Source organism: Thalassospira profundimaris (assembly GCF_003326755.1).
In the GTDB taxonomy this organism is placed as follows: Bacteria; Pseudomonadota; Alphaproteobacteria; order Rhodospirillales; family Thalassospiraceae; genus Thalassospira; species Thalassospira profundimaris_B.
The window spans coordinates 1-57671 of the sequence record NZ_JPWH01000026.1; the positions used below are offsets into that span (position 1 = coordinate 1).

Consider the following 57671-nt stretch of genomic DNA (forward strand, 5'->3'; position numbering starts at 1 on the left):
CGGCGAAGCCGCGCGCAGATTGCGGGCCTTTCCTTATCTACAACACGAAGAAGCATATATATTATTGTAGCTGATTATAGGTCGTGTCATTGAAGGTTGAGACATACGATGCCCAATGCCCTTGTGCCTGAATTTGCCGTATCTGACTGGCGAAAATCCAGGGCGTTTTACTGCGATATTCTGGGGTTCACATGCCTTTATGAGCGCCCGGAAGAAGGGTTTTGTTACCTTGCGCTTGGCAAGGCCGAGATCATGATTGATCAGATCGGGGAAGGGCGGACCTTTGATGATGGGCACCTGCCACAGTCCTATCCGTTCGGTCGGGGGCTTAATGTGCAAATCCGTGTGGAAACCATTTCGGAGATGGTTGCAGCGCTGCGAGAGCAGGAGATCGCGCTTTACCTTGAACCAGAGGAAAAATGGTATCGGATTGGAGATATGGAATCCGGTAATCGCCAGTTTGTGGTCGCTGATCCTGATGGTTATCTGTTGCGGTTCTTTGAGGAACTGGGGGAGCGATCTTGCCAGGGGTGAGGCTGGCATAGGCCGTATCAGTCATAAGCCCCATTTGTTTTACGGCCTTGCTGATGCAGATTAAGGCGCGACATGACGGGCGTGCTTTTAATTCAGATGGCCGGATAGCCTGAACTATCCGGCCATTTTTATTTTAGAGTCCTACCTATTTAGGTTGAATCACAAATTCCTTAATTTTGCTTCAATCTAAATGGGTAGGATTCTAATGTCTGGTAGGTGGGGCCGTATGGCTTGAGCTGACTGTTCAAGACAAGTAAAGCATCGCTTTGCGCAGGCTCAGCAAGGGCAAAGCCCGCAGCAAAATCTGGCCCCCCGCAATCAACAAAAAGCCCCTCATAGGCGCACTCTTGTTAAGATGACACGCAGTAAAAATGGGACGTTCCGTTCAGTGATAGCTGTTGCAACGGCAAGGACCGGGCGTGTATTGAGGATAGGTAAAGGGAGGTTCGTTTCCCGGTTGCGTTCTGTCAGGGGCGACGGTTGGACGGTTTGTGGCAGATTTGCTGCGCACATATGATTGTCGATCGGGGCTTTCGATATGGATCGAGAGAGACGGGAAGGAACTGCGGACCGTTTTTAAGCAGCCGTTTTCGGCTGGCGTTAGGAAGATGTGAGGGTATTTTGGCAAAAGAAAGCAAAACGAACGGCGCGGCAACCAAAACTGCAGCAGGTGCTGCAACTGCGGCAGCACCTGCTGCCGGTGCATTGCCGCTGTTTTACAGCAAGCCGCGTGCGGTGCTGGCGGAACGGCATGGCAATATGTCGTTAACCCCGACCTCGGATTTTTCATTTGCTGCCAACACCAATTCTGTGCCCATTGTGGCAACCGAACTGCCGATGGTGTGCAAGAATTATCCCATCCTGTTCACCGACGGGGCACAGACCCAGATGGTTGCGCTGCTGGGCCTGCGCGCATCTGAAAATGTGATGGTCGATGACAAGGGCAACTGGGCCCCGGGCACCTATGTTCCGGCCTATATCCGCCGCTATCCCTTCATCTTCTTTGAAAATGAAGACAAAAGCCAATATACCCTTTGCGTCGATGAAGATGCCAAAACCGTTGTCGAAGGTACGGAAAACCCATTCTTTGTTGATGGGGAACCGTCCAAAATGACGCAGGGTGCGCTTGATTTCTGCCGTGATTACCAGGCGCATTATGCTGCGACGGCAGAGTTCCTCAAGGCCATCAGCGAAGCGGGCCTTCTGGTAGAAAATCGTGCCGATGCAACGCTGGCCGATGGCCGCAAGCTTAGCCTGTCGGGTTTCAAGGTGATCGATGAAACCAAATTCAATGAATTGGACGATGAAACCTTCCTGGCGTGGCGCAAACGCGGCTGGCTGCATCTGGTGTATTGCCATTTCATTTCCAATGGCAACTGGAATGCGCTGATCGAACGCACCGCAATGAAGACCGCAAATTAAGCGGGTCGTAACCGGCCATAAGGCAGAAAACAGATAAAACAAAACCCCGGTGCTTTTCAAAGGGTGCCGGGGTTTTGTGCATTTAAAGCGGGTTTGTTCGCCGCGAGGGTTATTTCAGCAGGCCGCGCCGGGCGAGATTCGACATCAGGGCGGTGATGCCAAAAGTCCAGGGGCTGATTTTATCAGAACGGTCCACCCGGTTAATCAGCGCGCCCAGTTGCGGCGTCGAGATTTTGACACTATCGCCAATTTCATGGGTAAAGCCTGCCCCTTTGGCCCCGCGATCCTGAACCGGAGCAAACATGGTGCCCAAAAACAGCATGAAACCATCGGGATATTGATGATGCTTGCCAATCGCCTGCCCGACCAGGCTTTCGGGCGAGCGGCTGATTTTGCTCATGGAACTGACCCCTTCAAGATGGAAGCCATCTTCGCCATCAATGGTCAGCGCAATATCGGCCGATTTCACATTTTCAAGGGTGAAGTTGCCATCAAACAGGCGAATGAACGGGCCGACCGAACAAGACCCGTTATTGTCCTTGGCCTTGCCCAGCAAAAGGGCGGAGCGCCCCTCGACATCGCGGAGATTGACGTCATTACCCAGTGTGGCGCCAACAATGCGACCGGTTGATGTAATCGCCAGGACCAGTTCCGGTTCCGGGTTGTTCCAGTGCGAAATCGGGTGCAGGCCGACATTGGCTCCGGGTCCGACGGATGACATGGGCGGGGCCTTGGTGAAAATTTCCGCATCCGGGCCAATGCCGACTTCCAGATATTGCGACCAGGCCCCTTTTTCCAGCAGCACCTTTTTAATATCGGCTGCTTTGTCGGAGCCCGGCTGAATTTGTGAGAGGTCTTCGCCAATAATTTCGGTAATTTCACGGCGGATCTGATCGGCCTTGGAGGAATCGCCCCGTGCCTGTTCCTCGATCACGCGTTCAAGCAGGCTGGAAACAAAGGTCACACCGCTGGCCTTGACCGCCTGAACATCGTTGGGGGCCAGCAGGTGCATTTTGCCAGGGTCGCTATCGGGTATGCTGTTGGCAAGAACGTCATCAAGCGTGCCCAGAACGGGGAAATCAGCCGCATTGGCAAGTTTTGCCACCAGATCGTCACGCTCCAGAAGCTGGCTGGTGGTGGGGGCAAGTGCGCTGATGTCGTGGAGCGATCCATTTGCCAGCAAAACCGGCGTTGGGCCGCTGGCGCGCGGGTCCCAGACCCGGCCAATCAGAAGGGCGGCGGTGCTATCTTTTGGCAGAATATCCTGGGCGGTCATTGAGTGTTCAAGCATTAAACGGGCCTGTTATTTTTCATGGGGTCCGAAGAGGGGCACGGCACGAAAGATTTGGTGCCGATGCAACCCTGCAAATATCTTTGCCGACTACATCATGGAAAATGTGTTTTATCAATAAAATACCGAATCCTTTTTCAAAAGGGCACAAGAGGCAGGCAAAAGCCCACCCTGTGCCCCGTTGAACCTCTTTGTTTTCCGTTCCTAATATTCGCGGCCCGGACGAGCCCGATAAACCGGGAAACTGAGCCGGAATTTAAGGGCGGCTGCCCGCAGGGCAAAGGCGCACAAAAATGCCACCAGGGCGACGGGCTGCTTGGGCAGTTCAAGCATTGCTGTGCCGACGGTATAGATCAGGGCCCCCAGCAGGGCCGAGGTAATGTAAATTTCCGGCCGCAGAATAAGCGGCAATTCATTACAGACCACATCGCGCACCATGCCGCCAAAGGTGGCGCTGATCATGCCCAGAATGATGGCAACCAGTGGCGAAAGATTAAGGTTAAGGCCAATCGCCGCCCCGGTCACGCCAAACATCGCCAGGCCCAGCGCATCGAGCCAGAGCAGCGCGATATAACGGCGTTCAAGCAGATGGGCGGTAAAATAAACGACAACGGCGCTGACAATGCAGGTGATGATCCAGGCGGGATCGCGGATCCAGAAAACCGGGGTTTCGCCGGTAATCACATCGCGCACGGTGCCGCCACCAATGCCGGTAAAGGTGGCAATCAGGACAAAGCCGACAATATCCATTTGCCGGCGCGAGGCTTCAAGCGCACCGGTTACGGCAAAAACCGCAACGCCGGTCAGCTCCAGCCAGTAGGTCATGTCGGTCATGGTCATGATTTTATCCGTTGCCATGTTTTCAGGGACGTTTCACCCTCTAGCATAGTGGTCACACAGCGATCTGCCAGTGTGATTTTTGCAAGGGATGGCCCCGTTTACAGCGGGCTGTCTTCTTGACTTTCCCGGACCAACATCGCATAGCCTTTTTATGACGATCAAAAACGAAAAAGACCTTGTCGCCATGCGCCGGATCGGGCGTTTGTGCGGCGACATTCGCGATGCCATGTGTGCCGCCGCCGAACCGGGCATGACCACAGCCGAGCTGGATGATATCGGCCGGGCGATGCTGGACCGTGCCGGGGCGATTTCCGCGCCGGAAGGGGAATATAATTTTCCCGGTGCCACCTGCATCAGTGTCAATGAAGTGGTGGCGCATGGCATTCCCGGTCCGCGCGTGTTGCAGCGCGGGGATTTGGTGAATGTTGATGTGTCGGCATCGCTGGATGGCTATTTTGCCGATACCGGGGCCAGTTTTGTGCTGGGCGGGTTTGAAGCCAGCCGACCGGAAATTGAAAAACTATGTCATGATGGCAAAAAGGTCATGCTGCGGGCGGTCAAAACCGTGCGTCATGGCACGCCCTTGCGTGAAATTGGCCTGACGGTGGAAAATTTCGCCCGCAAAAATGGCTATACCCTGATCCGTAATCTGGCGAGCCACGGGGTGGGGCGGTCGCTGCATGAAGAGCCCAAAACCATCGCCACCTGGGATGAACCGCGTGAGCGCCGGACCCTGAAAAAGGGCCAGGTCATTACCATCGAGCCGTTTTTGTCCTTGGGATCGGAATGGGCGACCGAAGACAAGAATGATGGCTGGACGCTTTATGCCGATACCGGTGCGCCCACGGTGCAATATGAGCATACCGTGGTTGTCACGCCAAAGGGGTACGAGATTCTGACCTGATGTGAGCGCGTTTGTCTGATAAACAACAATGCCCCGCAATTGATACTGCGGGGCATTGTTGGGGGATTCACGTGGTTTTACGCCCCGTATTTTGCCTTGGCCTCGCGGCGGCGGGCATGAAGCACGGGTTCGGTATAGCCATTGGGCTGTTCGCGCCCCTTGAAGATCAGATCGCAGGCGGCCTGAAAGGCAACGCTATCGTCAAAATTGGGTGCCATGTTGCGATAATCCGGGTCGCCGGCATTTTGTTCGTCAACCACAGCGGCCATGCGTTTTAAGGTTTCCATCACCTGTTCTTCGTCGCACAGGCCATGATGCAGCCAGTTGGCAATATGCTGGCTGGAAATACGCAATGTGGCGCGGTCTTCCATCAGGCCGACATTATTGATGTCGGGCACCTTGGAACAGCCAATACCGGCATCGATCCAGCGCACGACATAGCCCAGAATCCCCTGGGCATTATTGTCCAGTTCGGCCTGGATTTCACTGCGCATCGGATGCTGGTCGCCCAGACGCGGAATGGCGAGGATGTCATCGAGGCTCGCACGTTCGCGTTTGCCGACTTCATCCTGAACCGCACGGACATCAACCTTGTGATAGTGCATGGCATGCAGGGTGGCTGCCGTGGGCGAGGGCACCCAGGCGCAATTGGCCCCCGCCTTCGGATGGCCGATTTTGGCTTCCATCATTTCGGCCATGCGGTCCGGTTTGGCCCACATGCCCTTGCCGATCTGGGCAATGCCCTTCATGCCGCATTCAAGGCCGACATCGACATTCCAGTTCTCATAGGCATGGATCCAGTACTGATCCTTCATGGCTTCCTTGCGCACCATCGGCCCGGCTTCCATGCTGGTATGGATTTCATCGCCGGTGCGATCAAGGAAGCCGGTATTGATAAAGACTACCCGGTCCTGTGCCGCCCGAATACATTCCTTGAGATTGATGGTCGTGCGGCGTTCCTCGTCCATGATGCCGACCTTCAGGGTATGGGCAGGCAAGCCAGCGGCTTCCTCGGCAAAGGCAAACAGGTCGCTGGTCAACTGAACCTCTTCCGGGCCGTGCATTTTCGGTTTGACGATGTAAATGCTGCCCATGCGGGAATTGGTGACACTGCTGTTGCCCTCAAGGTCATGTTTGGCAATAACGGCGGTCATCATGGCATCCAGGAAGCCTTCGGGCACTTCGTTGCCATCGGCATCCAGCACGGCATCGGTCGTCATCAGATGGCCGACATTGCGCACCAGCATCAGGCTGCGGCCTGGCAGGGTAACTTCCTGGCCATCAAAGCCCTGATAGGTGCGGTCCGCATTCAGGCGGCGGGTCAGGGTTTTACCGCCCTTTTCAAAGCTTTCCTCAAGGGTGCCTTTCATCAGGCCCAAAAGGTTGCGGTAGACCAGGGTTTTGTCCTCGGCATCGACGGCGGCAATCGAATCCTCGCAATCCTGAATGGTGGTCAGGGCGGATTCCATTAGCACATCGGCGACATGGGCCGGGTGGTCCTTGCCGATGAAATGCGTGGGGTCAATCGAAATTTCGATATGCAGGCCATGATTGCGCAGCAGGATGGCGCTGATGGCATCATCCTTTTCATTAAAGCCAATAAACTGAGACGGCAAGGCCAGGGCGGTTTCGGTGCCGTCCTTCAAGGTTGCCTGCAGCGCCCACCAGCCCGCACCATTGTCGCGGACTTCGTATTTGACAACATCCTCGTGCAGGCCATTGGCCAGCGGTGCGGCATGATCGAGGAAATTGGCGGCATAGGCAATAACGGCAGCCCCGCGTTTGGGGTTAAAGGACGTGCCTTTTTCCTTGCCATCGGCCTCGTCAATCACATCGGTGCCATAAAGCGCATCATACAGGCTGCCCCAGCGGGCATTGGCCGCATTAAGCGCATAGCGTGCATTCATCACCGGTACCACCAGTTGTGGCCCGGCAACACGGGCAATTTCCGGGTCGACATTGGTGGTGGTAATATAAAAATCTTCGCCTTCGGGCAGAAGATAGCCGATTTCCATCAGGAAATCCTTGTAGGCGGCGGGGTCGCGGGCCTGATCACGGCGTGAGAGGTGCCAGTCATCAATTTTGGCCTGCAATTCGTCGCGCCTGGCCAGCAGGGCGCGGTTGCGCGGGCCCAGTTCTGTCACCAGCTTTTCAAAGGATGCCCAGAACGCGTCCGCGTCCACACCGGTACCCGGCAGAACTTCGTTTGCCACCAGATCGTGCAACACCGTTGCAATCTGAAGGCCACCTTTGCTGATTCTTTGGGTCATGTTTCCTCTCGCCAGTGATCATGATGCACCAGGCCCGTTTCTGCCTGATTGTTCGGCCCATAGCATAGGTGTCCCCCCTGGCAGGGTCCACCACAGCTTTCAAATTTATGGGATGTTTTCCGTATTGTGGAAAACGTTTGAACCGGCGAAATGATCCATGCGGCGACGGACATTTTTTGTCACCCGGCAGAAACCCGGAAAACTCCGGGAAACGTGCTTTTTCGCTACCAGGTCGTGCTTCAGTCGCGGGGCTTTGGTATATCCGCATCGGATATGGCGTCGTCGGTGTGGTCTGTTGGGCGGGCGTCGTCCATGTCGTCTGGTGCTGTTTCGTCTTCGGTGCCGGTGTCGTCGGTTTCTTCAGCCAGCGGGGCAAATTCCGTCACCATAGGTGTGGTACGGGGCACGGCAACGAATGTCCCCTGTTCTTCGAGGCTGATACGACGGCCAAAACCGGCACGATAAGTGGCAAAAACAGCCATGCCGAACGCCACGATGGAAAACAGGAGTGGCAGGCCCCAGGGGCCAAAATAATCGAGGAACATGGAACCGACAATCGGACCGGAAGCCGCCGATCCGCCATAAACAATCAAAAGCGCGCCACTGGCCGGGACAAAATCATCCGGGGTTAGATAGTCATTCACATAAGCCACCGAGATGGCATAGACCGGCATGGTGAAAACACCCAGCACCGCTCCCCAGATCGACAGATGGTCGCGAATGGTATCAGGCATCGCATAGGGCACCAGCCCGGTAAAAATCAGGCCGACCAGCATGGCAATCAGCACATATTGGCGCGGAACCATGTCAGAGGCACGGCCAATTGGCCATTGCAGCAACATCCCGCCCAAAATGACAAAGAACATGAAGGTGGCGATGTCCGCCGTCGGCAGGCCAAGGTCGGCGGCAAAAACCGGGCCAACACCATAAATGGCACCGGAAAACACACCACTGCCTGCCGCGCCGACAAAACCCAGCGGCGAAATTTTGAACAGGCGGCGCAGTTTCATGCGATCGCCACTGACAGCGGAGGGGGGCGGCTGCCGGGTCAGGGCAATGGGCACCAGCGACAGCGAGAGCAACACCGAGGCCAGGGTAAACAGCTCAAACCCGGAAATGGGCGAGAGGTTGAGCATGAGCTGCCCCAGCGCCAGCCCGCCCAGCGAGACGGTCATATAAGAGGCCATCATCGCGCCGCGCGATGTGTTGTCGACCTGTTCGTTCAGCCAGCTTTCCACCACCAGATACAGGCCCGACAGGCACAGGCCCGTCATGGCGCGAAACAGCGACCATGTGATGGGATCAACAAAAACGGCGTGCAGCAACGTAATGGCAGACCCGGTAGAGGCCAGGGCGGCAAAGGTGCGAATATGCCCCACCCGGTTCACCAGTGACGCCCCCCAGATGATGCCGCCGACAAAACCGGAATAATAGGACGCCATAATGATACCGGTATAGATCGGGGCGAAGCCCTCGGATGATGCGCGCAGTGCCAGCAACGACGATTGCAGCGAAGACCCTGAATTCAGGGTGAAGGCTGCAAAAAGTGTTGCCGATAGGGCAATAATCATCGCGATGGGTGAACGCGGCATGGGCCAACCTCTGGGGCGTTGTGATACGCGGACAAATACCCTGCCGGATCGACAGGCGGCCTGTCAATCTGACCAGGTAAACATAAAATCTTTTCAGAAACGTATCTTGTGACGGGGTGTTCCGACCATTCTCTCATAATGGTTGGCGTTCCTGTATTATGTTTGCCGCACATAGGGCATTTTTTCGTTAAATACCAGCCTTCAATTTGCAACCGTGACACGACAGGGCAGGATACCCGACAGGGGCGATATAGAGGCGGGTTACAATGCCGGGCTTTGGCAGGGCGCAAATGAAAATAAATACTGTGCCAGAATAAATAAATTCCCGGTTTTGCCGGCCTGCAAAACGGGGCGACAAGAGACTTGACCTTTGCAGGACAGATGCTTTCTATGGGCTTAATCGGGTTGAGTTTTGCGCAATCGGCCTGTTTTTGGGGCGGAATTTTGCGCAGCAGATTATTTGACGAGATGCAAACGGCCAGAATGAAAGTTTACAGGGCTGGCTGAAAAACGGGAGGATACCCTTGAAAATATTGCGCACAATTGGCCTTCTTGCTGCGGGGATGGGCCTGCTGGGCGGGTTAAGCACCGCCGCACAGGCTGAAACGCGGGTAACGCTTAAATCGGCAAAATCGGCATCATCCTATTACCAGATGGCCGCCCAGCTTGCCGAGGCCACCAAAACCGGCACCGATGGCGAGATTATTGTCACGGTCGAGGAAAGCCAGGGGTCGGTACAGAATGTGATGGAAGCCTCGGTCCGTCCGGGCAATTACATGTTCACATCACCACCCGCTTTGGTTGAAGCCGCCCGCGACGGCAAGGGGGCCTTCAAAGGTCGCCCGACCGAAAAGTTTGCTGAAATTCGCGCCCTGTTTCCCATTCCCTCGCTGACCATGCACTTTGTCGCCCGGGCTGATCGTGGCATCAACAGCCTGGATGATCTGGCGGGCAAAACCGTGCTTTTGGGCAAGGGCTCCTTCGGGGCAAAGGAAGGCGAAAAATACCTGGAACTGTTTGGCCTGAAAGACAAAGTGAACCTTGCCAGTGCCGAGCTTTCCAACGCCGTTGCAGCACTTAAAAACGGCCAGATCGATGCCTTTGTGACAGCCGGTTCGTGGCCTGCCCCCAATGTGATCGAGGCGGCGGCAGGCATGGATGTGAATGTTCTGTCGCTGACGGACGAACAGATTGCCAAAACCGGCCGTGATCTGGCGGTGATTCCTGCCGGAACCTATAACGGCCAGAGCAAAGACATTCATACATCCTCGCTTTCGGTGGTGGCCTATGCCACCACGGCAATGGATGATGACACCGCCTATACGCTGACCAAAACCTTTTGGGATCAAAAAACCAAAATGGGCCAGGATGCGAAATGGTGGAAAGGGGTAACACCGCAGATGCTTGCCAATATCAAGGGCAAGATCCATCCCGGTGCGCTGCGCTATTACGCCGAAGCCGGTTTTCCGGTACGCGACGATCAAAAATAAGCGTTTTTAAACTTTAACTGCCCTTGTGGCCCGGTATGTCGGTTGCTGTCATGCCGGGCCTTCTGTTTCAGGAATATCATGCAATCTGCTGTCAAACCCGGTTTGGGCCGATGGGTCTGGATCTCTCTTGGGGCCTTATCCATTGTCTTTCATCTGTGGCTGATTTTTTCGGGTCTGGTGCCCAATCTGGTCAGCCGCCCGCTGCATATGGCGCTGGCCTTGCCCTGGGCGCTGATTTTTGTCGCCAAAACGCCCGTGCAAAAAGTGACGGGTGCGCTGTTTACGGCAGTCGGGCTGTTTGGCTGTCTCTGGATTGCCTTGCATCATAGCGAGCTTTCCGATCAATACGGCTTTTTGACCGATAATTTCCAGGTCATCCTGTCGCTGGCATTGCTGGTAACGGTGTTGGAAATGGCGCGCCGGGCCATTGGCTGGCCCCTGCCGCTGGTGGCAAGCCTGGCGCTGATTTACGGGTTTTGGGGGCAGTATATTCCTGGCGAATTTGGTCATGGCGGTTTGCCGGTGGAAAGCATGCTGGGTACGCTCACCATTGCCGAAGGCGGCCTGTGGGGGAGTTTGACCGGTGTTTCGGTAAGCATCGTTGCCATTTTTGTTATTTTTGGTGCGGTTTTGAATGCCGGTGAAGCAGGCCAGGGTTTTATGAATGTCGCCGGCGCGGCGGCCGGGCGGTTGCGCGGCGGGGCAGCCAAGGTATCGGTTATTTCATCGGCTTTGTTTGGCTCCATTTCCGGGTCGGCATCTGCCAATGTGGCCTCGACGGGGGCGATTACTCTGCCTGCCATGACCAAACTGGGTTATCCCAAACGCCTTGCTGCCGCGGTTGAGGCGGTGGCATCATCGGGCGGGCAGATCATGCCGCCCCTGATGGGCGCGGGGGCCTTTGTGATGGTCGAACTGACCGGCCATCCCTATGCCGAAATCATGGTGGCGGCACTGCCACCGGCGATTTTGTATTTTCTGGCCGTCTGGATTGGCATTAACGCCTATGCGGGGCGGTATGACCTGCCCGGCCTGCCGGAGGAGGATCAGCCAAGCCTGCGCGCCGTTGTCATTACATCGGCCTTTTTTCTGGTGCCGTTTGTTATTTTGCTGTGGGGCATGTTTGGCGGGGGCTATACCCCGCAATATGCGGCCTGCATTGCGCTTTTGGCCGGGGCGGTGTTGCTGTTTTTTGATGCCCGGCTGACCTTTGATGTGCGGCGCAGTCGCGACCGTTTTATCGATGTCTGCCTGAATGCCGGGCGTCAGGTTTCCATGATTGCCGCGATTATTTTGTGTGCCTCCATCGTCATTGGCGTGCTGGGCTTAACCGGGCTTGGTGTTAAAATTACTTCGCTGTTGCTGTCAGGTTCTGGCGGCATGTTGTGGCCCGCCCTGTTGTTAACCGCCATTGCCTGCCTGGTGTTGGGCATGGAAGTGCCGACCACCGCGGCCTATGTGATTTGTGTGTCGGTTGCCGGGCCTGCCCTGGGTGAACTGGGCCTTGATCCCTTACAGGCGCATTTGTTTGTGTTCTGGTTTGCCCTGCTGTCCACCATTACCCCGCCGGTCTGTGGTGCGGTTTTTATTGCGGCCGGTATGGTCGAGGAAAACTGGCTGAAGGTTGCCGGTACAGCCATGTCGCTTGGCGTTGGGCTTTATCTGGTGCCGCTGGCAATGGTGGCAAACCCGTCGCTGTTGCTTTTGGGATCGCAGCCTTTATTGGCCCTTGGCGTGTCACTTAAGGTGGCGGTGGGGCTGGGCGCCATTTCGTTTGGCATTATATCCCCGCGTATTTGGCCGCTGCGCATTGCGTTGATCGGGGGTGGGGCGGCGATAACTTTTCTGTTCGGGTTTTAACCGTCCGGCAAATTTGCCGTCATGATGATGTGCGGGAACCCGGTGCAGGGTTCCCGCCATTTTCGTGTTTAAAGGTCAGGAATGGCTGATCTCCGGTTCAGGCAAACAACTGTGCCCGGGTATTTTCCGAAATATCGGCAAGGTCGATAACCCGTCCGCCCATGCTTTCCAGACGATTGAAATAGTTTTTCTGATCCAGCAATTGGTAGGGAAAATACAGACCCGGTTTGAGGGGCGTTTTGCCATCCAGCCCCACCATGCGTTCGAGAGACATGGCAACACCCAGTGCCGTTAAGGGCATTTGGCCCTGTGGATGGAAAACGGCATGACGGCTGTGTTTCGCGTTGCCTTTATGATCCGTTCCTGAAATCTCGATAATGATTTCCGTTGACATGGGCAAGCCCTGACGGCGGGACGATGTTTCACCAATCGCCAGATCAAACGAGATATTTGCCGCGTTGGTGGCATTGAATAGTCCCATTACATCATAGGGTGACAGGGCAATGGCTGGTGTGTATTGGCCATCGATGGCATGAAAACCCGATTGGGCATCATCCCCTACACGCCAGTAGAAAGCACCATCCTTGCGGGTCAGGGCCGCAGGCAGGGTTTCACCAAGACGTTGCATATCGATGTCTGTCGCCGGGCCGCCATTGTCCTGTTCGTCTATCAGGGCGGCCATTTTGACGCTTTTAATTGTGGCAAAGTTCTTGGCAATTTCGATGGCGGGAATCGTGGTTGCCCCCACCAGCCATTCCGCCCCCATAACAATGGCGGATGCGTCTGGTTTGTTCATATAGGCGGCGACTTCGGGGGCGATTTCCGAAAGACCCGATGAAATGCTGATATGGGGAACTTTGCGGCTTTGTGCAAAATGCAATGCGGCAAGGGTATCATCTTTGAAAAAGATGGCGACGGCAGAAACCGCACGGTCTTTCAGGCCCAGATTTTCATCTGACAGATCAATAACGACACCTTCCGCATTACCGATTTCAGCGGCAACTTTTTGCGCCTTTTCAAGGTTTCTTGCACCGATCAGCAACGGAATCCCGGGATTTTGTGCACGCAGATATTGGGCGGTCTGTTTGCCGACAAAGCCGGTTCCACCCACAAGTAAAATGGGGAATGTTGACATGGTATTGCCTTTCCATATTGGGGCGTTTCTCATAGTATGACGCGGTCAACGCCATGACTTACCAAAGGTAACTTACTATACGTAACTTACCTTTGGTAAGTTTTCAAGGGGCAGGTCGATGGTGCGTGAAGAAACGGAAAATATGCCGCCAAAGGTACGGTCCGGGCGGCTGTCAAAAGCCGAACGACGGGCGCAATTGCTTGAAGTCGCGTGCGATATTATCCGCAAAGAAGGGACAGATCGCTTGACGCTGGCCTATCTGGCAACATGTGCCGGGGTGACAAAACCAATATCCTACGAGCATTTTGGCAGCCGGACGGGATTGTTGCTGGCGCTTTATAAAATGCTTGACGATATTCAGACCGAAGGGCTGCGAAAAGCACTTGTGGACGTTCAGGGCAATATGACTGAAACTATAAATGTCTTGGCCCGCACCTACATACAGTGTGAGGCCGATACCAGCGGTGAATGGCATCTTGTTGCGGCGGCGCTGGCGGGTAGTGAGGGAGTTGGGGCCGCTCATCAGGAACTGCTGGATAATCATGTGCAACTGGTTACAGCAACGCTGGCACCATTTTGCGAATTGGATGAGGCGGAATTGAAACGTCGCTGCATTGGTCTTATTGGCGCGGGCGAGGCGCTTTCAATACAGATGGTAAAGGGGCTGTGTCGTGAAGACGAAGCCTGCGAAACATTTGCCGCCCTTATTCGCGGGGGAATTGGCGCGAACTAGGGCTTTTTTGCCCATGCGGGTCATTGTTTCTGATTTGTCCTGTCGTTGTTTTTGCCAGACATAAAAAAAGGGATGCCGCGATAATGCAGTATCCCTTTTGTGTGATGTTGTGGTGCCTTGATTTCGTTCAAAGCAGAAATTCCGCCTTTAAGCGCGCGAACTGCGCGGCCCGGCAAAGAACCAGATGATCAGCCCGACCACCGGCAGCACCAGAATTAAAATCGTCCAGAGGATTTTCGAGCCTGTACTTGCACCACTGCCAAAGACATTGATGATGGCCCAAATGTCGGCAATCAGAATGATAAGGCCAATGATGCCGTCAAAACCTGTCATAACCCAACCTCGTTTGTTATTTGTACTGGCGGGTGTGCCACGATTGTTGCGTCTTCAATTAACAGGCTAACGTTTGTAACGGCGGAAATGTTCCGGCGCACATTCCGGGAAATGCGGTTTGGCAAGGCCAGTGATGCCGTATGCGGGGATGGTCAGACGACCTGGCCTGCACACCAGCCCGATGACCAGGCCCACTGGAAATTAAAACCGCCCAGATGGCCGGTGACATCCACCACTTCGCCGATGAAATAAAGGCCCGGTGCCTTTTTGCTTTCCATCGTTTGCGAGGATAATTCGCGGGTATCCACCCCACCCAGAGTGACTTCGGCGGTGCGGTATCCCTCGCTGCCTTGCGGGGCGATTTGCCATTGATTGACGTCACCTGCCAGTTTGCGCAGCGCCTTGTCGCCAGTTTCGCCAATCGGGCGGTCCAGGCCATGCCGGGTGGTAATATATTGCGCCAGCCGGTTGGGCAGCATCCGTGACAAAACCGTATGAACCGCCTGTTTGGGGCTTTCATCCTTGGCGGTTTTCAACAGTGTAAAGGCATCCTGTTCGGGATTAAGGTTAACGCTGATGGTTTCGGCTTCGCGCCAATAGGATGAGATTTGCAGAATCGACGGGCCGCTTAACCCGCGATGAGTAAACAGCAACCCCTCGCGAAATCTGGTTTTCTGGTGCGAAACGACGGCATCCACCGAAATGCCCGCCAGTTGCCCCAGATCCGCACGGGTATCGGGATCAAATGTAAGCGGCACCAGGGCTGCCCGGGTCGGTACAATTTCCAGGCCAAATTGCCGGGCGATCTGATAACCAAAACCGGTCGCCCCGATTTTCGGGATGGATAATCCCCCGCAGGCGACCACCAGCGACTGGCAATGCCAGTTGGACCCGTTTTGCAGGGTTACGACATAGCCTCCGCGCTGGGCAGCCTCAATGGTGCGGATGCTGGTACCCAGACGAATTTCAACACCGGCATCGTCACATTCATCAAGCAGCATGTCGATGATCTGGAAAGAACTTTCATCGCAAAAAAGCTGTCCCAGGGTTTTTTCGTGCCACCCGATATTGTGGCGATCCACCAGCGCGATAAAATCGTGCTGGGTATAGCGTTTCAGGGCGGATACGCAGAACCGTTTGTTTTGGGAAATATAGTTTTCCGGCCTTGCATGCAGATTGGTGAAATTGCAGCGGCCTCCGCCGGAAATGCGAATTTTTTCGGCCGGTTTGCTGGCGTGGTCAATAACCATCACCGAACGTCCGCGCTTGCCCGCCTCGATGGCACACATAAGCCCTGCCGCGCCGCCGCCAATAATGATTACGTCCAGGTTTTTCAAGGCTGTTCCGTTCTTTGTCGTTTGTCAGGTAAATTATTTGGTGCGCTTATAGGCTGAAAACCCGGCCCTGTCAGCCGCAGCAAAGCCCATATCCCTTTTTGATTCTGGATGTCGCGGGGCAAATAAAACGCCTCCGATAAACGCCTTCAATAAACAAGGGGCCGCTATTTTCCCGCCTATGGCCTCTCAGGCAGGAATATTTTTGGGCTTTGAGGGCTTGCTTTTGCGGCGGATCTGAGGATCTGCGGGTTTTGGGGCCTGGGGAACGAGCATGGCGGGGGGCGCTTCGGTCAGGCCGGTGGGATGGTTGACAGGTGCGTCCAGTTCCTCTTCGGTGACAACGCAGTCGCGCCCTTTCTGTTTTGCCAGATAAAGCGCCTGGTCAGCCCGCTGGATCAGGTGGCCCAGGGGTTCGCCAAATTCAAAGCAGCCAATGCCGATGGAAACCGTAATTTTCTCGATAGAGGAGCCATCGACTTCGCTGATGACATTTTTTTGCCGGACATTGTTGCGAATCGCCTCTGCCAGGTGGCGGGCACTGGCAATATTGGTTCGCGGCAAAATAACCGAAAATTCCTCGCCGCCATAACGGGCGGCAGTATCACGGCCCTTGATATTGTTGCGCAATGTCTGGGCCAGCAGACGAATGACCTGATCGCCGGTTTGATGACCATAGGTGTCGTTGAACTGTTTAAAATAGTCAACATCGATCATCAGCAGGCATAGTGGCGTGCCATTTTCCATTGCCTCCATTGCCCGGTTACGCAATTGCTGGTCAAACATTTTGCGGTTGGCGATACCGGTTAGCGGGTCGGTCATTGCCTCCTTGCGCATCTCTTCCAGATCCTGGCGCAAACGGGAAATTTCTGACGATACAACATCATCGTCATCGATGGGGCCGTGGCTGTTATCGGGGGGGCTGCCGGCGGAATGTGCATCTTTATCCAGCGCGTGCGACGGGGCTGTTTCTGTCATATGCGGCGGGCGGGCGTCAATCAGCCGGGAATGGAGCGATGTTTCCCCCTGATAATAATCGGGAGCATGGCCTGACAGCGTTGGTGCAAAGGCCTGCGAACCAAAAAAACGTTCACACAAATAATGGCAGCGCAGCAGGTCGAATTCCTGATGGTTCGAGCGCAGAATATTTATGGTTCGCGTCAGTTCCGGATTGGTCCCAGACAAATAATGGTAAAACAGCGCATAATTGGACGGTGTCGGCGCAATATCCAGACTGGAAAGCAAAGCAACGGTTTCTGTCGCGATCTTTCGGGCCTGGTTAATTGCGTCGGCATGGTCGTTCATCGGATCTGATGTCCTGGGTCTTTTTGGAATTTTGGCATTGGATCAGCATCTGCGCTACCAGACGTCCGGATCAAAAGATGTCCCAGGATCGGCCATGTTTGCAGTCGCATATTTGGGCGGACACCAGGCACACAGAATTCTAGAACTCAAATATAGTATTTACTATCCTTTGTATAGGTCCGGGAGCCCCCATTTTGTCTTGATTTGAGTCAAAATTACCGAAAAGGTTTAACCTGTTTATTATTTAGTCAATTATAACGGTTCGGGACAGTATGTGTTCTTGCAGGGATAGAAAAAAAACAATCGGGAGGTATGCGCCGGTGTCGAGACTGCACGTAAAACGAATGATTATTGTATTTCTTATCGGCTTGCTTGCAAGTTCTTCTTCATTTGCCCAACAGCAAAAAGATCGCGCCTCTCTCGAGTCTCCCTCTACGGTGATTGATGTCCGAAAAATTACGGCCGATGAAAGAACCAATCTGCCGCCCCTGATGGAACGTTACCTGCTTGATGAAATCAAATCCCTGCGTACCGACATGCAGGGCATGCGCACCGAACTGATGCGCGAGGTGGTTAATCGCCAGTTGGAAGCGATTGACAAGGCGATCAGCTATTCATCCAACACAGTGACCTATTTTTTCTATTTTGTTGCGGCGGTGGGCGCACTATTGACCATGTTGGGTTGGCAATCCCTGCGTGAACTGAAATCCAGTGTGCGGTCTTTGGCCGATACTGAATTGCGCCGTTTGTCGGATGAATTTGAAACGAGGTTAAGTGCGCTTGAGGAGGAATTGCGTCAGAAAAGCCAGGTGATTAATGATAACCAGCGCGAGATTGAGCGGACCCAGAGCCTGCATGCCTATTGGCTGCAGGCCAATCAGGTCAGTAATCCGCGCTCCAAGATCGAGATTTATGACCGGATGCTGGAAATGTCGCCAGGCGACCCGGAAGTCATGGCCTATAAGGCCGATGCCGCGCTGATGTTGGGCGAACGTGACTGGGCGCTAAGCCTGTGTAACCGCCTTTTGGCCGAAGCCCCCGAAAGTGCCAATGGCCATTATCAGCGTGCCTGTGCCAATGCAGGCCTTGGCTTTCGCGAAGCTGCCCTGGCCGATTTGCAACGCGCTGTCGAACTTTCCGATGCCATGCGTCAGCCTGCCTGGTCCGAAGTCGAATTTGAAAGCCTGCGTGACATGCCAGAATTTACGGAAATTTTGGGGCCACGCAGCGAAGGTGACGGTCATCGTCCGGCTGAATAGGGCACATGGCGGGATTCGGATGGAACGTTGTCGAGATATGAAAACACCACCTGGCACGCAAGCAGGTGGTGTTTTCGTTTAGCATGTCGCCGCTAACAGGCAGGCGATTATGACCCCAGTTCGTTCCAAAGCGGATGAATTGCGGCTTCGTCTTCTTCGATTTTGGTAAAGCGGGCGTCGGTATCGAAGAAATAGTTGTCGGTCAGATCATCATTGACCTGTGAAACTTCGCCCACAATGACCGGGCCTTTGCCCGTTTCACCATAAAAGCGGTGAATCATGGTGCGCGGCAGGGTGACACTCTGGCCCGGTTCCAGCACAATTTTGCCCCCGGCAGGCAGAATGTTCAGCTTGCCATCGGTGCGAACCTGAACATCGCTTTCCTTGTCCATCTCGCCGTCTTTGCCCAGGTTATAAAGTTCCACCACCAGATTGCCGCCGCCCCGGACAATGATGTCTTCCATTTTGACCTTGTGGTAATGCCACGGGCATTCCTGGTTTTCGCCGACAATCATGATTTTTTCGGCATAGGGCACTTCGCCGGGCTGGCGCAAAATGCCATTGCGCACACAAAACAGGATCAGCCCGCGTTCGGCAAACCGGCCTTCACCGTAATCGGTCACATCCCAGCCCATTTGGTGGGCGTGGCACCATTGTGCCAGGTCGGGTTGTTGTGCCCAGTCTTCGGGGGAATAATGCGCCCATTGGGGCAGGCGAAACGAAATCGAATTATAAAGGTCCTTGGCCTGTTTGATGCAGGCATTGATTTCCGAGCGGCGCATGGGCGTGATCCCCCGAGATCTGGTGTGTAACGCGGGATGACTGTTGTAAAACGTCATCCGTCAAAGATGGGTGGTTTTAACATGACCACTGCGAATGTGCGACGACAATTTGAATGGATTCAAGCCCGGTCAATGCCATCAAACTTTCACCATGATTGGTGGTTCTATTTAGCGGGTTCTGGTTGAATGGCGCAAATGCGATTAAGAGTTTTCGGAGGGATCATGGGCAAGGTTTCGGTTGTGATTGCGGCAATTGTTGTGGCAGCAGGGATTGCGGGTGCCGGTGCGCTGGTGGGGCAGGGCATTGTTAAAATGCGTGCGCTGGATCGCTTTGTGACCGTCAAGGGCCTGGCCGAACAGGATGTAAAGGCGGATCGCGCAGTGTGGCCGATAACCTTTGTTGCCACCAATGATGTGTTGCAAACCGCCCAGCAAAAAATCGAGGATGATACCGAAACCCTGCAAAAGTTCCTTGAAATCCACGGCATTTCCCGCGATCAGACCGAATTGCAAAACCTTCAGGTGACGGATCAACTCGCGCAAAGCTATCGTTCCGGCCCGGTGGAAAGCCGCTATATCGTCAGCCAGACGGTGCAGGTCAGTTCCGACGATGTGGCAGCGGTGGCAAAAGCCTCGCAGGATATTGGCAAATTGCTGCAAAAGGGCATTGTTTTGGGCGGGCAGGGCTATAATGCCGGGCCAAGCTACCTGTTTACCAAGTTAAACAACATCAAACCCGAAATGATTGCCAAGGCAACGGCCAATGCGCGCGAAAGTGCGCAGCAATTTGCCCAGGATTCCGGCGGCAAACTTGGTGGCATTCGTCGTGCCAATCAGGGTTTGTTCCAAATTCTGGCCGCTGATGGGGCGCCCAATACCACTGAAACCAACCAGATCAACAAAACTGTGCGGGTTGTCACGACAATGGAATATCTGATCGAAGACTGATTGTGCTTTGTCCGCTATAATCAGCTTTGATTGACTTCCCCGGAAAAAGCGGCTTTATGCGGCAGTTATGGCGCGACTGATTTTATTAAATAAGCCCTATGGGGTGTTAACCCAGTTTACCGACAAGGAAAATGGCCGGTCAACATTGGCCGATTATGTCAATTTGCCGGGCGTTTACGCCGCGGGAAGGCTGGACCGCGATAGCGAGGGGTTGTTGCTGTTAACCGATAACGGCCCCCTAAACGCCCAAATCGCCCATCCCAAATACAAGAAAGCCAAAACATACTGGGTGCAGGTGGAGGGCGAACCCGATGACGCCGCACTCGATGCCCTGCGTAAAGGTGTGATGCTCAAGGACGGAATGACCCTGCCTGCCAAAGTCCGACGGATGGCCGAACCCGAAGGATTGTGGGAGCGGAACCCGCCAGTCCGGTTTCGTAAATCCATTCCGACAAGCTGGATCGAACTGAGCATCACCGAAGGCCGCAATCGTCAGGTCCGCCGGATGACGGCCGCAGTGGGTTTCCCCACCTTGCGGCTGATCCGCTATGCGATTGGCGATTGGACGCTTGATGGTTTGGCACCAGGCCAATGGCGCGAAATCGCGGTGGCGGCCCCTGCGGTATCTTTGCCATCGGCACAGGATGGCTTGGGGCCGCGCCAAAAACGGGGGCGTGCGGGGCTGAAAAAGGCCGTATCTGGCAAACCAGCACCAACAGGTCGCGCCGGTAAACAGGATGGACAGGGTTGCAAGGATGTAAAAGCGCGCCGCGGCAAACCGGTCAAACATAACGACCGCCACACGGCAGAGGGCTCAGAAGGTGCGGTCAATACCGGGCGGGAACGTGATAAATCCCGCCCGATGGACGGAGCCGGACAGGGCGATAGGGCAAAGCGCCGGGGGCAGCGTTCTGGCGGGGCAGGCCCCCGGTCGGGCCGATAGGGATAGGATTTAAAAAATGCTGAGTTACCTGCACGGGTTTCATGCTGGCAATGTTGCCGATGTGCACAAACATGCGGCACTGGTGCTGATCCTTGCGCATTTGCAAAAAAAAGATAAGCCCTTTTGTGTGATTGATACCCATGCCGGGGCGGGCTGGTATGATCTTTCCAGCACTCAAGCGCAAAAAACCGGCGAATGGAAAGCGGGAATTGCTGCGGCGCAGCAAGCGCAACATATTCCCGCCGCTCTTGCGCCCTATCTGGATCTGGTAACAGGATTTGTGCCGGAAAACCTGCATAACGAAGAAGCGGGCGGGACTGACGCAAAGCCGTTTTATTATCCCGGATCGCCTTTTATTGTGCAAAAAATGCTGCGCGAAAGCGACCGGCTTTCATTAATGGAATTGCATCCGCGCGAATATGAAACGCTGGACCGGCGCGTGTATCATGACCGGCGGATACATTTGCAAAAGCGCGATGGTTACGAAGGGCTGGTGGCGATGGTACCCCCGCCAATTCGCCGGGGCATGGTCCTGATGGATCCCAGCTATGATGTGAAGCAGGATTATGCCCGTGCCGCCAAATCCATAATGGCTGCACACCGCCGCTGGGCCACGGCAACCTATATGCTGTGGTACCCCATCCTGACCGATGGCTTTGAGGGCGAATTGCACCAGATGTTTCGCCAAATCGAAACGCCGGGCGGGGTTTTATGCAGCGAGCTTGCCGCCAGCCACGGCGGCGCCAGAGGGCGAATGCTGGGCTCGGGACTGTTGATCATTAACCCCCCGTTCCAGCTTGATGGGCAATTGGCTGAAATCGGCGACTGGCTGGTTGATGTTGTAACCTTGCCCGGCCCGGCAGCACACCGGCTGGACTGGCTGGTAAAGGCACAATAAAAAAAGCACCAGCCCCGCAATGCGGTAAGGCTGGTGCAGTCGGCAAGTAACCTGTTTGTTGCACTTTATGCTGCACTGTATGTTGTGATTACATCCCGATAAAGGGTTGCAGCAATTTGGGCAAAATCCCGTTAAATTTCAGCGGTGCATCGGTGGCAATCAGGCAGATGCAATCCTCGGCGGTATCGGCAATCGGTTGATGGTCGGTATCATCCGTCAAATCGGCCACATCCCCGGCACAAAACCGGCCCACATCGTCAATATAGGAGCCCTTGAGCAGCAGGGTCATTTCGTGCCCGCCATGCCCGTGATCGGGAATGCTGATGCCCGGTGCGATCTTGAGCAACCGGACGGACCCCTTGGTCTGGACTGACTTAAGCGGAAAATGTTTGACCCCGGGCGCCAGTGTGCGCCAGGGAATGTCTTCCAGTGACAAAATATTTTCCGGCAGCAGGCTTGCCAGCGGTGTAGGAAGAGAAGGCACCGCGTTGCCCCGCATGCTGGGGGCAACGGCAACCCGCCGCGGTGATGCCAGCGGGGCTGGAATGGTGTTTTCGTTGGCACCTTCCTGCTCGATCATCGCCATAACCTGGTCAAGCGCATCCACATTCATGGCAAGACCGTCAGTGCCATTGAGCATGGCACCGCCACAGGCTTCAAATTCGGCAACTTTTTCGCGGCATTGCGGGCACAGGGTCATATGGGTCGCAATGACCAGTTCCATTGCCTGCGACAGGGTGCCGCTGGCATAGGCCAGTAATGTTTCGTCTGTCGGGTGGTGTTTGATGTTCACGATACCCCCTCCAGTCCAGTGCGTAATTTGCCCAGCGCAAGCCTTAGCCGTGATTTTACTGTACCTAACGGTATGTTCAGTCTCTCGGCAATCTCGCTGTGTGATATGTCTTCAAAAAATGACAATTCCACGACCACTCTTTGATCCTGTGGCAACTCAACCAGGGCCTCCTGTACCAGGACGGCCTGTTCGCTTTGGCTGACGATTTCATCGGCAATCGGGGTTTCGTCAACAATCAGCGTCGGGTCGGCGTCATCCACTTCGATATGTTTGCGTTGCCGCAACCGGTCAATCCGGAGGTTACGGGCAATGGTGAAAATCCAGGTGCTTGCCGCGGCTTTTTGCGGGTCAAACAAATGCGCCTTGCGCCACACCTGCATCATGGTTTCCTGGGCAAGTTCCTCGGCCATTTCCTGGGTCCCGATAAAACGGAACATGTAAACCTTTACCCGTGGCCCGAAATGGGCAAACAGACGGGCAAAGGCGGCCTTGTCACGCGAAGCCGCAATCGCGACGATCCAGTCGGCATACTGACGGGCATCCTCCGGGTTGGCAGGGGCACGTCTGCTTGTCGCTGTACCGTTCATGAGTTTCCCTGGTCCCCTGTCGGACCGAACCGCGACATTGTGCATCATGTGTCGAGATACGGCTGTTTTTAATGCCCGGATCACAAGGATCAAATTTTTTGTGCTCCAACCCGTAATTAATTGAGAGCCATCGTATTTTTTTGATCCGTATCCATCTGTTGCTCGTATTTATATGTAAGTTATAGCAATAAACTGCAAGCAGGCACACAGAATGATTGGCTCCGGTTCCAAAATGAAAATTGCTGTTGTCGGTTCCGGCATATCCGGTCTTTCGGCCGCGTGGCTGCTGTCGCAAAAGCATGACGTGACACTTTATGAAAAGGATGATCGCCCCGGCGGCCATTCCAATACCGTCGATGCAGGCAGTACCCCGGTTGATACCGGTTTCATTGTTTACAATACCAAAAGCTATCCCAATCTGTGCGCGTTATTTGACCATTTGAATGTGCCGACAACGGCAACGGACATGTCATTTGCCGCCTCGCTGGATGATGGCCGGGTTGAATATGGTGGCAGCGACCTTGCCAGCTTGTGTGCGCAAAAGCGCAATTTGTTCCGTCCGTCCTTCTGGTCCATGATCCGCGATATTTTGCGTTTCTATCGCGAGGCCCCAAAAGTTCTGCAGGACCCGGAAGCCGGTGCGCAAAGCCTTGGTACCTATTTGACCCGGCATCGCTACAGCCAGGCCTTTATTGACGATCATCTTTTGCCAATGGGGGCGGCGATTTGGTCAACTCCGGTTGATATGATGATGTCCTATCCTGTCGCGGCCTTTGTGCGGTTTTGTGACAATCACGGTCTTTTGCAAATAAAAGATCGCCCACAATGGCGCACGGTTACGGGTGGGTCGCGCCAATATGTGCAACGGATGCTGGCCGGTATTGGGGCGGTGGTGCTGGACCGTGCCGTGGCCGAAGTTGGCCCCACCGAAGACGGCGCGTTTGTGCAGGACCGCTATGGTCAGCGCGAAGTGTATGATCATGTGATTTTGGCCTGCCATGCCGACCAGGCCCTGGCCCTGCAACCGGGGCCGGATGCGGCTGTGGCGCGTTTGTTGCGGTCTTTTCGCTATGAACGCAATCTGGCGATTTTGCACAATGACGCCACCCTGATGCCGAAAAACCGCAAGGTGTGGTCCAGTTGGAATTATCTGCGTCATTCTGGCGGCGATGTACCGAAGGTTTGCGTGACCTACTGGATGAACCGATTGCAGCATATTGATGAAAACCAGCCGCTTTTTGTCACCCTCAATCCGCCGGTTCAACCGCGTGACGGGTCTGTCATCCGGTCGTTTTTATATGATCATCCGGTCTTTGATAACGGTGCAATGGCAGCACAGCGTATGTTGTGGAATGTGCAGGGCACGCACAATATCTGGTATTGCGGCAGCTATTTTGGCTATGGATTTCATGAAGATGGCATTCAGTCCGGCCTGGCTGTGGCCGAGGCGGTGGGCGGGGTGCGCCGCCCCTGGAATGTTGAAAATGAAAGCGGGCGCATTCATGTCACCCCGCTTTTGCGCCAAAACGGTGCCGGGACAGAGGCGGCTTAAATGGCACAATCGGGCGCGGAAGACAGCATGATAAAGCGGGTTTCAGCCCTGTATCAGGGGATGGTGACGCATCATCGTCTACGCCCGCGTCAGCATCGCCTGCGTTATCGGGTGGTGTCGTTTTTGTTCGACCTTGACGAAATTGATGGCCTGCACCGGCGCCTGCGGTTTTTCAGCCGTAACCGGTTTAACCTGTTTTCTTTTCACGACCGCGATTTTGGCCGCGGCGAGCGCACGGATATAAAGGCGCAAATCACCGATATCCTGCAAGAAAACGGCCTTGGTGATTGCGGTGCGCGTATTGAAATCCTGTGTTATCCGCGCATTCTGGGCTTTGTTTTTAACCCGCTGAGTGTTTATTTCTGTTACCGGGACGATGGGGTACTGGGGGCCATTTTGCATGATGTGTCCAACACCTTTGGCGACCGGCACGGTTATTTAATTCCGGTGACGAAGGGGTGCCACGATGCCAGGGGTATTGTGCATCAGCAATGCGCCAAGGGGTTTTATGTATCCCCCTTTATCGGCATGAAGGCCGATTACCGGTTTCGTATTTGCCCGCCCGGTGAAAAGGTGGCCGTTGCCATTGCCGAAAGCGATGATGACGGTGTTTTCCTTAATGCAGCCTTTGCCGGAAACCGCACATCCCTGACGGACCGGGCACTTTTATCGGCCTTTTTGCGATACCCGCTTATGACGCTCAAGGTCATTGCCGGTATTCACTGGGAAGCGGTGCATTTGTGGCGCAAGGGTTTTGCTTTCCATCGCCGCCCGGCCCCGCCCGAAAATCGCATCACCTATGTTGCCAGCAACGGTGCTGCCCTTCTCTCCACGTCAGGAAAAGGTAATCGTCATGCCTGATCGTTCCCGGTCCAGTTCAATGGTTGTGCGTTCTTTGGGACGTGTCTTGCCCCTGATCGGCAGCGTCATGCGGCCCAAATCCGTACTGGAACGCATGCTGGTGCGGATTTTGGCGCATTTGCACTATGGGCGGTTAACCCTGGTCCTGCCCGATGGACGCACCCTTAATTTTTCCGGGCGCGAGAACCTGGACCTGCATGCGGTGCTGGAATTGCGCAACTGGCGCGCCCTGCGCAAGCTGTTTACCGGCGGCGATCTTGCCTTTGCCGAGGCCTATATCGAAGGTGAATGGCGCAGCCCCGATCTGACGCGCCTGATGCGCTTTGCCATTGCCAATGAAAACATCGTCAAGGCGCGCTTTGCTGCCGGTGTATTTTCTCGTTTGATGTATCGGGCCGCGCATTTGCGCAATGCCAATACCCTTGAAGGATCGCGGCGCAATATTTCCTATCACTATGATTTGGGCAATGACTTTTACAAGCTGTGGCTGGACCCCGGCATGACCTATTCCTCCGCCCTGTATCAGCATGAAAACCAATCGCTGGCCGATGCCCAGCAGGCGAAATATGACCGTATCTGCGAACTTGCCGGGCTTAAACCCGGTGAAACAGTGCTGGAAGTCGGCTGCGGCTGGGGCGGCTTTGCCGAGATTGCCGCAGGCAAATATGGCTGCCATGTCGATGGTGTAACCCTGTCGCATGAACAGCTTGCCTATGCCCGCCAGCGTTTGAGCGATGCCGGGCTGGCGGAGCGTGCCGTGATGCGGTTGCGCGACTATCGCCACCAGGACGGGCAATATGACCATCTGGTCTCGATCGAAATGTTCGAGGCGGTGGGCGAGGAAAACTGGGCCACCTATTTTGACATGGTGCGCCAGCGTTTGCGCCCGGGCGGCAAGGCGGTTTTGCAAATCATCACCATTGCCGAGGACCGCTTTGACAGCTATCGCTCCGGCGCGGATTTTATTCAGCGTTATATTTTCCCTGGCGGGATGCTGCCGTCCCCCTCTGCTCTTGAAAAGGCGGTGAATGCGGCAGGGCTTAAAATGCAGCATTCGGAATTTTTTGGTCAATCCTATGCCCGCACCCTGGCGGAATGGCAGCGCGATTTTCAGCATAACTGGGAAACCATTGCCAAGCAGGGCTTTGATGGCCGTTTTAAACGGATGTGGGAATATTACCTGTCTTACTGCCAGACCGGGTTTGAAGCAGGCAGCATTGATGTTGGCCTGTTTGTCATTACCCATGACAGCCAACATCGTTAAGCCGCCCGTGCAGATGTGATGGCAGGCAAGCCCAACCGTTTAACGCAATTATGTTATGCCACCCCGGCACTGGCGGCGGCGATACCAACGATTCCGGCTTATATCCTGCTGCCCAGCCTCTATGGCGATACGCTGGGTCTTGGGCTGACGTTGACGGGGATGTTGTTCTTTGTCATCCGCCTGATCGATATGTTTACCGACCCGCTGGTGGGGTATTTGTCCGATCATACCAAAACGCGCAAACCCTGGGTCATTGCCGGGGCGGTGCTGGCGGGCATTGGCATCTGGTTTTTGTTTAACCCGCCAGCGGCCCCCTCGGGCTTTTATCTGTTTGGCTGGGCCAGTTTGCTGTTTATCGGCTGGACGATGTTTCAGGTGCCTTATCTGGCGTGGGGGGCCGAACTTTCCGGCGATTATGACCAGCGGGGCAATATTTCCGCCCTGCGCGAAGGCACCGGGCTGGTGGGCATTTTGCTGGCCGGGGCAGTACCGGTTGTGGCGGGTATTAACGCACCATTGGCGCAAACATCCCTGCTTGGGAATGTTACTCTTGTTGTCGGGGTGCTTGGGGTGTTGATTTTGGCGCTTTTTGTGCCCGATATGCTGCGCAACAAAAAGGGTGTGCAGGGTGACAATCTTAAATCGGCCCTGACCGCCGGAGCGGGCAGGAAGGGTCAAAAGCCGGAAAAATCCCCTTCAAGGTTTGATCAGGTACGCGCAGGCCTCGCCGGTTTGTGGCAGAACCGGCTGTTTGTGCGGCTGTTATGTGCCTGGTTGATCAATGGCCTGGCCAACGGTTTGCCTGCTGTCTGTTTTCCGCTTTTTGTCCGTTACGGGCTGGATTTAAGCCCGGCAGACCAGAATATTCTGATCCTGCTTTATTTCGCGGTCGCGGTGATTGCCATGCCGGTTTGGGTGATGCTGGGCGGGCGTTTTGGCAGGCCCGTCATTTGGTGCTGGGCGATGGTTGCGGCGATTGTCGCCTTTGTCTTTGTTCCGGTGTTGGGGCAGGGTGATTTTATCGGTTTTGCCGTGATTTGTGCGGTCACAGGGGCCGCCCTTGGCGCGGACCTGGCCTTGCCACCTGCCATTCAGGCCGATGTGGATGACTGGGATCATTACCGTTTTGGTGCATCCCGCACCGGGCTTTTGTTTGCCCTGTGGAATATGACCAACAAGCTGGCCCTTGCCCTGGCAGCGGGGGTGGCGTTTCCGGTTTTGGGGGCCGTGGGTTTAAATACCGGCGGCGTGATGGCGCAAAGCGGAACCGCAGAGGCAAATCAATGGGCCCTGGGGGTTTTGGTGGTGATCTATGCCATTGTTCCCGTCGTACTGAAAATTATGGCCGTTGCGATGATGTGGCGTTTCCCTCTGGGGCGGCGTCATCAACTGGCCCTGCGTCGGCGTCTTGACCGTCGCATGTCGTGATCTTTGCGATTGAAACAAAGGAATATCAACATGCTGCGGACAGGGCTGCTTTTTCTGTTTGTAATCGTCATCGGTGGATGTTCGGCAATGAAGCCCCAGGATTTTGCCCACAAGGAACCCGTTTTTGATGTCTATGCCTATTTTCAGGGCCATAGCCGCGCCTGGGGCATATTTGAAGACCGCTTTGGCAAACTGCGCCGCCAGTTTACGGTTGATATTCACGGCGAAGTCACTGACGGGGTTCTGACCCTGACCGAAGATTTTGTCTATGACGATGGCGAGACCGAGCAGCGCATCTGGAAAATTAACAAAACCGGCGATCATACCTACGAAGGCACGTTTGGCGATATTGTGGGCGTTGCCCTGGGTGAACAATATGGCAATGCGCTGAACTGGAATTATGAAATGGACCTGAAGGTGGGCGATGGTACCTGGCGGGTCAGCTTTGACGACTGGATGTTTTTGCAGCCCAATGGGGTTTTGGTCAATCGGGCGCGGGTGCGCAAATGGGGCCTGGAAATTGGCGAGGTTTCGCTGTTTTTTGCCAAGCCTAATGCGCCACTTTTTTCGCAAGCTGCCGAATGATCCAGCGCAGCACCGGAATTTTGGCATAAAATTCTGTGCCGGAATCCCAATGGTCCTTGTGGGTGGCAATCAGGGTGCCATCGGTGTTGAATGTCACCTCCGACATGCCGGTAAATTCCCAAAGGCCAATGACCGGGACCTTGGCCGAAAACTGCCAGCGCAAAAATCCCATCTCCTGACATACCATCGCATGGGTGATGGTGAATTTGGCGCCCTTCGCACCTTCAAACATTTTGCCCATATAGTCGCACAGCGCATCCTGCCCGGTGATGGTGGTAAACGGGTCGGTAAAGCAGATGTCGCGGGTGGTGACTTTTTTTAAATCTGCCAGGGTGTCGGGGCTAAGCGTGGCATAAATTCTGGCATAGTTTTCCAGCGTTGCCTGGCGTGTGTCATGGGTGTTTTCCGTCCCGTTCATTTTTGCATCACCCGCTCAATCATTTTGAAATACCAGCGATAGGGCAAAATCCGCCCGATTTTAAGCTGCCTTACAAAGGGCGGTGGAAAGGCGATTTCAAAATCGTCATTCTTGCGCAAACCGTTATAGATGAAATCTGCCGCCTGTTCCGGCGTTTGCAAATAGGGCATTTCAAAATCGTTTTGCGCCGTCATCGGCGTTTCGACAAAACCCGGGTTAATCACCCGTATGACAACCCCTGTGCCGCTTAATTCCTCGCGCAGGGTTTCACACAGATTGATCAGGGCGGCCTTGGTCGGCCCATAGGCCCCGGCCTTGGGCAGGCCCCGATACCCCGCGACCGAGGCGGTAATGGCAATTTCGCCCGATCCGCGCGCGCACATTTTGCGCAATATCGGATCCAGGCAATTCACTGCGCCCTGATAATTGACGGCAATATGTTTGGCGATGGTGTCGCGGGAAAATTCCGCGACGGGCATGGGTTTGTAAAATCCGGCGCAATAAACCATCAGGTCGGGCAGGCCATACTCGGCCTCGATCCGTGCCAGGGCCTCGTCAAGGGCTGCGGGATCGGTGACATCGCAGGGGACGCTGGCGATGCGCGGGCTGGCCGCAGCAATGTCCTGCAAGCTATCGGCCGAGCGGGCGGAAATAACCATTTTTGCCATTTCGGCATCGGTGGTTTCGCGGATAAATTTTTGCACCAGGGCCGCGCCGATCCCGCTGGAGGCCCCGATGATCCAGACGGTTTTCCAGTGTTTGTTTTTGCTCATTGCGGGCTCCCGTCGATTTTGGTGCAGGTCAGGCAGCGATAGGTAATTTTGGATCCGTCACGCGCGGTAAAGGACAGACCGACCCAACGCCCCTGGTCGTCATACCAGGCATCGGTGTTAAGCTCCCCCTCATAGCGGATATGGGTTGCCGTGATGGTGGCCGCCCCGCCATTGCCAGCCACAATCTTTTCTGTTCCAAGATTGGTGATTTTTACGTCGTTTTCATTGCCTGTCAGGGTGTTTAACACCGTCGAATGGGATAAAATACCGCAATGCCAGTGATTGGTCGGGAATATATCTCCCGGCAGCGAACGGGTGCCATTCGGGCCTGTGACAACAAGTTTGCCGGTTGGCGTATCTTTTTGCGCGGAAATGGTGGTTTTATCGCCGTCGTCATCAACCGTAACCGCCAGTTTTGCCAGTTCGTCCTTTTGCCAAAGGGCTTCGGATCGATAGACAAACTGATAGGCGCTAAAGCCTAAAAGGCTGACCTTGATGTCGCTTTCGGAAATCACCTGCAAACCGTCACGCCCCTGATGGAACGATACATGATGGGTCCCAACCGGCGATCCTTCGCGGCGGATTTGAAAGGTCCAGTCGCTGCCCCCATACAGTTTTACCGGGTTGATCGTGCGGCAATTGGCATCGGGCAGGATGGCGGGCTTAGGGGCCTTGTCATTGCCAGACGGTGCGGCGCCATGAGCCGGGGCGGCAAAACACAAAGCCCATAAAACCGCTGCCATCTGCGTTGTTCGCAGCATAAAGGGCGCGTACCGGAAGCCAAAACCTGTCATTTTTTAATTCCTGCTGCCAATGGTGGATGTGCCAAAGTATGGGGCCGGTTGCGTGCCCGGTTGCGTCTGATGCGGGTCTTTGGTTATCCTGATCACAATGATAGGGACGACCAAAACCGGGGCTATTGTGCCGCTTTAAACGGGGGCAATTGTCAACCTGATGGTGACTTTGGGCGTTAATCCATATATTTCCTACGCAAATTCCTTGGTGCCAGATCAGAACAGCCTGGATCTGTTTTGTGATTTGGCCGTCACTGCCGGGCGGAAAGCAGTTTTATGACCCATCCCATCGCGCAAGACCTGATCGCCTGCATTTTGCATCGCGATTCCAATATGATCATTATCAACAAGCCGCCGGGGCTGGCATCGCATGGCGGGCCGAAAACCTATTTCCATGTCGATGCCTATTTGCCCGATATGACGTTTGGCATTGCCTCCATCCCGACACTGGCACACCGTTTGGACCGCGATACTGCGGGTTGCCTGCTTTTGTGCCGCCATGCCAAATCATCCAAGCGGATTACGCGGCTGTTTACCGAAAAGAAAATCGAAAAGGCCTATTGGGCGGTGGTACGCGGCGATATGCCCGATGACCACGGCTTTATCGATGCGCCGATTGCCAAGCTGAATGATGAAAGCGGCTGGCGCATGACGGTGGATGACAGCGGCCAGGAATCGCGTACTGAATACCGGGTGTTGGGCCGGGCACCGGATATGACCTGGCTGGAGCTGGTGCCCCATACCGGGCGGACCCACCAGTTGCGCGTGCATCTGGACCATATCGGTTTTCCGGTGCTGGGCGATCCGTTTTATGGCACCGGCGAAGCGCCGGTCTTTGGTGCGCCGCCAACGCTGCATTTGTTATCGCGCCACCTGGTCGTGCCGTACCATGCCGACCGCGAGCCGGTGATTGCCGATGCCCCGCCGCCGGAATTGATGCGCGATGCCCTGGTTGCCTGTGGCTATGACGGGGAATTTGCCCCGCACCGGGCGTCAATTGACCGTCAATATGGCGGCGAGGACGGAGATGCTGACAGCCGAGAGCAAAGTTTCGACAGTGACGATTGACGCCATGACATCGGCATCCCCACCCAATTGGCGCGCAAGAATATAGGCATTGCCCGCGCAGGGCATGCCCGCATACAAAACCCCCATTGCCAGCACCATGCCGTTAATTCCGGCAAGGTGCAGGGCAATGCCGGTGACAAGCGGCAAAAACGCCAGCTTGACGATGTTGCTAAAGGCAATCGCCCCAAGCGAACGCCGGTCGAGAATGAATTTAAGACCCGCCCCGACCGAAAGCAGGCTAAGCGGCAGGGCCGCAGTTTTCAGCAGGGAAGCGGTATTTTCAATCGGCAGGGGGATGTGGATATGGGTGACATTCATAATCGCCCCGGCCCCGGCGGCCAGAATGATGGGGTTTTTGGCAAGGCCAATGGCAATACGTTTGAAATTGCCACCCCGGCCATTCAGGGCATTCAGAACCACAACAGCCAGAATATTGGTGACAATCACCATCACGGCGATAAACACAATCGCCAGAGCCAGCCCGTCACTGCCAAAAAGGGCCTCGGCCACGGCCAGCAGCACATAGCTATTATAGCGCACTGACCCCTGAAAGATGGAGGTAAAAAGCGGTGTGTTGGGCGTGATGACGCGGCGAAACACCAGCAGGACCGCTGCCAGGCCCAGGGTGGCCGCCATCGTGATCATCACGGCTTTGCCGGCATGGCCGGTGCTGAAATCAGCATGGTAAATGCCAATCATCAGCAGGGCCGGTAACAGCAGGTAATAGGTCAGCCGGTCAATCCCCGCCCAGACCTCGCCACTTTGGATCAGGTATTTTTTCAAAACCGCGCCAATAAGGATGGTGGCAAAAATCGGGAAGATGGCGGCGATTAACGTATAGGCAAAGGACATGGGGCGCCTATGGATTGGGGTGTGTCAGGTGGGGCCGAGACGGGGATCGGGCGTGTTTGCCGGTTTACTTAAAGCTTGCGATTGGTGTAATCGGCAAAGGCCTGTTCGGGGGAATGACCGCGATATTGCTCGCAGATTTCCTCGAATTTCGGATTGCTGATCAGAAGGTCGGCGGTGCTGCGGTTGCATGCAATCGGCACTTCATACATGTTTGCCAGCCGGATCAGGGCGCGCACATCAACATCGTGGGGTTGGGGTGTCATCGGGTCGGTAAAGAAAAACATCGCCTGTAATTCACCATGCGCAATCATGGATCCCAATTGCTGATCCCCGCCAAACGGGCCGCTTTTTAATGGTACGATATTCAAATTGGGGAAACGTTCCAAAAGGACGCGCCCGGTGGTACCGGTGGCAAAGATGCGGGCATCGGCAAACTGGTGTTTGTGGGTTTCCAGCCACTCTGCCATTTCACGTTTGCGACGGTCATGGGCAACAAGTCCGATGGATAGGGTCATGGCAAAGCTCCCGCTTTAAAGATCGATACACGTCTTCTTATTAAGCATATAATGCGGCAAATGGTCACGCGGCATTGCAGATTGAGGCGTAAAATGACGGCTGATTTTATCGGTCAACTTGCAAGGGTGATTGTCTTTACCGGGGCGTGGATGGCATCGGGGCTTATCCCCGCCGTTGCCGCACAGGCCAGTGAAACCGCGATGCGGCCCTTTCCCCAGCATCAGGCTTATGCACAGGGGGCGATTTTGCCGTCGCGCTGGAGTGCGGCGGAGCGCGATGCCGATGTGCGGGCCTTTTACCGCCAGTGGAAGGCCGATTATGTGCGCAAGGTTGCCGGGACAACCGGCGATAACGTGCAATATCGGGTAACATTTGGTCATGATCAGCCAGATCGTACCGTATCCGAAGGGCAGGGATATGGTATGATCATCATGGCGGTGATGGCCGGTGCAGACCCGGACGCCAAAGACCTGTTTGACGGTATGTGGCGGTTTGCCCGCCATTGGCCCAGCGATGGTGATTCCCGGCTGATGGGCTGGCAAATTCTACCCGATGCCAAAGGCAATGACAGTGCCTTTGACGGCGATGCCGATATTGCCTTTGCCCTGTTATTGGCCGCCGATCAGTGGCAAGACCCGGCTTATTTGCAAGGGGCCCGCGATGTGATTGCCGGTATGGCCGAGAGCACGATTGGCCCGAACAGTTTACTCCCCCTGTTAGGTGATTGGGTGGACCCGCGCGGCGCGGAATATGATCAATGGGGCACACGCCCGTCCGATTTCATGCCGGGTCATTTTGCTGCCTTTGGCCGGGCAACGGGGAATCCGCTGTGGGCGCAGGTGCGTGAGCGCGTGCTGGATGTTGCCAGTGCCCTGCAAAACGGGGTGTCGCCGCGCACGGGCCTGTTGCCCGATTTTGCCATTGTTGAACCCGATGGCCTGGTTCATGCGGCCCCGCCCAATTATCTGGAGGGCGATTATGACGGGGCCTATTACTTTAATGCCGCCCGCGTGCCCTGGCGCATGGCAAGTGACGCCCTGCTGGAGAATGACGCACAGGCGGCCAAAATCGCCCGGCGCATGGCGGCATGGATGCGCACGCGGGTAAAGGGGGACCCGGACAAAATCCAGTCGGGCTATTTGTTAAGCGGCCTGCCATTGCCCTATGAAAGCGAAAACAGCACCCTGTTTGTCGCGCCGATGGCGGTGGCCTCCATGCTGCTGCCTGACGGGCAGGACTGGCTGAACGATATGTATGCCAATATCCGCGACCGGCATATGGACTATTACGAAGATACGGTGACCCTGTTGTGCCTGCTGGTATTGTCGGGGAATTTTTGGGCGCCATCGGGGGCCGTGGATTAAGCCTTAAAGGTGGGCCGGTGTGATGGCAGAACGAAGAAAGATCAGGCCTAGCTGGTTGGCCAGGTGCCCGAACGGATCAAATCGGTGCTGACAAGTTTCATTTCTTCGACCACACGGGCAACAACGGGATTTTGTATTTTGATGCGGCGAATCCCCAGCGAAACCTGACGCGACAGGCAGGGCGCAAGCGGGATGGCACGAACCGTATTTTGTGCCAGTTCGTCAGTAACCGCGCATTTTGCCAAAAGTCCAAATCCTTCGCCCGCGGCAATCAGTTTGACCAGATGTGTGCTGGCATCAATCTCCATGCGAATGTCCAGGCCCTTGCCTGATGCGGCAAAGGCCTCTGCCTTGCCACGAATACCGTGAATGCGCGATGGCAGGATCAGGGGGAATTTGTAAAGATTGTCGGGGGTGATTGTATCTGGTGCGTTTATAAGCAGTTTGGAATTGCCGATCAGAAACAGATCCTCCCTACATAGGGGCTGACAGACAATTTCGGGGATCGAGACCCGGTCAAATGTGACCGCAACGTCAATATTGCCGTCCTGAAGCCAGCTCCATAAATAGCCGGAAAAGGTTTCAACCACCCGCAGCGATACTTTGGGCAGCGATTTACGCAGGTGTTTGATCAGCGGAACAGCCAGCACCATCGAGGTTGCGGCCGGCAAACCGATGGCGACTTCCCCTTCCGGATCGTCATTGACCGTGCCGATTTCATCTAGGGTTGCTTCGGCAATACCCAGCATTTCATACGCACTTTTTAACAAAACCCGGCCAGCCGGGGTTGGCACCGACCCACGCGCATGACGTGTAAGGACCGAAACGCCAAGGTCATATTCGATCTTTTTGATCATGGTGCTTAAGGCGGGTTGGGCAATGCCAAGTCTTTGAGAAGCCCTGCTAAGGCTTCCTTCTTCGCAGATTGCCACGAATGCAGCCAGGCGTGGCAGGTTCAAAAGATGCTGGGCGTGTTTCATGAAAATGCGCTTTAGGTATAAATTTTCGATATAGGTTGTTCGAAATTATATATTACTCTTTAAATGGGTGGAGTGCTAGCGTCTCGGTGGCTTAAAACAACAACAGCCACATCAGGAGGGAACAGGATCATGAAAATTTCAGCATTGTTTACAGCCGCCGCACTGATTGGTGCGACGCTGTTTTCACCGGCACATGCGGCCGATTACACCATTGATGTGTCGCTCGATACGTCGCCCAATCATGTGCGCAACCGGTCATTTCGCAAATTCGCCGAAGCCCTGAACGAAAAGTCGGGCGGGCGGCTTGAGATGCGGGTATTTGACTCTGCCTCGAAATACAAGGGGCCGATGGTGGCAACCGCGGTTGCCCAGGGTGCGATTGATATGGCTGCACCGGCCCATCAGCATTTGTCTAAATATGTGCCCGAAGCAGGCATGTTGCTGCTGCCGATGTTTTATGGCCAAAGCCAGGACGTGATTTACAAAATTGTCGATGGGGATATCGGCAAGGAATTGAACCAGCGCATTGAAGACAAGCTGGGTGTTGTCGTGCTGGGTCGCCCGTTTGACCTGGGGTATGGCACCGCCTTTACCACGGATGTTCCGATCAAATCACCCGATGATTTCAAGGACAAGGTTGTCCGTGTCCCGGGTGGTGCGGCAACGCTGGCACGGTATCGGGTGTTTGGGTCCAACCCGGTGCAAATTGCGTGGTCTGATGTGCCGCAGGCCTTGCAGACGGATGTGGTTTCGGCCATTTGGGCAACCCAGGAATCGGTTGCCAGTTCGAAACTTTGGGATGCCGGCATTAAATATGCCTATGAAGACAAGCAGGCCTTTATTGAATATGTGCCGATCATCAGCCAAGCTGCATGGTCCAGGTTGCCGGAAGATTTGCAAAATCTGATGCGCGATACCTGGGAAAACATGGTTGACCAGGTGCGTACCGTTGCGGCGGATGCGCAGATTGAAGCCCGCAAGATCAATGCGGAGCATGGCATTGAAACCATTGATGCCAAGCCGGAAGACCTGGCAGCGATGCGGGTAAAATTAATGAAGGCCCAGCCGGAAATCGTCGATGAGCTCGACATGGACAAGGATTTCATCGCGCGCGTTTCCGACGCCATTGCCGCAGCACAGTAACCATTGAACCGGTGACGGAGAAGAATGTGACTATGGTAAATTTCGTTAGCCGGGTTTCGAACGTTCTTGGATGTGCTGAAAAATTCCTGATCGGGATAATGGCCGTTCTGGCGATTATCCTGATCGTGACAGAGACGGTATTGCGATATCTGGCCCCCGCATATTTGCCCGACTGGGGGGCGGAAGTAACCGTCTATCTGGTGGGGTGGGCCACGATGCTGAGCCTGCCGTCGCTGGTGGCACAAGATAAACACGTTCGGGCCGATCTGGTGGTGGACCAGTTTTCGCGCTCCATGCGCAAAATACTGGAAATCGTTGTGTTGCTGGTTGGGGCCGGTTTTTGTGCGGTCATTTTTGTGGCCGGTGTCCAAATGGTGCAATTTGGCCTGCGATTTGGCGAAATCAGCGACAGTTCGCTGCGTTTCCCGATGTGGATTTTCTATCTTGCGGTACCGTTTGGTTACGGGTTTTCAATGCTGCGTTATGTAATGCTGCTCACCAAGCGCCTGACCGAAAGCCGCGTGTCCTCTGTGACGGCTGATTAACGGACAAAATTCCCATGATTATCTGGTTAATGCTGGCGCTATTTTTCATCATGCTGCTGGCCGGGGTACCGATTTATCTTGTGCTGGGCTGCCTGGCGGTCATTGGCTGGTTGGTGGATGGCGTCCCCCTTATTTCGCTGGCACAGCAATTTGCCAATGAAATGAATTCGCAAACCCTGGTGGCGGTGCCGTTATTCGTGATTGCCGCAACCTTTATGGAACGCGGTGGGATTACCCGTGCCCTGATCAATTTTGCCGGCACCATTGCCGGGCGTAACCGGGGTGGTTTGGCGATTGTTTGTGTGATTGCCACAACGTTCTTTGCCGCCATTTGCGGATCATCGGTGGCAACGGCAATGGCAATGGGCACCGCCCTTATTCCGACGATGGCCAGCCGAAACTATCCAGCCAGTTTTTCGGTCGGGACGGTGGGGGCTGCGGGCACGCTGGGTATTTTGATTCCACCAAGCCTGCCGCTTTTGATCTATGGTCTGATTGCCGAGGCATCGGTGCCGCGCCTGTTTTTGGCCGGTGTAATTCCCGGTTTGCTGCAGGGCGCACTGTTTGTAGCCTATATCATCTGGTATTCGCGCAAAAACAAATTGCCGCTTGAAGACCGCATGTCTTTTGCCGAAATGCTTACCTGTTGCCGCGAGGCGATACCGGCCCTGTTTATTCCACTGGTGGTTTTGGGCGGTATTTATACGGGTTTTGTGACTGTCTCCGAGGCTGCGGGTGTGGCCGCCTTTGCCGCCATTATCGTAAGTGTGTTCATTTATCGTGAAGTTTCGCTGCGCGACATTCCCGATGTGCTGTCCGAAGGGATTCGTCAGACAGCGGTGATTATCGTGATCATTCTGTCCGCGCTTGCATTTGGTCATTGGCTGACCAGTGCCGGTGTCACCCGGTCGATTGCGGCAATGGTGACGGAATGGGGGCTGAATGACTGGCAGTTCCTGCTTTTGGCGAACCTGATCATGTTTGTGCTGGGCATGTTCCTCGAGGTGATTTCGGTCATCCTGATTTTTGTGCCGCTGGTGCTGCCGATTATTGAACATCTGGGGATTGATCCGGTGCATTTTGGTCTGGTGGTGGTTCTGAATATGGAACTGGCCCTTCTGACCCCGCCGGTTGGTCTTAACCTTTTCATTCTCAAGAACATTTCAGGCGAACGGATGGCGACCGTCATTCGCGGAACGCTGCCTTTTGTCCTGATTCTGATGTTGCTGCTTATGATTGTGACTTTTGTGCCGCAAGTCAGCCTTTGGCTGCCTGAACTGGCCTATGGTCGTTAACTGGAAAACTCGCGATATGCCTATTTTAACCCTGACGGTCAGCCCCGCGCTGGTCGAACCGTTGACTTTGGTGGCAGATGACGTTGCCGACCATTTGTTGGGAATTATCCGGGAACATCTGGCCCCGCGTGCCGGTACCGAACAGATCATGTTTGTTCCGGCACTGGAGGTGGTGCGGGGATGTGCGCTGCTGGCAAAGCTGGAACATCGGGCATCTGAAAGCCGGTCGATGGAAATTCGCAAGGCTTGTGCCGATGCGATTGCCCATTTTCTGGCACAGAAATTTGCCACCTCGGTACGTGTTCGCCTGATTGCACTGGACCCGCAAAATATTGGGGCCTCGGATATTGGTGTGGAGGCAGGATTATGAATGTGTCCTTTTCCAAAATTGCCCGGCAGAATGTGACTATTTCGGAAATCACCAGCTTTCATATCGGGGGCGATACCGTTGAACTTAGCAACCAGCCCCGCCTGATGATGCGGGTTGCCGGGGAAGGCATGGCACGCGAAGTTGACCTGAACGGTTCTTATGTGACCGGCCAGCTTTATGCCAACCATGTTAAACTGGCCGCACCCCGCCATGCTGAGCCCGTGATGTTCTGGCATGGCGGGGCCATGACGGGTGTGACCTGGGAAACCACACCGGATGGCCGCCCTGGTTGGCAGTGGCTGTTTTTGCAGGCGGGCTATGATGTGATCGTGACGGATGCGGTCGAACGTGGTCGGGCATCGTGGTCTCCTTTCCCGCAGATTTATGATACCGGGCCGGTTTTCCGCACCAAAGAAGAAGCCTGGAGCATGTATCGGGTCGGGGCACGTTCTTCCTATGCGGCACGCGAGCCTTATCAGGGGCAGCGTTTTCCGGTTTCGGCCTTTGATGCACTGGCAGCCCAGCTTGTTCCGCGCTGGACCACCCATGATGACATGACGCTTGATGCCTATCAGGCATTGCTGGAAAAGGTTGGGCCGGTGCATTTGGTGGCGCATAGCCAGGGGGGATGGTTTGCCCTTAATATGGTGCGCCGGGTGCCACATCTGGTGCGGTCGGTTGTAGTGATTGAACCTGCCGGTGCGCCGCGTTTGGCCTCCGAGGATGTGGCCTGCATGGGCGACATTCCACATTTGTTTATCTGGGGCGATTTTATTGACGAAGTGCCGTCTTGGAAAAAATACCGCGCCGCCACCGACCAGTATCGTGAGGTGCTGGCCGCAGCCGGTAAACAGACCCGCGAGATGGATTTGCCCGTGATGGGCATTCGTGGCAACAGCCATGTGCCCATGATGGACGATAACAGTGCCGATATCGCAGCCCTGGTTGTGGACTGGTTGGCGCAAAATCCTGGCGCGGCAATATAACCTTTGCTCCCGTGCAGATTTCAGGAAAGGGAATATGGCAGCGGCTGTATCCCCTTTTTTATTGGCGGTTTGCCGCTGCTTTATAAGGATACTGTGATCACGAATATGCAGGTGATACGTCGACAGGTACGGATTTCACAGGAAAGGCCTGATCGATGAAAACACTTCAAAACGTGATGTATACCGACAATGGCAATGCTCCGGTTTCCAAACTGGGGGGAACAGCCTGCACTATCGGTATCCAGAGCTTTATTTCAAATGCCAGCTTCAAAGACGGTCATTGTGCCCTTGAAATTGATTGGCCGCTGCAGGCGGCAATTAAGAATAATGATATTATCCCAGCCAAAGAAGGTGGAAAGCGCAAAATTCTTGTTGCGGTCGGGGGCGGAACATATTCGACCTCATCCTGGAAGGGCTGTGCGGATAACCTGGATGCCTTTGCTTCGGCTTTGATCGAATTTGTCAAAGAACATGAGTTTGATGGCATCGACATTGATTGGGAAGATACGGCCAATCTGGCCAATGTTGCGCAGCAAAAAGATGGCTATAATGCGGTAGCCTTCTTGGTCAATCTGACCAAAAAACTGCGGGCCGGGTTGCCTGCGCCGCACTATATCATCACTCACGCTCCGCAGCCGCCCTATTTTGAGTCCGCTTTTTATGGTGGCACCTATATGCAGGTGATGAAGCAGGTCGGGCCGCTGATCGATTATCTGAATATCCAGTATTACAATAATCCCGGTTCTGTCGGGAATGATGGCAAAGAGCAGGCGGTGAAGGTGGCAGGAACCATCGGCACGCCACCTTATCCGACAAGTATTGTTGGTCTGGCCGGGCAGGGCTTGCCGGTGGAAAAGCTGCTGGTGGGGAAACCAACTACGCCGTTAAATGCAGGAAGTGGCTTTTTGCCGGTCGATCCGTTTTGCAATGAAGTTGTAGCCCCGCTGGTTGCCAAATACGGGAACGGCTTTGGAGGTGTGATGGGCTGGCAATTGGCAGAGTCACCCAATAGTGCCGAGCTTGAATATGACTGGATCAGCAAGGTTGCCGATGCGCTGAATGGGAATGCCGGATAAGCGCCTTGGCATTCGGTCACATATGACGAGTGGGGTCCGTGCGCTCATGCAGCACGCGGATGACCTCGATAATGCCAGATCCTGTGGATCGGTAAAAAACGACATGCACAGGGCGGCCAACCGGCTGTCCTGTGCTTTCCAGGCGACTATGGCGGATATGAAAACAGCGAACGTCTGGTCGCACATCCGTGCGATCAAGGGTCAAATGCCCGTCAGGGGCATTTGCGATGCGTTTTAGTGCAGCAAGGATCAAAGCGGCGTAACGATTGCGCGCATCCTGTCCATGCCGGAATGCACTTTCGCCCAGAACCCTGGTAATGTCGGCTTTGGCCGATGCCGTAAGCCGATACGTTGCCGTCAAACGTTATGCTCCTGCCGCGTTACCGGTTTTGCCAAGCCAGGTTTCCAGTTCAGCCTCATCCATGTCATCGTATTGGCCGCTATCCAGGTCAGCAATGCCTGCATCAATACTTTTGCGCAGCAGTTCGAGCTTCAACTCGTCCTCTTTCCAGCGTTGTTGCAATCCTCGCACGGCATCCCGCATGGCTTCGCTGGCATTCTGGTATTTGCCAGTCTTGACCATTTTTTCAACGAACGCATCCTGGTCGTCGGTCAAATTGACGTTTCTGGTGGGCATGTTGCAACTCCGTTTTACCGGATAATTGTATCGATTTTGGCAAAGATTGCCAATTGCTGTTTCGGTGGAGCAAATCCTGTGATGATGGGCCGGACTGGGGGGGCAAACAAAAACGGCCGCCCCCGGAAAGGAGCGGCCGTTTGGCTGACAGGGTATTGTCAGAAATTACATGTGGATGGCGCGGCCATCGGCAGCGAGGGCGGCTTCCTTGACCGACTCACCCAGTGCCGGGTGGGCATGGCAGGTGCGCGCGATGTCTTCGGCGGATGCGCCATATTCCATCGCCAGAACGACTTCGGCAATCAGGTCGCCAGCAGCCGGGCCGACAATGTGGCAGCCGACAACGCGGTGCGTTTTTTTGTCTTCCAGGATTTTGACGAAACCTTCGGTGCTTTCCATTGCCTTCGCCCGGCCATTGGCGGTGAAGGGGAATTTACCGACGGAATAATCCGTGCCTTCGTCCTTCAGCTGCTCTTCGGTTTTGCCAACCGCAGCAACTTCCGGCCAGGTGTAAACAACGCCCGGGACCTTGCCGTAATCGACATGGCCTTCTTCGCCAGCCAGCATTTCGGCCAGGGCAACGCCGTCTTCTTCGGCCTTGTGGGCCAGCATCGGACCGGCAATGGCATCGCCAATGGCGAAAATGCCCTGAATGTTGGTCTGGAAGTGTTCGTCGGTTTTAACACGACCGCGATCATCCAGTTCAACACCCGCATTGTCCAGGCCAAGGCCGGTGACAAACGGGCGACGCCCGATGGCAACCAGAACCACATCGGCCTTGATTTCTTCGGCATCGCCACCCTTGGACGGTTCAACCGACAATTTTACGCCGCCCTTGGTGGTTTTCGCACCGGTCACCTTGTGACCCAGTTTGAATTCCAGGCCCTGTTTGGCGAAGATGCGCTGGGTCTGTTTGGCCAGTTCGCCATCCATGCCCGGCAGGATACGGTCAAGATATTCAATAACCGTAACTTCCGACCCCAGACGACGCCAGACCGAGCCCAGTTCCAGGCCGATTACGCCCGCACCGATTACAACCATCTTCTTGGGAACCGAAGAAAGTTCCAGCGCACCAGTGGAGGACACGATCTGCTTTTCGTCAATTTCCACACCCGGCAGCGGAGTGACTTCCGAACCGGTGGCAATGACGATGTTTTTCGTGCTCAGGGTTTCTTCGCCGCCATCAAGCAGATCAACCTTCACCTCGGTTGCCGAGACGATTTCGCCAGCACCCTTGATGTAGGTCACCTTGTTTTTCTTGAACAGGAATTCGATGCCCTTGACGTTGGACTCAACCACCTTGTCCTTGCGGGCCATCATCTTTTCAAGATTGACCTTCGGGCTGTTGATTTCGATGCCGTGGGTATCGAAATGCTGGTTGGCTTCCTCGAACAGGTGCGACGAATGCAACAGCGCCTTGGAGGGAATGCACCCCACATTCAGGCAGGTACCGCCCAGGGTGCCGCGTTTTTCAACGCAGGCAACCTTGAGACCAAGCTGTGCGGCGCGGATGGCGCATACATAGCCGCCAGGTCCGCCGCCGATCACGACAATGTCGTAGTTCTCGCTCATGAGTTCTTTGATCCTTTTGTCTGATCAGATATCGAGCAGGATGCGTTCCGGATTTTCGATACATTCCTTGACACGTACCAGGAACGACACCGCTTCGCGGCCATCAATGATACGGTGGTCATAGGACAGGGCCAGATACATCATCGGGCGGATTTCAACCTTGCCATCAATGGCGACCGGGCGCATCTGGGTTTTGTGCATGCCCAGAATACCGGACTGCGGTGCATTGAGGATCGGGGATGACAGCAGCGATCCGAACACACCCCCGTTGGAGATGGTGAAGGACCCGCCTGTCATTTCATCCATGCCCAGCTTGCCGTCGCGTGCACGCTTGCCGAAATCGACAATGGTGCTTTCGAGATCGGCGAAGGTTTTCTTTTCAGCCGAACGGATAACCGGAACCACCAGACCCTGCGGGGTGCCAACGGCAACGCCAATATCGCAGTAGTTTTTGTAGATGAAGGAATCGCCGTCAATTTCGGCATTCACCGCCGGCCATTCATTCAGCGCGGTGGTGCAGGCCTTGATGAAGAAGGACATGAAACCAAGCTTCACGCCGTGTTTCTTTTCAAAGCCGTCCTTGTATTTGTTCCGGCAGGCCAGAAGGTTGGTCATGTCGACTTCGTTATAGGTCGTCAACATGGCAGCCGTGTTCTGGGCTTCTTTCAGGCGGCGCGCAATGGTCTGGCGCAGCTTCGACATTTTGACGCGCTCTTCACCGTCGCGCAGGTCGCGCTGCGGTTTCGGACCGGCAGGTGCCGCCGGGGCCGGTGCAGCGGCGCGCGGGGCGGATTTGCCACCTTCAAGATAATCCAGAACGTCGCCCTTGGTCAGGCGGCCGTCTTTGCCCGATGCCGGAATTTTGGAGGCGTCAAGGTTGTTGTCTTCAACCAGCTTGCGCACGGCCGGGGCCAGCGGATGGTCGGTATTGGCAGACTGGGTTGCAGGCGCGCTGGCAGCAGCCGGTTTTTCCGCTTTCGGCTCTTCTTTTTTCGCCGGAGCAGCTTCTTCCTTGGCCGGGGCTTCTTCTTTGGCTGAAGAATCTTCCTTGGAAGCAGACCCTTCTGCCCCTTCGTTGATCATGGCGATCAGGGCGCCAACTTCGACTTCGTCACCTTCACTTGCCACCAGTTCGGCGATGGCACCAGCAACCGGCGCATTGACTTCGACGGTTACTTTGTCGGTTTCCAGTTCGACAATCGGTTCGTCAGCCGCAACAGTGTCGCCGACTTTTTTGTACCATTTGGCAATCGTGGCTTCGCTAACAGATTCGCCCAGTGCGGGAACTTTTACTTCAGTCGCCATTTTTTCCTCGACCGTTTTTTAAAAAGGCAATGTGGGGTTGCCGATTTCAAATAAAATTATGATGTGATCAGACCAGACAGGCAGGGAGCGGTCCCTGCCTGTCTGTGTCATCATTTTACGCTCAGTGCGGCGTCAACCAGTTCCGCCTGCTCGCGCAGGTGAACCTTGAGAAGACCCGTTGCCGGAGACGCTGCCGTGGCGCGACCCGCATAAACCGGACGTGACGTTTTGTGTTTGATGCCGGTCAGGACTTTTTCGATACGACGATCGACAAAGTACCACGAACCCATATTTTCGGGTTCTTCCTGACACCAGATCACATCGGCATTGCTGTAACGCGAAAGCTGTTCACCCAGTTCCTTTTCCGGGAACGGGTAAAGCTGCTCGACGCGCACGATGGCAACATCCTCGATCCCGCGATTTTCGCGTTCCGCCAGCAGGTCGTAATAAACCTTGCCCGAGCACAGAACGACACGTTTGACCTTTTTGTCGTCAACCAGTTTGGCCGTTTCGGCCAGAACGGGCTGGAAGGTTGTACCGGTGGCGAATTCGGACAGGTTCGATACGCATTGTTTGTGACGCAGCAGCGATTTCGGCGTCATCAGGATCAGCGGCTTGCGGAAGCTGCGGCGGATCTGGCGGCGCAGAATGTGGTAATAGTTTGCAGGGGTGGTGCAGTTCGCCACCTGCATGTTGTTTTCACCACAAAGCTGCAGATACCGTTCCAGACGGGCCGAGCTGTGTTCCGGACCCTGACCTTCAAAGCCGTGCGGCAGCAGCATGACCAGACCGGACATACGCAGCCATTTGGCTTCACCAGAACTGATAAACTGATCGATGATCACCTGGGCTCCGTTGGCAAAGTCGCCAAACTGGGCTTCCCACAGAACCAGCGAGTGCGGTTCTGCAAGGGTGATGCCATATTCAAACCCGAGAACACCGGCTTCGGACAGGGGCGAGTTGAGAACCTCAAGCTCGGCCTGGCCGGTACGGATATTGTTCAGCGGGGTGTATTTGGCCTCGGTGGTTTGGTCAATCAGCTTGGAATGACGTTGCGAGAACGTCCCGCGCTGGCTGTCCTGACCGGACAGACGCACCGGGGTGCCTTCGCACATCAGTGATCCAAATGCCAGGGCTTCGCCGGTGGCCCAGTCGATCCCTTCACCGGTCTCGAACATTTTGGCCTTGGCTTTAAGCTGGCGCAGGATTTTGCGGTTGATGTCAAAATCACTGGGCGGGGTCGAAAGCGCCCGGCCAATTTCCTGCAACAGGTTTTCGTCAACCCCGGTTTCACCGATCCAGTCCGCATCCTCGCCGTGGCTGGATGCCAGCCCCGACCATTTGCCTTCCAGCCAGTCCGCCTTGTTCGGGCGGTAGTTTTCGGATGCCTTGAATTCCTCGTCCAGATGGTTGTGGAATTTCTCAATGCGTTCCTTCACCTGGTCTTCGGTGAAAACACCTTCCTTGACCAGTTGCTGGGCGTAAATGTCCTTGGTGGTCGGATGTTTGCCGATCACGTCATACATTTTGGGCTGGGTGAATGCCGGTTCGTCGCTTTCATTGTGGCCAAAGCGGCGATAGCAGAACATGTCAATCACGACATCCTGCTTGAATTCCTGGCGGAATTCGGTCGCGATGCGGGCGGCATGAACCACGGCTTCGGGGTCGTCGCCATTGACGTGGATGATCGGGGCCTGAACGACCTTGGCGATATCCGAGCAATAGGGCGAAGAACGCGAATCAGACGGCTTGGTGGTAAAGCCGATCTGGTTGTTGACCACAAAGTGAATGGTACCACCGGTGCGGTAGCCCTTCAGATGCGAAAGATCAAACGTTTCGGCAACCAGGCCCTGACCGGCAAATGCCGCATCACCATGCAGCAGAATACCCATGACCTGTTCGCGCGCGGTGTCCTTGCGCTGGGCCTGTTTGGCGCGAACCTTACCCAGAACAACGGTGTTGACCGCTTCCAGATGCGAGGGGTTCGCGGTCAGCGACAGGTGAACGACATTGCCGTCAAATTCGCGGTCGGCCGAGGTGCCAAGGTGATATTTGACGTCGCCCGAGCCCATCACGTCATCGGGTTTCGACGGGTTGCCCATGAATTCCGAGAAAATCGCCTGGAACGGTTTGGACATCACATTGGCCAGAACGTTCAGACGGCCACGGTGCGGCATGCCAAAGACCACTTCGCGAATGCCAAGCTGGCTGCCGCGTTTCAGGATCTGTTCGAGGGCCGGAATAAGGGCTTCGCCACCGTCAATGCCGAAACGCTTGGTGCCGACATATTTGGTGTGAAGGTAATTTTCAAAACCTTCGGCTTCGATCAGACGATCCAGGATGGCTTCCTTGCCACGCTTGGTAAATTCGGTCTGATTGCCGATGGTTTCGATCCGCTGCTGAATCCATGCTTTCTGGTCGGGTTCCTGAATGTGCATGAATTCGATACCGATCGAACCGCAATAGGTTTTGCGGGCCATCGAGACGATCTGGCGGATGGTCGCCGTTTCAAGGCCTAGCACATTGGCAATGAAAATCGGACGGTCCATATCGGCTTCGGTAAAGCCATAGGTTTTCGGATGCAGTTCTGGATGCGGATCACGCGGGGCCAGGCCCAGCGGATCAAGATTGGCTTCCAGATGACCCCGCACGCGATAGGACCGGATCAGCATCAGGGCGCGAATGGAATCATTTGCCGCCGCCCGGATGGCATCGGAATTAACGGTGCCACCCTGGGCTGCGGGTGCCTGTGCAGCCGCGACCGGGGCGTAACCGCCATTGACCGGACGTTCGCTGTATCCCTGGGATACGTCGTAACCTTCCATGCCGCCCACAACCTTGGTTTCCCGTGGCTGCCAGGTCGGACCGCGCATTTCGGCGAGGAGGTCGGATGCGTCGTCCTGCAACCCTGCAAAAAAGTCAGCCCAGCTCTGGTCTACCGACTGGGGGCTTTCCAGATACCGGGCGTAGAGTTCCGCGATATAGGTTGCATTCGACTCGGTTAGAATCGTGTCAATATCTTGAGGTTTCATTTGTGGTCGTGGAAGGCGTTGACCCCACAGGGGTTACGCCTTCCTTTGCCTTTCCTCTGATTACCCTGATTACCCTTTCAAAGCCTTGAGCATGGTCGAGCCAAGGCTTGCCGGGGAATCGGCAACATGAACACCAGCGCTGCGCATTGCTTCCATCTTCGCATCGGCTGTGCCCTTGCCACCGGAAATGATCGCACCGGCATGGCCCATGCGTTTACCCGGAGGTGCGGAAACACCGGCGATGAAGCCAGCAACTGGTTTCTTTACTTTGGAAGCCTGGAGGAATTCGCAAGCCTCTTCTTCGGCAGAACCGCCAATTTCACCAATCATGATGATGCCTTCGGTTTCCGGATCCTTCAGGAACAGGTCCAGGCAATCGATGAAGTTGGTGCCATTGACCGGGTCGCCACCGATACCGATACAGGTGGACTGGCCAAGGCCGGCTGCCGTGGTCTGGGCAACGGCTTCGTAGGTCAGCGTACCGGAACGTGAAACGATACCGATTTTGCCGCGGCGGTGAATGTGACCGGGCATAATGCCGATTTTGCATTCATCCGGGGTAATGATACCCGGGCAGTTCGGGCCGATCAGGCGGGTGTTGGAACCCGACAGGGCGCGTTTGACGCGCACCATGTCTGCAACCGGAATACCTTCGGTGATGCAAACAGCCAGTTCAATACCGGCATCAATGGCTTCGAGGATGGCGTCCGCTGCGAAGGGCGGCGGCACATAGATGACCGATGCGTTGGCTTCGGTCACGTGCTTTGCTTCGGCAACGGTGTTGAAAACCGGCAGGTCAAGGTGCTTGGTGCCACCTTTGCCCGGGGTGACGCCACCAACCATTTTGGTGCCATAGGCAATGGCCTGTTCGCTGTGGAAGGTGCCCTGCGAACCGGTGAAACCCTGGCAGATAACTTTGGTGTTTTTATCGACGAGAACAGCCATGGTTACGCGGCCTCCTTCACAGCTTTGACCACCTTTTCGGCGGCGTCGGCAAGATTGTCGGCCGACACGATCGGCAGGCCGGATTCTTCAAGGATCTTCTTACCGAGATCAACATTCGTGCCTTCAAGGCGAACGACCAGCGGAACATTCAGGCTGACTTCGCGTGCCGCGGCAACAACGCCCTCGGCGATCACGTCGCAACGCATGATGCCGCCAAAGATGTTGACCAGAATGCCTTCGACATTCGGGTCAGACAGGATCAGCTTGAACGCGGTGGTCACACGTTCCTTGGTGGCACCGCCGCCAACGTCTAGGAAGTTGGCCGGTTCGCCGCCATAAAGCTTGATGATGTCCATCGTGGCCATTGCCAGGCCAGCACCATTCACCATGCAGCCGATGGTGCCATCGAGCTTGACATAGTTCAGGCTGTGCTTGGCAGCTTCGAGCTCGGCGGGGTTTTCTTCGTCTTCGTCGCGCAGGGCTTCGATGTCCTGATGACGGAACAGCGCGTTGTCATCGAAGTTCATTTTGCAATCGAGTGCGATGATGTCGCCTTCGCCGGTCACGACCAGCGGGTTGATTTCAACCATCGATGCGTCGGTATCAAGGAAGCAGTTATACATGGCGGTCATGAATTTGACAGCCTTGGAAACCTGCTTGCCTTCAAGGCCCAGGGCGAAAGCCAGCTTGCGACCGTGGAAGCCCGAGAAACCGGCAGCCGGGTCGATGTCAACGGTAACGATCTTTTCCGGGGTTTCGGCCGCGACTTCTTCGATGTCCATGCCGCCTTCGGTCGAAGCCATGAAAATGATGCGCGAGCAGCCGCGATCCACGAGAACCGAAAGATACAGTTCGCGGGCGATGTCGCAACCTTCTTCGATATAGACGCGCTTGACTTCCTTGCCGTCCGGCCCGGTCTGGTGGGTAACCAGGGTCGCGCCCAGCATCTGGCCTGCATTGGTGCCGACTTCCTCGACACTTTTAACGACGCGAACGCCGCCTTTGTCACCGGCCGTGGCTTCCTTGAAGGTGCCTTTGCCGCGGCCGCCAGCATGGATCTGGGACTTGACGACATAAACGGGGCCAGCGAGCGACTGGGCCGCTTCGGTGGCTTCCTGTGCAGTGTAGGCAACCTTGCCGTTTGGCACGGTCACACCGTATTTGCGAAGAATTTCTTTCGCCTGGTACTCATGAATGTTCATGTTCGGTCGCTTTCTTGCCTTCCATACGATTTCCTGTGGGTCAGAAACCGTGGTTTCAATGTCCCGCTTGCAATAGGGACGTTGTTGCGATCGGCGCGGCCATTACCTTGAAAAATTTCCAGTCAGGGCAATGACAGAAAAACGGGCCAGTTGGCTAAAACCGGCCCGTTCCGCGTTTCTTACAGCATGCCCTTGGCGGCATCGACAAGGCCGCGAACGGCCGCCACGGACTTGTTGAAGTTCTCTTGTTCTTCGGAATCGAGGTTGATTTCGACAACACGCTCAACACCACCTGCACCCAGAACAACCGGGACACCGACATAAAGGCCGTCAACGCCGTACTGGCCGCTCAGATAAGCCGCAACCGGCATGACGCGCTTTTGGTCCTTGAGGTAGCTTTCAGCCATCGCGATGGCCGAGGCGGCCGGGGCATAGAATGCCGAACCGGTTTTGAGCAGGCCAACGATTTCGGCACCGCCATCACGGGTCCGCTGAACGATCTGGTCGATCTTTTCCTGGGTGGTCCAGCCCATTTTGATCAGGTCGGGAACCGGGATACCGGCAACGGTCGAATAACGGATCGACGGCACCATCGTGTCGCCGTGGCCGCCCAGCACAAAGGCGGTAACGTCTTTGACCGATACGTTGAATTCTTCGGCAAGGAAGTAACGGAAACGGGCAGAGTCCAGAACGCCGGCCATGCCGACAACTTTCTTCGGATCAAAGCCGGTTGCCTGCTGCATTACCCAAACCATCGCATCAAGCGGGTTGGTAATAACAATCACAAACGCGTCCGGGGCATGTTCCTTGATGCCCTGACCAACCTGGGTCATGACCTTGGTGTTGATGCCGATCAGGTCATCACGGCTCATACCCGGTTTACGGGCAACACCGGCGGTGACGATAACAACGTCTGCACCGGCGATATCAGCATAGTCGCTGCTACCCTTGAGGTCGGCATCGAACATGTCGACGGGTGAGGATTCAGCAATATCAAGCGATTTGCCCTGCGGCATGCCATCAACGATGTCGAAAAGGACGACGTCGCCAAGCTCTTTCAGGCCAGCGAGGTGGGCCAGAGTACCACCGATATTGCCAGCGCCGACGAGCGCGATCTTGTTGCGGGCCATTCCGTTACCTTCTTCCCTATTGCGCTTCCGAAGTCTTGAAAACTTAACTGGGGAGCGCGATTGAAAATGTAAACCTGCGAACGCGAAACATTCGGTCGCAAACACCGAGTGTGGTAAACCGATTCGTCCCGTTTTACAAGGGGAAACGCCGTTGTTTTGACGCGGAAAACCGCCAGTTCGGCGACTGTTGCGACTATTGTCTAAACGCTTAAAAAGCGATCATGTTGCGCGTGCGAAACAAGCGCAAGGCGTGAAAAACACAGGCGCTCTATGTTGCAGAGGACTGCCTATCAGTTTGGCAGCGGTGCCAAATTTTGGCGCGTTATGTTGTAAAACTTCCAAGGTTTGCGCCAAGTGGGGATCAGCCATGCGGTCAGCGGGACGTTAAATCACGCGATCTGATTAAATATTCTGCTGTTTTTTCCTTTTTAAAGCAGCCCTTGCGCAAGATTCTGTATGTGTCGGGGCGGTGTCGGGTTGAATAACGCAACAGGAAAGTCAGCCATTGGTCTTGGAGTCGTCGCGGGCCTGTCTGTTTAAGCCTTTGTCGGGGCACGGTTGACGACATAACAGGATGTTGCCCGATCATTTCCCGGGAAAACCAAAACCGCCCGAAAAGCAGGGTTATGTGCCTGCCGGGCGGCCTGGTTTTGCCGTCAGATATAGCGCCGGGTATGAACCCGGCTTTGCAATCAGGTCAGGTGGGGTTGATCAAGATATTCCTGGCTGCGCATTTCGGTCAGCCGCGAGACGGTACGCTGGAACTCGAAAGAGAAATCCCCGTCCGGATACAGATCCTCGGGGCTGGTTTCCATTGCGCAAATCAGATTGGTTTTGTGCTCATACATGGCATCAATCAGCGTGTTGAACCGTTTGGCCCAGTCCCGGCGCGAGGGCGGCATTTGCGGGATCAGGTCAATCACGATGGTGTGAAAATGGGTCGCGAGCGCAATATAGTCGCCCGGGCCAAGCGGGCGAGTGCACAGTTCCTCGAAACTGAAACGTGCAACACCGGCCCCGGCGGCGCGAATGGCAATATCGCGGCCTTTGACCCGCAGGCTGCTGGCTTCGACCCGTGCCCCTTCGGTTACTTTGGCAAACAACTCGTCAATCCGGGCCGGGGTTTTGTCATCGGCAGGATAGACAAAAACGTCGGCGGCTGTCAGATGGCGCATGCGATAGTCGGTGCGGCTGGCAAGTTCCAGCACATCGAGCTTGTCCTTGATAATGTCGATAAAGGGTAAAAAGTTCTGGCGTTGCAGGCCATCCTTGTAAAGGTCATCGGGCACGCGGTTTGATGTGGTGACAACCACCACCCCCTGATCGAACAATTGCTCGAACAGGCGGCCCACAATCATGGCATCGGTAATATCGGTGATCTGCATTTCGTCAAAGCACAGCAGCCAGGCCTGTTTTGCCAGGTCTTTGGCAATCGGCGGAATAGGGTCAGAATCACTGTCGCTGCGGGTTTTGCGAAATTTGTGCAGCCGGTCATGTACATCCTGCATGAAATCATGAAAATGCACCCGGCGTTTATGTTCAACCGGGACGGTTTCATAAAACAGGTCCATCAACATCGATTTGCCACGCCCGACTTCGCCGTAAATATAGAGGCCCTGGGGCGGTTCGGGGTCATTGCGGCGTTTTGCCAGGCCAAACCGTTCAAACCAGGTGCCTTTGCCATTATTGGGGCGATAATCGCTCAGGGCGTTAAACAGGCTTTGCAGTTTTTCGGCGCACAGTTCCTGCATGGCATCATGGCTGAGTTCACCATTGGCGATTTTTTTGCGGTATCGGGGTAACGGGCCGTCAGAAGACATTCGGTCACTTTCGCTTGGTGGGAGACGCGGCAATGAGGGCACATCTTTGTCCGGCAAATATTCTTTCAGATCGGCGGGATATTTGTCCGGACAATGAAAAATCAAGTTTCACAAACTAAAAAGACATAAAACATCGCCTTGGTGCATTGCAATAAGTGCGATGCTGTTCTGCTTGCAAAATAGCAGGGACGTGAAGGCTCAGATCAGGCGCATTTTTTTAAACAGCCAGATTTCCAGCCCCACCAGCAGCGCAAGAATGACAGATACGCCCCAAAAGCCCCAGCTATTGTCGGCAGCGGGAATACCCCCCACATTGACGCCCAAAAGGCCGGTGACAAAACTGATGGGCAGGAAGAGCCCGGCAATGACGGTTAGCCAATACATGGTGCGGTTCATGCGTTCGGTTTCAACGGCCATCAGGCTGTCATTGGCGATCTGGATGCGTTCGCGCAGGCTGTCGAGCTCTTCGACCATGCGGGTAACACGTTCGGTCAGGGTACGGGCGCGGCGTTTGTGGGTTTTGTCGTCCCAGGCTGGTTTCTGGTCGTAAAACTTGGCCAGGGCATCACGCTGGGGGGCGATATGACGCCGCAACCTTGATAGACGGTGGCGCATATCGGCGGTTTTCAGGCGCAATGGCAGGGTTCTGGTTTCGGGGACTTCCTCAATCTCGTCTTCAAGATCATCGAGATTTTCCTCGATCGTGCGTATTTCGGCATCAATCCGGACATTCAGCCGTTCTGCCACCGTCATAACAAAGGAATCCCGACAGGTCGGGGCCGTCCCTTCGGCAATGCTGGCGCGAATATCGTCAAAGGCGAACATGTGCTGATTGCGTAATGTGATCACCATCTTTTCGCCACACCAGATACGAACCGAAATCATGTCGGCAGGGTCGGATTCCCGGTTAAGATTAACGCCGCGCAAGTTCATGGAATAGCCATGATCATAAAACAAAACCGTTGGCCGGGTTCCCCGGGTGGCAAGGGTGTCCACGATACTGGGTTCCAGGCCGGCTTTTTCGGTCAGCCAGGTGATCACCCCCTCTTCCATCCAGTCAAGGTGAACCCAGATATATTCTCCCTCCTGTGCTAAAGGAAAGGATGTGGCAAAATCCTCGACTGAAAGGGCTGTTCCCTGGCCGGTCCGGTTAATGCGGAAGGCGTTGATCAGTGCTTTTGGTGTCATTGGCGTGGGTCCGTGGCGCTATGGAGACGGTTAAGGGCGGTTTGGTAAAATTTTATCTTTAACAAACACTGTTTAAAGGCATTCATCTGACAATATGTTCCCGTCGGTTGCCAAATGTCATGTTTGCCGGTTCTGCGAGATAGGGCGTGGTATGGCCCGATTGGCGCGCTTGGCATGATACGGGAACGATAGGGTGACTGGATCGTTTGATCTGTCATGACAAATCGGGCAGAAAATACATACCCTGCGGGATGATAGAAAATTTACGATGGTTCGGAAAAAAATGAACATGTTTCGCCGCGTTTTGATGCTGGTTCTGTTTGGCCTGTTCATGGCATCGATGAGTGCGGGTCTTGCGGGTGGTGCTTACGCACAAAGCAATGCCGATGGCCATGAAGAAGCCAATATTTTGGAAAATTCGCAAAAGACGCTGGCACACTGGAACAAGACCTTTGACGCGGTCGAAAAGCAATTGTCCAGTTCGAGCGTGAGCGGGCGTGAACTGGCTGACAGCCGCTCGGATCTGGAGCAGGCGATTGACGCCACCCGTGATCTTGAGGCTCTGGCGCAAAGCAAACTGGAACGTTTGAACGCCGCCCTGGGCAAGCTGGGCCCCAAACCGGAGGGCGATGCCTCGGAAGTTCCGGCGGTGACGGTGGAGCGTGACCGGTTAAACAAGGAAATCGCAAGGGTTAGCGGCATTCAGAAACAGGGGGAACTGGCAGCCTTTAGGGCCGGTGAATTGCTTGACCAGGTCGGTCGCATGTCGCGCGAACGTTTTACCCGTCGCATTTTCAGCCGGGCTGATGTGCCGTGGGATCCTGCTGTCTGGCAAAAAAGCTGGGCCGAAGCGATGCGCCTGCCCGAGGTGGTGCGCAGTCGTTATTCCGATGTCAATCTGGCCGACCATATTGGCGATCGCCTGGAAGATGTTGCCCCGGAACTTGTGTTTTTGCTCTTTGCCATTGCGGCGGCCCTGATTGGCGGCGAGGTTGTTATTTTCCGGTTTTTGCCGGTTCGCTGGCGCGCGGCCAAGGGGGACGACCGGCTGGCCCTGATATCGGGCATACGTTTTACGCTTTCGGCGATCATACCGGGCATTTTGTTGTTTGTCTTTTATCGCATTATTGCCTCCCAGGGCGATTTGATGCAGGGCAGCGGGGGTGAACTGATCAACCAGTTCTTTTTTGCCGCCCTGTTTATGCTTTTTGTCGGTGCTTCCATTCGCAGTGTGTTTTCGCCCTTTGCCCCGCAAATGCGCTCTGCCGGGACAACGACCACCGGCGCACGGGTGGTCGGGTTTGCCGCCCTGTTTGCCGCCGTTATTTTTGCCTTTGACATTGTGCTGCTGCAAGGGGCGACAACGATTGGCGCATCGCTTGATCTTGCCCTGGTGCAAAGCCTGAGCAACATTACCCTGATTTGCGCGGTGATGTTTGTTGCCGCCCTTGGCGTCTGGTGGGAACATGACGCGATTGATGAACAGCAAAGCTGGTGGCGCAAGGTTGAACGGCGCTGCCGCCGGGTTGTGCTTTTTGTGTCGGTTGTTTTGCCGCTTTTGTCCTTTGTCGGTTATGTGGCGCTGGCGCGATTTGTGCTGGAAAATATGATGCTGGCGCTGGCCTTTGCCACCAGCTACTGGATTCTGCGCGAATTTTTGCGCGCCCTTGTTCATATTTATCTGGTCAAGCCGGATACCGAAAAGGATGAAAACGCCACCGATGCGGTGCATGGCACGCTGTATTTCTGGTTGCGTGTCACGATTGATGCGATGATGCTGGCCATCGCTGTGCCAACCGCGATCATGGTCTTTACCGATATTGCCTGGGCAGACCTGATTGGTGCCGTTGAGACCGCCTTTGTCGGGATTCAGATTGGCAGTATCAACTTTTCGCTGCGTGCCATCCTGATTGGTGTGTTGCTGTTTTTGCTGCTGTTAAGCCTGATGCGGTTTTTCCAGCGGATGCTTAATACCCGTGTGCTGCCCAATACCAAGCTGGACCAGGGTTTGCAGCATTCGGTTTCGGCGATATTCGGTTATGTTGGCATTGGTCTTGCGGTGCTGATTGCGGTGTCGGCCGCCGGGGTGGATCTGTCGAACCTTGCCATTATCGCCGGTGCCATTTCGGTTGGTATCGGTTTCGGGATGCAAAGTATTGTGAACAACTTTGTGTCCGGTCTGATTTTGCTGATTGAGAGGCCCATCAAGGTTGGTGACTGGATTGTGGTCGGGGCGGATCAGGGTTTTGTGAAGGATATTCGTGTGCGCGCCACCGAGATCGAGACCTTTGATCGCTCGTCGGTGGTGATTCCCAATTCCGAACTGATTTCAAACCGGGTTCTGAACTGGACGCTGAAGGAACGGTCGGGCCGGGGGATTGTGCCGATTGGCGTTTCCTATAGTGCGGATGCCAACAAGGTGCGCGATATTTTGTTGGAAATGGCGGATAAACGCCGGGAAATTCTCAGCTACCCCGCACCCCAGGTGGTGTTTATCGGTTTTGGCGACAGTTCGCTGGATTTTGAACTGCGTTATTTCCTGCGCGACATTGGCGATGTGCTGGCGGTGGCAAGTTCGATCCGGTTCGAGGTGCTGGAGCGGTTCCGCGAAGAAGGCATTGAAATTCCATTCCCGCAACGTGACGTCAATCTGCGCGATATTGACCGCCTGGAAGATGCCATTCGCAGCCTTGCCGGTCAGAGAAGCACCAGGTCGGACCCTGTGAAGGATAAGGACCAGGATGAGGGTGGCAAAATGCCACCTGCGGATAGCGGGCCTGGTGCACACCTGGATAAATCGCAAAATACGATCCCGTCTGATTCCTCGACGTCCGAAATTCCCGGAAGTGCGACACCTGCCACACGGGAACTGCCTGACGCAGATCGATAAGACGTTATCGGCGTCATATGGCCTGATACATGCTGGTTGGTAAAAGAACCAGGCTTGCGAAGGGATCATGGGTCACTTGGAAACGGAGGAGGGCGGTCTCCTCCGTTTTCAGGAGCAGGATGTTTTGCGTGCTGTATCGCAAAGCAACGCGGAGGTAATTTTTTGGCCCATCGGCGCCATCAAGTGGCGTTCCTCCTGCCCAAGCCAGCGCATTTCGGCAATTTCGCGTGACGGTGCTAACGTGCCCGCATAATCGGCCTGAAAACAGGTCATGTGGACAATTGTGCCGTCGGGCAGGTTATGGCCGTGGCCGGAAAAGACACCGATTTCGGTGATGGTTTCGGATAACAGGTCGACACCCAGTTCTTCGCGGATTTCACGTTTCAGGGCGGCAAGGGCGGTTTCCCCGGCATCAATTTTGCCGCCAGGCAGGTAAAATCTGTCGCGGCCATGCGTGCGAACAGAAAGCGTGCGTCCGTCTTTTTGCAGAACCCAGTTAACAGTTTTGATGGTTTTGGACATGGCGAGCCTTACCAGTTTTGTTTTAACCACACGAAAAAACCGGTCTGGTGCCGGTTTGCGTAGTGGGCATTCATATATGATTATGATGGGATCACAACCTGTCTATTCCGGTTTGTGAAAGCAGGGACCGAGTTTAGGCGATTTGTTGAGGGAAGGATCGCATGTGCCGAATGGTGCGGTAAAAAATTGCACCAAGATGTGTACCAGAGGGGCAGGTGGGCCCAAGTGAAATGGGATATAGCGTGCGGTAAAAAGCCCGGCCCGAGGGACTATGGGGAGTTGTGCGGGCCGGGAGGGCGTTCCGG

Annotated in this window: 52 protein-coding genes; 24 read left to right on the forward strand and 28 right to left on the reverse strand. The window is 55.0% G+C overall.

From position 1 onward, the window contains the following. The first annotated feature begins 108 nt into the window (after positions 1-108). Positions 109-534, forward strand: a complete 426-nt coding sequence (locus TH25_RS20855) for a bleomycin resistance protein (RefSeq protein ID WP_114090212.1) — start codon at positions 109-111, stop codon at positions 532-534. A gap of 621 nt (positions 535-1155) precedes the next feature. Continuing rightward, positions 1156-1956: a SapC family protein gene (locus TH25_RS20860; RefSeq protein WP_258549251.1), complete on the forward strand. Its 801-nt coding sequence runs from the start codon at positions 1156-1158 to the stop codon at positions 1954-1956. 109 nt (positions 1957-2065) lie between these two features. Here the strand turns inward: TH25_RS20860 and TH25_RS20865 are convergent, their stop codons facing one another. Next, positions 2066-3247, reverse strand: coding sequence for a fumarylacetoacetate hydrolase family protein (locus TH25_RS20865; RefSeq protein WP_114090213.1), 1182 nt, complete (start codon positions 3245-3247; stop codon positions 2066-2068). Between the two features lie 204 nt (positions 3248-3451). Beyond that, entirely contained in the window at positions 3452-4087 is a 636-nt protein-coding gene (locus tag TH25_RS20870) for a trimeric intracellular cation channel family protein (protein WP_114090214.1), read from the reverse strand. A gap of 151 nt (positions 4088-4238) precedes the next feature. Here TH25_RS20870 and map point away from each other — a divergent pair, with 151 nt between their 5' ends. Next, positions 4239-4991, forward strand: a complete 753-nt coding sequence (gene map / locus TH25_RS20875) for a type I methionyl aminopeptidase (RefSeq protein WP_114090215.1) — start codon at positions 4239-4241, stop codon at positions 4989-4991. A gap of 77 nt (positions 4992-5068) precedes the next feature. Here the strand turns inward: map and TH25_RS20880 are convergent, their stop codons facing one another. Together TH25_RS20880 and TH25_RS20885 are read right to left on the reverse strand one after the other, a co-directional pair. Beyond that, positions 5069-7261, reverse strand: a complete 2193-nt coding sequence (locus TH25_RS20880) for a malate synthase G (protein WP_114090216.1) — start codon at positions 7259-7261, stop codon at positions 5069-5071. 239 nt (positions 7262-7500) lie between these two features. Further along, positions 7501-8853: an MFS transporter gene (locus TH25_RS20885; protein ID WP_258549252.1), complete on the reverse strand. Its 1353-nt coding sequence runs from the start codon at positions 8851-8853 to the stop codon at positions 7501-7503. Positions 8854-9377: 524 nt separating this feature from the next. On the opposite strand from TH25_RS20885, the gene TH25_RS20890 reads away from it, so the two are divergent. Together TH25_RS20890 and TH25_RS20895 are read left to right on the forward strand one after the other, a co-directional pair. Next, on the forward strand, positions 9378-10343 hold the full coding sequence (locus TH25_RS20890; RefSeq protein ID WP_220151471.1) for a TAXI family TRAP transporter solute-binding subunit: 966 nt from the start codon (positions 9378-9380) through the stop codon (positions 10341-10343). A 78-nt stretch (positions 10344-10421) separates the two neighbouring features. Beyond that, on the forward strand, positions 10422-12203 hold the full coding sequence (locus TH25_RS20895) for a TRAP transporter permease (protein ID WP_114090217.1): 1782 nt from the start codon (positions 10422-10424) through the stop codon (positions 12201-12203). A 97-nt stretch (positions 12204-12300) separates the two neighbouring features. On the opposite strand, the gene TH25_RS20900 is transcribed toward TH25_RS20895, so the two are convergent. Next, complete coding sequence (locus tag TH25_RS20900) at positions 12301-13338, reverse strand: Rossmann-fold NAD(P)-binding domain-containing protein (RefSeq protein ID WP_114090218.1); 1038 nt, start codon at positions 13336-13338, stop codon at positions 12301-12303. A gap of 118 nt (positions 13339-13456) precedes the next feature. On the opposite strand from TH25_RS20900, the gene TH25_RS20905 reads away from it, so the two are divergent. After that, positions 13457-14071, forward strand: a complete 615-nt coding sequence (locus TH25_RS20905; protein ID WP_220151472.1) for a TetR/AcrR family transcriptional regulator — start codon at positions 13457-13459, stop codon at positions 14069-14071. A gap of 147 nt (positions 14072-14218) precedes the next feature. Here TH25_RS20905 and TH25_RS20910 read toward each other — a convergent pair whose 3' ends face one another. The 3 genes from TH25_RS20910 to TH25_RS20920 form a co-directional block, all read right to left on the reverse strand. Next, positions 14219-14404, reverse strand: coding sequence for a PLD nuclease N-terminal domain-containing protein (locus TH25_RS20910; protein WP_073953146.1), 186 nt, complete (start codon positions 14402-14404; stop codon positions 14219-14221). A 152-nt stretch (positions 14405-14556) separates the two neighbouring features. Beyond that, complete coding sequence (locus TH25_RS20915; RefSeq protein WP_114090219.1) at positions 14557-15741, reverse strand: BaiN/RdsA family NAD(P)/FAD-dependent oxidoreductase; 1185 nt, start codon at positions 15739-15741, stop codon at positions 14557-14559. Positions 15742-15927: 186 nt separating this feature from the next. Further along, complete coding sequence (locus tag TH25_RS20920; RefSeq protein WP_114090220.1) at positions 15928-17043, reverse strand: GGDEF domain-containing protein; 1116 nt, start codon at positions 17041-17043, stop codon at positions 15928-15930. A gap of 344 nt (positions 17044-17387) precedes the next feature. Between TH25_RS20920 and TH25_RS20925 the strand changes: the two genes are divergently transcribed. Continuing rightward, a complete protein-coding gene (locus TH25_RS20925; protein WP_114090221.1) occupies positions 17388-18302 on the forward strand; it encodes a tetratricopeptide repeat protein in 915 nt (304 codons plus the stop codon). 107 nt (positions 18303-18409) lie between these two features. Here the strand turns inward: TH25_RS20925 and TH25_RS20930 are convergent, their stop codons facing one another. Beyond that, positions 18410-19084 (reverse strand): D-lyxose/D-mannose family sugar isomerase, encoded by a 675-nt coding sequence (locus tag TH25_RS20930; protein WP_114090222.1) that lies wholly within the window; start codon positions 19082-19084, stop codon positions 18410-18412. 222 nt (positions 19085-19306) lie between these two features. On the opposite strand from TH25_RS20930, the gene TH25_RS20935 reads away from it, so the two are divergent. From TH25_RS20935 to TH25_RS20945, 3 genes are all read left to right on the forward strand, one after another. Next, entirely contained in the window at positions 19307-20032 is a 726-nt protein-coding gene (locus TH25_RS20935; RefSeq protein WP_114090223.1) for an SIMPL domain-containing protein, read from the forward strand. A 67-nt stretch (positions 20033-20099) separates the two neighbouring features. Continuing rightward, positions 20100-20975, forward strand: a complete 876-nt coding sequence (locus TH25_RS25535) for an rRNA large subunit pseudouridine synthase E (RefSeq protein WP_258549253.1) — start codon at positions 20100-20102, stop codon at positions 20973-20975. 16 nt (positions 20976-20991) lie between these two features. Beyond that, positions 20992-21873: a 23S rRNA (adenine(2030)-N(6))-methyltransferase RlmJ gene (locus TH25_RS20945; protein WP_114090224.1), complete on the forward strand. Its 882-nt coding sequence runs from the start codon at positions 20992-20994 to the stop codon at positions 21871-21873. Between the two features lie 88 nt (positions 21874-21961). Here TH25_RS20945 and TH25_RS20950 read toward each other — a convergent pair whose 3' ends face one another. Both TH25_RS20950 and TH25_RS20955 read right to left on the reverse strand, forming a co-directional pair. Beyond that, positions 21962-22666 carry a ChrR family anti-sigma-E factor gene (locus tag TH25_RS20950; protein ID WP_114090225.1) on the reverse strand — a complete coding sequence of 235 codons (705 nt, stop codon included), beginning with the start codon at positions 22664-22666 and terminating at the stop codon, positions 21962-21964. Continuing rightward, positions 22663-23253, reverse strand: a complete 591-nt coding sequence (locus tag TH25_RS20955) for a sigma-70 family RNA polymerase sigma factor (protein WP_258549254.1) — start codon at positions 23251-23253, stop codon at positions 22663-22665. Before TH25_RS20955 ends, TH25_RS20950 begins: the two co-directional genes overlap by 4 nt. Before the next feature lie 232 nt (positions 23254-23485). Between TH25_RS20955 and TH25_RS20960 the strand changes: the two genes are divergently transcribed. From TH25_RS20960 to TH25_RS20980, 5 genes are read left to right on the forward strand one after another with little or no spacing between them, the layout of a single operon-like run. Then, positions 23486-24805 carry an NAD(P)/FAD-dependent oxidoreductase gene (locus TH25_RS20960; RefSeq protein WP_220151473.1) on the forward strand — a complete coding sequence of 440 codons (1320 nt, stop codon included), beginning with the start codon at positions 23486-23488 and terminating at the stop codon, positions 24803-24805. Then, a complete protein-coding gene (locus TH25_RS20965) occupies positions 24806-25666 on the forward strand; it encodes a DUF1365 domain-containing protein (RefSeq protein WP_258549255.1) in 861 nt (286 codons plus the stop codon). It begins immediately after the preceding gene. After that, a complete protein-coding gene (locus TH25_RS20970) occupies positions 25659-26930 on the forward strand; it encodes an SAM-dependent methyltransferase (RefSeq protein ID WP_114090227.1) in 1272 nt (423 codons plus the stop codon). The genes TH25_RS20965 and TH25_RS20970 overlap by 8 nt, the downstream gene beginning before the upstream one ends. Positions 26931-26948: 18 nt before the next feature. Continuing rightward, a complete protein-coding gene (locus TH25_RS20975) occupies positions 26949-28358 on the forward strand; it encodes an MFS transporter (protein ID WP_114090228.1) in 1410 nt (469 codons plus the stop codon). A 30-nt stretch (positions 28359-28388) separates the two neighbouring features. Beyond that, positions 28389-28943 (forward strand): DUF3833 domain-containing protein, encoded by a 555-nt coding sequence (locus TH25_RS20980; RefSeq protein WP_114090229.1) that lies wholly within the window; start codon positions 28389-28391, stop codon positions 28941-28943. On the opposite strand, the gene TH25_RS20985 is transcribed toward TH25_RS20980, so the two are convergent. The 3 genes from TH25_RS20985 to TH25_RS20995 are packed head-to-tail and all read right to left on the reverse strand — an operon-like array spanning position 28909 to position 30928. After that, positions 28909-29361: a nuclear transport factor 2 family protein gene (locus TH25_RS20985; protein WP_114090230.1), complete on the reverse strand. Its 453-nt coding sequence runs from the start codon at positions 29359-29361 to the stop codon at positions 28909-28911. The genes TH25_RS20980 and TH25_RS20985 overlap by 35 nt on opposite strands. Further along, a complete protein-coding gene (locus TH25_RS20990) occupies positions 29358-30134 on the reverse strand; it encodes an SDR family NAD(P)-dependent oxidoreductase (RefSeq protein ID WP_114090231.1) in 777 nt (258 codons plus the stop codon). Before TH25_RS20990 ends, TH25_RS20985 begins: the two co-directional genes overlap by 4 nt. Continuing rightward, on the reverse strand, positions 30131-30928 hold the full coding sequence (locus TH25_RS20995; protein ID WP_114090232.1) for a DUF6134 family protein: 798 nt from the start codon (positions 30926-30928) through the stop codon (positions 30131-30133). Before TH25_RS20995 ends, TH25_RS20990 begins: the two co-directional genes overlap by 4 nt. Before the next feature lie 276 nt (positions 30929-31204). On the opposite strand from TH25_RS20995, the gene TH25_RS21000 reads away from it, so the two are divergent. After that, a complete protein-coding gene (locus tag TH25_RS21000) occupies positions 31205-31996 on the forward strand; it encodes an RluA family pseudouridine synthase (protein WP_114090233.1) in 792 nt (263 codons plus the stop codon). Here the strand turns inward: TH25_RS21000 and TH25_RS21005 are convergent. Beyond that, on the reverse strand, positions 31922-32848 hold the full coding sequence (locus TH25_RS21005) for an AEC family transporter (protein ID WP_114090234.1): 927 nt from the start codon (positions 32846-32848) through the stop codon (positions 31922-31924). The genes TH25_RS21000 and TH25_RS21005 overlap by 75 nt on opposite strands. Before the next feature lie 68 nt (positions 32849-32916). Continuing rightward, positions 32917-33363, reverse strand: a complete 447-nt coding sequence (locus TH25_RS21010) for a methylglyoxal synthase (RefSeq protein WP_114090235.1) — start codon at positions 33361-33363, stop codon at positions 32917-32919. A 93-nt stretch (positions 33364-33456) separates the two neighbouring features. Between TH25_RS21010 and TH25_RS21015 the strand changes: the two genes are divergently transcribed. Next, a complete protein-coding gene (locus TH25_RS21015; protein ID WP_181847744.1) occupies positions 33457-34728 on the forward strand; it encodes a family 8 glycosyl hydrolase in 1272 nt (423 codons plus the stop codon). A 47-nt stretch (positions 34729-34775) separates the two neighbouring features. Here TH25_RS21015 and TH25_RS21020 read toward each other — a convergent pair whose 3' ends face one another. Then, complete coding sequence (locus TH25_RS21020; protein ID WP_114090237.1) at positions 34776-35708, reverse strand: LysR family transcriptional regulator; 933 nt, start codon at positions 35706-35708, stop codon at positions 34776-34778. Between the two features lie 129 nt (positions 35709-35837). On the opposite strand from TH25_RS21020, the gene dctP reads away from it, so the two are divergent. The 6 genes from dctP (at position 35838) to TH25_RS21050 (ending at position 41123) form a co-directional block, all read left to right on the forward strand. Further along, positions 35838-36851, forward strand: coding sequence for a TRAP transporter substrate-binding protein DctP (gene dctP / locus TH25_RS21025; protein WP_181847747.1), 1014 nt, complete (start codon positions 35838-35840; stop codon positions 36849-36851). Positions 36852-36883: 32 nt separating this feature from the next. Further along, a complete protein-coding gene (locus TH25_RS21030; RefSeq protein ID WP_114090239.1) occupies positions 36884-37396 on the forward strand; it encodes a TRAP transporter small permease in 513 nt (170 codons plus the stop codon). A 14-nt stretch (positions 37397-37410) separates the two neighbouring features. Beyond that, on the forward strand, positions 37411-38691 hold the full coding sequence (locus TH25_RS21035) for a TRAP transporter large permease (protein ID WP_181847749.1): 1281 nt from the start codon (positions 37411-37413) through the stop codon (positions 38689-38691). 16 nt (positions 38692-38707) lie between these two features. Beyond that, positions 38708-39061 (forward strand): hypothetical protein, encoded by a 354-nt coding sequence (locus tag TH25_RS21040; RefSeq protein WP_114090240.1) that lies wholly within the window; start codon positions 38708-38710, stop codon positions 39059-39061. Further along, positions 39058-40047 (forward strand): alpha/beta hydrolase, encoded by a 990-nt coding sequence (locus TH25_RS21045; RefSeq protein WP_114090241.1) that lies wholly within the window; start codon positions 39058-39060, stop codon positions 40045-40047. The genes TH25_RS21040 and TH25_RS21045 overlap by 4 nt, the downstream gene beginning before the upstream one ends. 155 nt (positions 40048-40202) lie before the next feature. Beyond that, positions 40203-41123, forward strand: a complete 921-nt coding sequence (locus TH25_RS21050) for a glycoside hydrolase family 18 protein (RefSeq protein WP_114090242.1) — start codon at positions 40203-40205, stop codon at positions 41121-41123. 16 nt (positions 41124-41139) lie between these two features. On the opposite strand, the gene TH25_RS21055 is transcribed toward TH25_RS21050, so the two are convergent. The 10 genes from TH25_RS21055 to TH25_RS21100 form a co-directional block, all read right to left on the reverse strand. Further along, positions 41140-41484, reverse strand: a complete 345-nt coding sequence (locus tag TH25_RS21055; protein WP_114090243.1) for a type II toxin-antitoxin system RelE/ParE family toxin — start codon at positions 41482-41484, stop codon at positions 41140-41142. A gap of 3 nt (positions 41485-41487) precedes the next feature. After that, positions 41488-41760 (reverse strand): type II toxin-antitoxin system ParD family antitoxin, encoded by a 273-nt coding sequence (locus TH25_RS21060; RefSeq protein WP_114090244.1) that lies wholly within the window; start codon positions 41758-41760, stop codon positions 41488-41490. A 165-nt stretch (positions 41761-41925) separates the two neighbouring features. After that, positions 41926-43332, reverse strand: a complete 1407-nt coding sequence (gene lpdA, locus TH25_RS21065) for a dihydrolipoyl dehydrogenase (RefSeq protein ID WP_114090245.1) — start codon at positions 43330-43332, stop codon at positions 41926-41928. Positions 43333-43356: 24 nt separating this feature from the next. Further along, a complete protein-coding gene (gene odhB, locus TH25_RS21070) occupies positions 43357-44637 on the reverse strand; it encodes a 2-oxoglutarate dehydrogenase complex dihydrolipoyllysine-residue succinyltransferase (RefSeq protein ID WP_114090246.1) in 1281 nt (426 codons plus the stop codon). 110 nt (positions 44638-44747) lie between these two features. Beyond that, positions 44748-47669, reverse strand: a complete 2922-nt coding sequence (locus TH25_RS21075) for a 2-oxoglutarate dehydrogenase E1 component (protein WP_114090247.1) — start codon at positions 47667-47669, stop codon at positions 44748-44750. 69 nt (positions 47670-47738) lie between these two features. Further along, positions 47739-48614 (reverse strand): succinate--CoA ligase subunit alpha, encoded by an 876-nt coding sequence (gene sucD, locus TH25_RS21080; protein WP_114090248.1) that lies wholly within the window; start codon positions 48612-48614, stop codon positions 47739-47741. Positions 48615-48616: 2 nt separating this feature from the next. Further along, positions 48617-49846, reverse strand: a complete 1230-nt coding sequence (gene sucC / locus TH25_RS21085; protein ID WP_258549257.1) for an ADP-forming succinate--CoA ligase subunit beta — start codon at positions 49844-49846, stop codon at positions 48617-48619. A gap of 149 nt (positions 49847-49995) precedes the next feature. Then, positions 49996-50946, reverse strand: coding sequence for a malate dehydrogenase (gene mdh / locus TH25_RS21090; protein WP_114090250.1), 951 nt, complete (start codon positions 50944-50946; stop codon positions 49996-49998). Between the two features lie 692 nt (positions 50947-51638). Beyond that, positions 51639-52766 carry a cell division protein ZapE gene (zapE, locus tag TH25_RS21095; RefSeq protein ID WP_114090262.1) on the reverse strand — a complete coding sequence of 376 codons (1128 nt, stop codon included), beginning with the start codon at positions 52764-52766 and terminating at the stop codon, positions 51639-51641. A gap of 198 nt (positions 52767-52964) precedes the next feature. Continuing rightward, a complete protein-coding gene (locus TH25_RS21100; RefSeq protein ID WP_114090251.1) occupies positions 52965-53954 on the reverse strand; it encodes a CorA family divalent cation transporter in 990 nt (329 codons plus the stop codon). Positions 53955-54237: 283 nt separating this feature from the next. Here TH25_RS21100 and TH25_RS21105 point away from each other — a divergent pair, with 283 nt between their 5' ends. Further along, entirely contained in the window at positions 54238-56844 is a 2607-nt protein-coding gene (locus TH25_RS21105) for a DUF3772 domain-containing protein (protein ID WP_258549256.1), read from the forward strand. 108 nt (positions 56845-56952) lie between these two features. On the opposite strand, the gene TH25_RS21110 is transcribed toward TH25_RS21105, so the two are convergent. Beyond that, positions 56953-57366 carry an NUDIX hydrolase gene (locus TH25_RS21110; RefSeq protein ID WP_114090252.1) on the reverse strand — a complete coding sequence of 138 codons (414 nt, stop codon included), beginning with the start codon at positions 57364-57366 and terminating at the stop codon, positions 56953-56955. Positions 57367-57671 lie beyond the last annotated feature (305 nt).

Coding starts and splice junctions, on each gene's coding strand:
- TH25_RS20885 (WP_258549252.1), bottom strand. CDS start 8,853: ATGCCGCGTTCACCCATCGCGATGATTATTGCCCTATCGGCAACACTT.
- TH25_RS21010 (WP_114090235.1), bottom strand. CDS start 33,363: ATGACCCTATCCATCGGACTTGTTGCCCATGACCGTCGCAAACGTGAA.
- TH25_RS21100 (WP_114090251.1), bottom strand. CDS start 53,954: ATGACACCAAAAGCACTGATCAACGCCTTCCGCATTAACCGGACCGGC.
- TH25_RS21035 (WP_181847749.1), top strand. CDS start 37,411: ATGATTATCTGGTTAATGCTGGCGCTATTTTTCATCATGCTGCTGGCC.
- TH25_RS20855 (WP_114090212.1), top strand. CDS start 109: ATGCCCAATGCCCTTGTGCCTGAATTTGCCGTATCTGACTGGCGAAAA.
- TH25_RS20900 (WP_114090218.1), bottom strand. CDS start 13,338: ATGTCAACATTCCCCATTTTACTTGTGGGTGGAACCGGCTTTGTCGGC.
- TH25_RS21040 (WP_114090240.1), top strand. CDS start 38,708: ATGCCTATTTTAACCCTGACGGTCAGCCCCGCGCTGGTCGAACCGTTG.
- TH25_RS20985 (WP_114090230.1), bottom strand. CDS start 29,361: ATGAACGGGACGGAAAACACCCATGACACACGCCAGGCAACGCTGGAA.
- TH25_RS20905 (WP_220151472.1), top strand. CDS start 13,457: ATGGTGCGTGAAGAAACGGAAAATATGCCGCCAAAGGTACGGTCCGGG.
- TH25_RS21105 (WP_258549256.1), top strand. CDS start 54,238: ATGAACATGTTTCGCCGCGTTTTGATGCTGGTTCTGTTTGGCCTGTTC.
- TH25_RS20995 (WP_114090232.1), bottom strand. CDS start 30,928: ATGACAGGTTTTGGCTTCCGGTACGCGCCCTTTATGCTGCGAACAACG.
- TH25_RS20960 (WP_220151473.1), top strand. CDS start 23,486: ATGAAAATTGCTGTTGTCGGTTCCGGCATATCCGGTCTTTCGGCCGCG.
- TH25_RS20925 (WP_114090221.1), top strand. CDS start 17,388: ATGATTATTGTATTTCTTATCGGCTTGCTTGCAAGTTCTTCTTCATTT.
- TH25_RS20935 (WP_114090223.1), top strand. CDS start 19,307: ATGGGCAAGGTTTCGGTTGTGATTGCGGCAATTGTTGTGGCAGCAGGG.
- sucD (WP_114090248.1), bottom strand. CDS start 48,614: ATGGCTGTTCTCGTCGATAAAAACACCAAAGTTATCTGCCAGGGTTTC.
- TH25_RS20990 (WP_114090231.1), bottom strand. CDS start 30,134: ATGAGCAAAAACAAACACTGGAAAACCGTCTGGATCATCGGGGCCTCC.
- dctP (WP_181847747.1), top strand. CDS start 35,838: ATGAAAATTTCAGCATTGTTTACAGCCGCCGCACTGATTGGTGCGACG.
- TH25_RS20945 (WP_114090224.1), top strand. CDS start 20,992: ATGCTGAGTTACCTGCACGGGTTTCATGCTGGCAATGTTGCCGATGTG.
- TH25_RS21110 (WP_114090252.1), bottom strand. CDS start 57,366: ATGTCCAAAACCATCAAAACTGTTAACTGGGTTCTGCAAAAAGACGGA.
- TH25_RS21060 (WP_114090244.1), bottom strand. CDS start 41,760: ATGCCCACCAGAAACGTCAATTTGACCGACGACCAGGATGCGTTCGTT.
- TH25_RS25535 (WP_258549253.1), top strand. CDS start 20,100: ATGGCGCGACTGATTTTATTAAATAAGCCCTATGGGGTGTTAACCCAG.
- TH25_RS20920 (WP_114090220.1), bottom strand. CDS start 17,043: ATGAACGACCATGCCGACGCAATTAACCAGGCCCGAAAGATCGCGACA.
- TH25_RS21075 (WP_114090247.1), bottom strand. CDS start 47,669: ATGAAACCTCAAGATATTGACACGATTCTAACCGAGTCGAATGCAACC.
- TH25_RS20910 (WP_073953146.1), bottom strand. CDS start 14,404: ATGACAGGTTTTGACGGCATCATTGGCCTTATCATTCTGATTGCCGAC.
- mdh (WP_114090250.1), bottom strand. CDS start 50,946: ATGGCCCGCAACAAGATCGCGCTCGTCGGCGCTGGCAATATCGGTGGT.
- TH25_RS20975 (WP_114090228.1), top strand. CDS start 26,949: ATGGCAGGCAAGCCCAACCGTTTAACGCAATTATGTTATGCCACCCCG.
- TH25_RS21030 (WP_114090239.1), top strand. CDS start 36,884: ATGGTAAATTTCGTTAGCCGGGTTTCGAACGTTCTTGGATGTGCTGAA.
- TH25_RS20970 (WP_114090227.1), top strand. CDS start 25,659: ATGCCTGATCGTTCCCGGTCCAGTTCAATGGTTGTGCGTTCTTTGGGA.
- TH25_RS20865 (WP_114090213.1), bottom strand. CDS start 3,247: ATGCTTGAACACTCAATGACCGCCCAGGATATTCTGCCAAAAGATAGC.
- TH25_RS21050 (WP_114090242.1), top strand. CDS start 40,203: ATGAAAACACTTCAAAACGTGATGTATACCGACAATGGCAATGCTCCG.
- TH25_RS20870 (WP_114090214.1), bottom strand. CDS start 4,087: ATGACCATGACCGACATGACCTACTGGCTGGAGCTGACCGGCGTTGCG.
- zapE (WP_114090262.1), bottom strand. CDS start 52,766: ATGTCTTCTGACGGCCCGTTACCCCGATACCGCAAAAAAATCGCCAAT.
- TH25_RS21020 (WP_114090237.1), bottom strand. CDS start 35,708: ATGAAACACGCCCAGCATCTTTTGAACCTGCCACGCCTGGCTGCATTC.
- TH25_RS20955 (WP_258549254.1), bottom strand. CDS start 23,253: ATGAACGGTACAGCGACAAGCAGACGTGCCCCTGCCAACCCGGAGGAT.
- TH25_RS20895 (WP_114090217.1), top strand. CDS start 10,422: ATGCAATCTGCTGTCAAACCCGGTTTGGGCCGATGGGTCTGGATCTCT.
- TH25_RS20980 (WP_114090229.1), top strand. CDS start 28,389: ATGCTGCGGACAGGGCTGCTTTTTCTGTTTGTAATCGTCATCGGTGGA.
- TH25_RS21015 (WP_181847744.1), top strand. CDS start 33,457: ATGACGGCTGATTTTATCGGTCAACTTGCAAGGGTGATTGTCTTTACC.
- lpdA (WP_114090245.1), bottom strand. CDS start 43,332: ATGAGCGAGAACTACGACATTGTCGTGATCGGCGGCGGACCTGGCGGC.
- TH25_RS21045 (WP_114090241.1), top strand. CDS start 39,058: ATGAATGTGTCCTTTTCCAAAATTGCCCGGCAGAATGTGACTATTTCG.
- TH25_RS20880 (WP_114090216.1), bottom strand. CDS start 7,261: ATGACCCAAAGAATCAGCAAAGGTGGCCTTCAGATTGCAACGGTGTTG.
- TH25_RS21000 (WP_114090233.1), top strand. CDS start 31,205: ATGACCCATCCCATCGCGCAAGACCTGATCGCCTGCATTTTGCATCGC.
- odhB (WP_114090246.1), bottom strand. CDS start 44,637: ATGGCGACTGAAGTAAAAGTTCCCGCACTGGGCGAATCTGTTAGCGAA.
- TH25_RS20965 (WP_258549255.1), top strand. CDS start 24,806: ATGGCACAATCGGGCGCGGAAGACAGCATGATAAAGCGGGTTTCAGCC.
- TH25_RS20930 (WP_114090222.1), bottom strand. CDS start 19,084: ATGCGCCGCTCGGAAATCAATGCCTGCATCAAACAGGCCAAGGACCTT.
- map (WP_114090215.1), top strand. CDS start 4,239: ATGACGATCAAAAACGAAAAAGACCTTGTCGCCATGCGCCGGATCGGG.
- TH25_RS21005 (WP_114090234.1), bottom strand. CDS start 32,848: ATGTCCTTTGCCTATACGTTAATCGCCGCCATCTTCCCGATTTTTGCC.